Annotated in this window: 44 protein-coding genes; 22 read left to right on the top strand and 22 right to left on the bottom strand. The window is 52.2% G+C overall.

What is annotated here, in order from left to right; translation table 11 throughout:
• Nucleotides 1-271: 271 nt before the first annotated feature.
• The 3 genes from ompC to pncB all read right to left on the bottom strand — a co-directional run bounded on the left by ompC (nucleotide 272) and on the right by pncB (nucleotide 4,555).
• Nucleotides 272-1,378, bottom strand: a complete 1,107-nt coding sequence (ompC, locus tag G544_RS0110395; RefSeq protein ID WP_027274540.1) for a porin OmpC — start codon at nucleotides 1,376-1,378, stop codon at nucleotides 272-274.
• A 293-nt stretch (nucleotides 1,379-1,671) separates the two neighbouring features.
• The gene (gene asnS, locus G544_RS0110400; protein ID WP_027274541.1) at nucleotides 1,672-3,072 is read right to left on the bottom strand and encodes an asparagine--tRNA ligase; all 1,401 of its coding nucleotides are present in this window, start codon (nucleotides 3,070-3,072) and stop codon (nucleotides 1,672-1,674) included.
• 274 nt (nucleotides 3,073-3,346) lie between these two features.
• The gene (gene pncB, locus G544_RS0110405; RefSeq protein WP_027274542.1) at nucleotides 3,347-4,555 is read right to left on the bottom strand and encodes a nicotinate phosphoribosyltransferase; all 1,209 of its coding nucleotides are present in this window, start codon (nucleotides 4,553-4,555) and stop codon (nucleotides 3,347-3,349) included.
• Between the two features lie 524 nt (nucleotides 4,556-5,079).
• On the opposite strand from pncB, the gene pepN reads away from it, so the two are divergent.
• The 3 genes from pepN to G544_RS0110420 all read left to right on the top strand — a co-directional run bounded on the left by pepN (nucleotide 5,080) and on the right by G544_RS0110420 (nucleotide 9,687).
• Nucleotides 5,080-7,704: an aminopeptidase N gene (gene pepN, locus G544_RS0110410; protein WP_027274543.1), complete on the top strand. Its 2,625-nt coding sequence runs from the start codon at nucleotides 5,080-5,082 to the stop codon at nucleotides 7,702-7,704.
• A 146-nt stretch (nucleotides 7,705-7,850) separates the two neighbouring features.
• On the top strand, nucleotides 7,851-8,870 hold the full coding sequence (gene pyrD, locus G544_RS0110415) for a quinone-dependent dihydroorotate dehydrogenase (protein ID WP_027274544.1): 1,020 nt from the start codon (nucleotides 7,851-7,853) through the stop codon (nucleotides 8,868-8,870).
• A 271-nt stretch (nucleotides 8,871-9,141) separates the two neighbouring features.
• Nucleotides 9,142-9,687, top strand: coding sequence for a cell division protein ZapC (locus G544_RS0110420; protein WP_027274545.1), 546 nt, complete (start codon nucleotides 9,142-9,144; stop codon nucleotides 9,685-9,687).
• A gap of 64 nt (nucleotides 9,688-9,751) precedes the next feature.
• Here G544_RS0110420 and G544_RS0110425 read toward each other — a convergent pair whose 3' ends face one another.
• Nucleotides 9,752-10,852 (bottom strand): YcbX family protein, encoded by a 1,101-nt coding sequence (locus G544_RS0110425; RefSeq protein WP_027274546.1) that lies wholly within the window; start codon nucleotides 10,850-10,852, stop codon nucleotides 9,752-9,754.
• A gap of 453 nt (nucleotides 10,853-11,305) precedes the next feature.
• On the opposite strand from G544_RS0110425, the gene rlmKL reads away from it, so the two are divergent.
• The 6 genes from rlmKL to G544_RS0110455 all read left to right on the top strand — a co-directional run bounded on the left by rlmKL (nucleotide 11,306) and on the right by G544_RS0110455 (nucleotide 19,825).
• Nucleotides 11,306-13,465 carry a bifunctional 23S rRNA (guanine(2069)-N(7))-methyltransferase RlmK/23S rRNA (guanine(2445)-N(2))-methyltransferase RlmL gene (gene rlmKL / locus G544_RS0110430; RefSeq protein ID WP_027274547.1) on the top strand — a complete coding sequence of 720 codons (2,160 nt, stop codon included), beginning with the start codon at nucleotides 11,306-11,308 and terminating at the stop codon, nucleotides 13,463-13,465.
• Nucleotides 13,466-13,468: 3 nt separating this feature from the next.
• Nucleotides 13,469-15,376 carry an ABC transporter ATP-binding protein gene (locus G544_RS0110435; RefSeq protein ID WP_027274548.1) on the top strand — a complete coding sequence of 636 codons (1,908 nt, stop codon included), beginning with the start codon at nucleotides 13,469-13,471 and terminating at the stop codon, nucleotides 15,374-15,376.
• A gap of 145 nt (nucleotides 15,377-15,521) precedes the next feature.
• Entirely contained in the window at nucleotides 15,522-16,817 is a 1,296-nt protein-coding gene (pqiA, locus tag G544_RS0110440; RefSeq protein ID WP_051155685.1) for a membrane integrity-associated transporter subunit PqiA, read from the top strand.
• Between the two features lie 12 nt (nucleotides 16,818-16,829).
• Entirely contained in the window at nucleotides 16,830-18,461 is a 1,632-nt protein-coding gene (pqiB, locus tag G544_RS0110445; RefSeq protein ID WP_027274550.1) for an intermembrane transport protein PqiB, read from the top strand.
• The gene (pqiC, locus tag G544_RS0110450; protein WP_027274551.1) at nucleotides 18,458-19,021 is read left to right on the top strand and encodes a membrane integrity-associated transporter subunit PqiC; all 564 of its coding nucleotides are present in this window, start codon (nucleotides 18,458-18,460) and stop codon (nucleotides 19,019-19,021) included. Before pqiB ends, pqiC begins: the two co-directional genes overlap by 4 nt.
• Nucleotides 19,022-19,075: 54 nt before the next feature.
• Nucleotides 19,076-19,825 carry a MipA/OmpV family protein gene (locus G544_RS0110455; protein WP_027274552.1) on the top strand — a complete coding sequence of 250 codons (750 nt, stop codon included), beginning with the start codon at nucleotides 19,076-19,078 and terminating at the stop codon, nucleotides 19,823-19,825.
• A gap of 64 nt (nucleotides 19,826-19,889) precedes the next feature.
• On the opposite strand, the gene G544_RS0110460 is transcribed toward G544_RS0110455, so the two are convergent.
• From G544_RS0110460 to gapA, 3 genes are all read right to left on the bottom strand, one after another.
• Nucleotides 19,890-20,768, bottom strand: a complete 879-nt coding sequence (locus G544_RS0110460) for a D-hexose-6-phosphate mutarotase (protein WP_027274553.1) — start codon at nucleotides 20,766-20,768, stop codon at nucleotides 19,890-19,892.
• 59 nt (nucleotides 20,769-20,827) lie between these two features.
• Nucleotides 20,828-21,730: a hypothetical protein gene (locus tag G544_RS0110465; RefSeq protein ID WP_027274554.1), complete on the bottom strand. Its 903-nt coding sequence runs from the start codon at nucleotides 21,728-21,730 to the stop codon at nucleotides 20,828-20,830.
• A 66-nt stretch (nucleotides 21,731-21,796) separates the two neighbouring features.
• Nucleotides 21,797-22,792: a glyceraldehyde-3-phosphate dehydrogenase gene (gapA, locus tag G544_RS0110470; RefSeq protein WP_027274555.1), complete on the bottom strand. Its 996-nt coding sequence runs from the start codon at nucleotides 22,790-22,792 to the stop codon at nucleotides 21,797-21,799.
• 469 nt (nucleotides 22,793-23,261) lie between these two features.
• Between gapA and msrB the strand changes: the two genes are divergently transcribed.
• Nucleotides 23,262-23,669, top strand: coding sequence for a peptide-methionine (R)-S-oxide reductase MsrB (gene msrB, locus G544_RS0110475; protein ID WP_027274556.1), 408 nt, complete (start codon nucleotides 23,262-23,264; stop codon nucleotides 23,667-23,669).
• Nucleotides 23,670-23,797: 128 nt separating this feature from the next.
• Here msrB and ansA read toward each other — a convergent pair whose 3' ends face one another.
• Nucleotides 23,798-24,817, bottom strand: coding sequence for an asparaginase (ansA, locus tag G544_RS0110480; protein ID WP_036023792.1), 1,020 nt, complete (start codon nucleotides 24,815-24,817; stop codon nucleotides 23,798-23,800).
• Between the two features lie 138 nt (nucleotides 24,818-24,955).
• Nucleotides 24,956-26,809 (bottom strand): signal peptide peptidase SppA, encoded by a 1,854-nt coding sequence (sppA, locus tag G544_RS0110485; RefSeq protein WP_027274558.1) that lies wholly within the window; start codon nucleotides 26,807-26,809, stop codon nucleotides 24,956-24,958.
• Nucleotides 26,810-26,987: 178 nt separating this feature from the next.
• Here sppA and G544_RS0110490 point away from each other — a divergent pair, with 178 nt between their 5' ends.
• The 4 genes from G544_RS0110490 (at nucleotide 26,988) to G544_RS20350 (ending at nucleotide 31,792) form a co-directional block, all read left to right on the top strand.
• Complete coding sequence (locus G544_RS0110490; RefSeq protein ID WP_027274559.1) at nucleotides 26,988-27,536, top strand: NAD(P)H nitroreductase; 549 nt, start codon at nucleotides 26,988-26,990, stop codon at nucleotides 27,534-27,536.
• Between the two features lie 157 nt (nucleotides 27,537-27,693).
• Complete coding sequence (gene selD, locus G544_RS0110495) at nucleotides 27,694-28,737, top strand: selenide, water dikinase SelD (protein ID WP_027274560.1); 1,044 nt, start codon at nucleotides 27,694-27,696, stop codon at nucleotides 28,735-28,737.
• Nucleotides 28,737-29,831, top strand: coding sequence for a tRNA 2-selenouridine(34) synthase MnmH (gene mnmH, locus G544_RS0110500; RefSeq protein ID WP_027274561.1), 1,095 nt, complete (start codon nucleotides 28,737-28,739; stop codon nucleotides 29,829-29,831). The genes selD and mnmH overlap by 1 nt, the downstream gene beginning before the upstream one ends.
• Nucleotides 29,831-31,792: a DNA topoisomerase III gene (locus G544_RS20350; protein ID WP_036023794.1), complete on the top strand. Its 1,962-nt coding sequence runs from the start codon at nucleotides 29,831-29,833 to the stop codon at nucleotides 31,790-31,792. The genes mnmH and G544_RS20350 overlap by 1 nt, the downstream gene beginning before the upstream one ends.
• Here G544_RS20350 and G544_RS0110510 read toward each other — a convergent pair.
• The 5 genes from G544_RS0110510 to G544_RS0110530 form a co-directional block, all read right to left on the bottom strand.
• Nucleotides 31,789-32,193 carry a pyrimidine (deoxy)nucleoside triphosphate diphosphatase gene (locus tag G544_RS0110510; protein ID WP_027274562.1) on the bottom strand — a complete coding sequence of 135 codons (405 nt, stop codon included), beginning with the start codon at nucleotides 32,191-32,193 and terminating at the stop codon, nucleotides 31,789-31,791. The genes G544_RS20350 and G544_RS0110510 overlap by 4 nt on opposite strands.
• A 14-nt stretch (nucleotides 32,194-32,207) precedes the next feature.
• Nucleotides 32,208-33,014 (bottom strand): exodeoxyribonuclease III, encoded by an 807-nt coding sequence (xthA, locus tag G544_RS0110515; RefSeq protein ID WP_027274563.1) that lies wholly within the window; start codon nucleotides 33,012-33,014, stop codon nucleotides 32,208-32,210.
• 87 nt (nucleotides 33,015-33,101) lie between these two features.
• Entirely contained in the window at nucleotides 33,102-33,677 is a 576-nt protein-coding gene (locus G544_RS0110520) for an LOG family protein (protein WP_027274564.1), read from the bottom strand.
• Between the two features lie 208 nt (nucleotides 33,678-33,885).
• On the bottom strand, nucleotides 33,886-34,719 hold the full coding sequence (purU, locus tag G544_RS0110525; RefSeq protein WP_027274565.1) for a formyltetrahydrofolate deformylase: 834 nt from the start codon (nucleotides 34,717-34,719) through the stop codon (nucleotides 33,886-33,888).
• 53 nt (nucleotides 34,720-34,772) lie between these two features.
• Nucleotides 34,773-35,237 (bottom strand): YchJ family metal-binding protein, encoded by a 465-nt coding sequence (locus G544_RS0110530; protein ID WP_027274566.1) that lies wholly within the window; start codon nucleotides 35,235-35,237, stop codon nucleotides 34,773-34,775.
• Nucleotides 35,238-35,474: 237 nt separating this feature from the next.
• Here G544_RS0110530 and rssB point away from each other — a divergent pair, with 237 nt between their 5' ends.
• Together rssB and galU are read left to right on the top strand one after the other, a co-directional pair.
• A complete protein-coding gene (gene rssB / locus G544_RS0110535; RefSeq protein WP_027274567.1) occupies nucleotides 35,475-36,491 on the top strand; it encodes a two-component system response regulator RssB in 1,017 nt (338 codons plus the stop codon).
• A gap of 170 nt (nucleotides 36,492-36,661) precedes the next feature.
• Nucleotides 36,662-37,576, top strand: coding sequence for a UTP--glucose-1-phosphate uridylyltransferase GalU (gene galU, locus G544_RS0110540; RefSeq protein ID WP_027274568.1), 915 nt, complete (start codon nucleotides 36,662-36,664; stop codon nucleotides 37,574-37,576).
• Between the two features lie 678 nt (nucleotides 37,577-38,254).
• On the opposite strand, the gene hns is transcribed toward galU, so the two are convergent.
• Together hns and adhE are read right to left on the bottom strand one after the other, a co-directional pair.
• The gene (gene hns / locus G544_RS0110545; RefSeq protein ID WP_027274569.1) at nucleotides 38,255-38,662 is read right to left on the bottom strand and encodes a histone-like nucleoid-structuring protein H-NS; all 408 of its coding nucleotides are present in this window, start codon (nucleotides 38,660-38,662) and stop codon (nucleotides 38,255-38,257) included.
• 1,226 nt (nucleotides 38,663-39,888) lie between these two features.
• The gene (adhE, locus tag G544_RS0110550; protein WP_027274570.1) at nucleotides 39,889-42,564 is read right to left on the bottom strand and encodes a bifunctional acetaldehyde-CoA/alcohol dehydrogenase; all 2,676 of its coding nucleotides are present in this window, start codon (nucleotides 42,562-42,564) and stop codon (nucleotides 39,889-39,891) included.
• 435 nt (nucleotides 42,565-42,999) lie between these two features.
• On the opposite strand from adhE, the gene G544_RS0110555 reads away from it, so the two are divergent.
• A complete protein-coding gene (locus G544_RS0110555; RefSeq protein WP_027274571.1) occupies nucleotides 43,000-43,647 on the top strand; it encodes a YchE family NAAT transporter in 648 nt (215 codons plus the stop codon).
• Nucleotides 43,648-43,702: 55 nt separating this feature from the next.
• On the opposite strand, the gene G544_RS0110560 is transcribed toward G544_RS0110555, so the two are convergent.
• Both G544_RS0110560 and cls read right to left on the bottom strand, forming a co-directional pair.
• Nucleotides 43,703-44,038 carry an HI1450 family dsDNA-mimic protein gene (locus G544_RS0110560; RefSeq protein ID WP_027274572.1) on the bottom strand — a complete coding sequence of 112 codons (336 nt, stop codon included), beginning with the start codon at nucleotides 44,036-44,038 and terminating at the stop codon, nucleotides 43,703-43,705.
• 34 nt (nucleotides 44,039-44,072) lie between these two features.
• The gene (cls, locus tag G544_RS0110565; RefSeq protein WP_027274573.1) at nucleotides 44,073-45,533 is read right to left on the bottom strand and encodes a cardiolipin synthase; all 1,461 of its coding nucleotides are present in this window, start codon (nucleotides 45,531-45,533) and stop codon (nucleotides 44,073-44,075) included.
• Nucleotides 45,534-45,827: 294 nt separating this feature from the next.
• On the opposite strand from cls, the gene G544_RS21725 reads away from it, so the two are divergent.
• Nucleotides 45,828-46,007, top strand: coding sequence for a YciY family protein (locus G544_RS21725; RefSeq protein ID WP_071783366.1), 180 nt, complete (start codon nucleotides 45,828-45,830; stop codon nucleotides 46,005-46,007).
• Between the two features lie 86 nt (nucleotides 46,008-46,093).
• Here the strand turns inward: G544_RS21725 and G544_RS0110570 are convergent, their stop codons facing one another.
• Nucleotides 46,094-46,390, bottom strand: coding sequence for a YciI family protein (locus tag G544_RS0110570; protein WP_027274574.1), 297 nt, complete (start codon nucleotides 46,388-46,390; stop codon nucleotides 46,094-46,096).
• Nucleotides 46,391-46,795: 405 nt separating this feature from the next.
• Here G544_RS0110570 and G544_RS0110580 point away from each other — a divergent pair, with 405 nt between their 5' ends.
• Nucleotides 46,796-47,500 (top strand): TonB family protein, encoded by a 705-nt coding sequence (locus G544_RS0110580; RefSeq protein WP_051155686.1) that lies wholly within the window; start codon nucleotides 46,796-46,798, stop codon nucleotides 47,498-47,500.
• A 65-nt stretch (nucleotides 47,501-47,565) separates the two neighbouring features.
• Here G544_RS0110580 and yciA read toward each other — a convergent pair whose 3' ends face one another.
• Nucleotides 47,566-47,985: an acyl-CoA thioester hydrolase YciA gene (yciA, locus tag G544_RS0110585; RefSeq protein WP_027274576.1), complete on the bottom strand. Its 420-nt coding sequence runs from the start codon at nucleotides 47,983-47,985 to the stop codon at nucleotides 47,566-47,568.
• A gap of 96 nt (nucleotides 47,986-48,081) precedes the next feature.
• On the bottom strand, nucleotides 48,082-48,642 hold the full coding sequence (locus tag G544_RS0110590) for a septation protein A (RefSeq protein ID WP_027274577.1): 561 nt from the start codon (nucleotides 48,640-48,642) through the stop codon (nucleotides 48,082-48,084).
• Between the two features lie 224 nt (nucleotides 48,643-48,866).
• Here G544_RS0110590 and G544_RS0110595 point away from each other — a divergent pair, with 224 nt between their 5' ends.
• Nucleotides 48,867-50,579, top strand: a complete 1,713-nt coding sequence (locus G544_RS0110595; protein ID WP_027274578.1) for a SulP family inorganic anion transporter — start codon at nucleotides 48,867-48,869, stop codon at nucleotides 50,577-50,579.
• A gap of 54 nt (nucleotides 50,580-50,633) precedes the next feature.
• Here the strand turns inward: G544_RS0110595 and G544_RS0110600 are convergent, their stop codons facing one another.
• Nucleotides 50,634-51,395 (bottom strand): YciC family protein, encoded by a 762-nt coding sequence (locus tag G544_RS0110600; RefSeq protein WP_027274579.1) that lies wholly within the window; start codon nucleotides 51,393-51,395, stop codon nucleotides 50,634-50,636.
• 371 nt (nucleotides 51,396-51,766) lie between these two features.
• Between G544_RS0110600 and ompW the strand changes: the two genes are divergently transcribed.
• Complete coding sequence (gene ompW, locus G544_RS0110605; RefSeq protein ID WP_174788509.1) at nucleotides 51,767-52,417, top strand: outer membrane protein OmpW; 651 nt, start codon at nucleotides 51,767-51,769, stop codon at nucleotides 52,415-52,417.
• Between the two features lie 193 nt (nucleotides 52,418-52,610).
• The coding region (locus tag G544_RS21980) for a transposase (protein WP_170943895.1) at nucleotides 52,611-52,703 on the top strand (93 nt) is incomplete at its 3' end.

Consider the following 52,703-nt stretch of genomic DNA (forward strand, 5'->3'; position numbering starts at 1 on the left):
GTCGACCGCTATGCAACGGGGTGCGTGATGCATTCTCCTATCGGGAGACGATGCTATTTGCGGCGGTTGCATAGGCTGCCAGCCAAACCGTACTTCGTTTAGTGCTGACAATTAAATAATGGACCCTAACAGAGAAATTGTTGCAATTTGCGTTATTATTTTTTTGAAAAATTGTTACATTTTTTTATGGGGGCGTAGTGAACTAATATGAAAGGCATAAAAAAGCGCTCCGAAGAGCGCTTTTTAAATTCATCACTTCGCTTAAGCGAAATTAGAACTGGTAAACGATACCAACGGCTACTACGTCATCAGTCATGATGCCAGCAGCTTTGGTGAAGGCATTGTCGTCCAGCATGTTGATTTTGTAGTCAACTTTAGTAGAGATGTTCTTGTTGAAGTAGTAGGTAGCGCCTACGTCAACATAGTTAACCAGCTCTTCGCTGTTGTATTGCTTACCGTTAGTACCGGTGTACTGCAGGTCTTTACCCTTGGAGTAAACCCAAGCCAGAGACGGCTGCAGACCGAAATCGAATTGGTATTGACCAACCAGTTCGAAGTTCTGAGTTTTGTTAGCAACGTTGCTGGTGCTGTCGCCAAACACGGTCATGTTGTAAGTCTGGCTATAGTTTGCTGCCAGATAAATGTTGTTTGCGTCATACTTCAGGCCAGCGGCTACACCATCAGCGCGATCGCCACGACCATCACCAGTTTGTTGATCGGTACGGTCAGATGATGCATACGCAGCACCTAAAGACAGGCCATTGCCTAAGTTATAGGTAGAAGACATACCCCAACCGTCGCCGTTGCGGTTTTGACCGTTACGGTCATGATCGCTCGTATCGTTACGGCCTTGGTACTGAACGGCGAAGTTCAGGCCGTCAACCATACCGAAGAAGTTCTTGTTACGGTAAGTAGCCAAGTTGCCAGCACGCTGAGTCATGAAGACGTCAGTTTGTTGGAAGGAGTCGCCACCGAACTCAGGCAGAACGTCAGTCCAGCCACCGATGTCGTACAGAACGCCGTAGTTACGACCGTAGTCGATGGAGCCTGCATCACCCACTTTCAGGCCTGCATAGGCCAGACGAGTTTTCTGAGAGTTGCCGCCGGTGTTTTCACCTTTGCTAGCGTTCAGTTCAGTTTGGTAGTAGCCGTAGCCAGTAACTTGATCGTTAACCTGAGTTTCACCGCGCAGGCCGAAACGAGCGTAGGTCTTGTCGCCATCGCTGCCCTTGCCATCAGAGAAATAGTGAGACCCTTGGATCTTACCGGTGATGTCAATCTTGTTACCGTCTTTGTTATAGACTTCAGCGGCGTTTGCTGCACCAGCTGCTGCTAACAGAGCCGGAACTACCACTGCTAAAATTTTACGTTTCATCATTTTATTAACTTCCCTCATTGGAGTTGTTTTATCGCATCTGCCACTGCTTCCGACTAAAGCCGGTAACGTTAGATGCCATTTATTAGCCACCCGCAGTCTTTCACTCGCGAAGCAGTTAATCTAGCCTTTAAATGCTACTAATATCGCAAACAAGTTACAAGGGGAAAAGATGTATTTCAGGATGTGGATTTGAGGGAACTTTGTGATAAAGGTCTAACTTTGGAAAATTGAAACGGCCGCCAGGGGCGGCCGCTTGAAAGATTGTTTAAAAAACAATCTTCTGTAAAGAAGCGTCAAAATGAGACATTGCGCGGCGTTCTTGGGAATGGGATCACGTCGCGAACGTTCTGTACGCCGGTGACATAGGCTACCAGCCGTTCGAAGCCCAAGCCGAACCCTGAGTGGGGCACGGTGCCGTAGCGGCGCAGGTCGCGATACCAGGAATAGTCTTCCTTGTTCATTCCCAGCTCGGCCAGGCGCTTGTCGAACTGCTCCAGACGCTCTTCGCGCTGAGAGCCGCCGATGATTTCGCCGATGCCCGGCGCCAGTACGTCCATCGCGGCGACGGTTTTGCCGTCTTCGTTTTGGCGCATATAGAACGCTTTGATATCTTTCGGATAGTTCTTCACGACGACCGGCGCTTTAAAGTGCTTCTCGGCCAGATAGCGTTCGTGTTCGGAAGAGAGGTCGATGCCCCAGCTTACCGGGTTCTCAAACGTTTGGCCGCAGTTTTGCAGAATGGTGATAGCGTCAGTATAGTCGACCTGCGCAAAGTCGGAGGTGACAAACTTCTCCAGGCGCGTCACGGCTTCGGCGTCAACGCGCTCGGCGAAGAAGGCCATGTCGTCGGGGCGCTCTTCCAGCACCGCTTTAAACACGTACTTCAGCATGGCTTCCGCCAGCGCCGCAATGTCGTTCAGGTCGGCAAACGCCACTTCGGGCTCTACCATCCAGAATTCCGCCAGGTGGCGGCTGGTGTTGGAATTCTCCGCGCGGAACGTCGGGCCAAAGGTATAAATCTTGGACAGCGCGCAGGCGTAGGTTTCGCCGTTGAGCTGGCCGGAAACGGTCAGGAAAGACTCCTGGCCGAAGAAGTCTTCGCTGAAGTCAACCTGACCCTTGTCGGTACGCGGCAGGTTTTCCAGATCCAGCGTAGAAACGCGGAACATTTCACCGGCGCCCTCGGTATCCGCAGCGGTAATGATCGGCGTTGATACCCAGAAGAAACCCTGCTCGTCAAAGAAGCGGTGCAGCGCCTGCGCCAGCGTGTGGCGAACGCGTGCGACGGCGCCGATAATGTTGGTGCGCGGACGCAGGTGCGCGACTTCGCGCAGATACTCAATGGTGTGGCGCTTGGCCGCCATCGGGTAAGTATCCGGATCTTCCACCCAGCCGGCCACTTCTACGCGGCTTGCCGCCAGTTCAACGGGCTGGCCTTCGCCCGGAGAGGCGACGACTTTGCCGGTAACGACCACGGAGCAGCCGGTCGTCAGGCGAAGCACGTCGTCCTGATAATTGGGCAGAGAATTATTGATGACCGCCTGTAACGGATTAAAGCAGGAACCGTCATAAACGGTTAGAAAGGAAATACCGGCTTTAGAATCACGCCGGGTACGCACCCAGCCGCGTACGGTGACTTCGCTGTCAACCGCTACGCGCCCTTGCAGTACATCGACTACAGGCACTACGCTCATAACTTTCTCTCTTATGGTGTTAATCTGAACTGTGTAATGACCGCCATACCGTCGTATTAAACGATAGGCGACGTATTTTTATTTGCCGAAGAAGCCGGCGATTGAAAACGCTCGTTTAGGCCTCAGCACGGAGCGAGGCTGTCACAGTGAAGAATATAGGGTATTAAACCGAATATTTAGCGCCTTGCTAAAGGTACTAAAAAAAGCCGCCTTTTTGTAGAGGTTTTGTAGAGGAAAGGCGGCTTTTATTTTTTGTATATGGAAAACGCGCTTCTTAACGAAGCGATTTCGCCAAAGGCAAATTGAACGCCTTATGCAATGCCTGTACAAACGCCGGATCCTGACAGATGGTTTTTCCGGGGCTGTCCGACAGCTTGGCGACCGGCTTGCCGTTGCACTTCACCAGCTTAATCACAATGTTGAGCGGACTAACGCCGGGGATATCACAGGTTAAGCGCGTGCCGATGCCGAACACCAGCTTAACGCGCTGATAGAAGCGTTGGTAAAGCGCCAGCGCCTTGTCCAGATCCAGGCTGTCGGAGAACACCAGCGTTTTAGTCATGGGATCGATACCCAAACTTTCATAGTGGGAGATGGCCTTTTCGCCCCACTCGAACGGGTCTCCCGAGTCGTGGCGAAGCCCCTCATACTGGTTGGCAAAGGGCAGGCCGAAGTCGCGGAGGAAGGCGTCCATCGTGATGCAGTCCGTCAACGCGATCCCTAACTGGTTGGGATACTCGTCAAGCCACCCCTGTAGCGCGGCGCGTTGGCTGTTGGCCAGAACGGGGCTTATTTGCTGAAACGCCTGAAACCACTCATGCGCCTGAGTGCCGATGGGCGGCAGGCCCAGCCGACGCGCTAAATCGTAGTTGCTGGTTCCCATCATATAAGGAGAGAACGAATGCTGAAGCTCGCTAACGATGGCTTCCTGAACCGCTTTGCTGTAGCGCCGGCGCGTGCCGAAATCGGAAATACGAAAGCCGGACAGGTCAATGTGGGCATACCTGTCGCAAAAGCGCGCCAGATTCTCCTGCAGGTGGGATAGCGCCGATTCAACGCCTGTTTCAGGCGTTCTGTGCCGGTGTATCGTTTCACTAATCACGGCAAGTAAAGGCACTTCCCATAAAATAGCCTCGTACCAAAGGCCGCTGATGCGAATTTCCAGCCTGCCGTGACGATTTGTGACTTGAACCTGGGACGCGTCGAAGCGAAACGACTTTAGCCAGGTCAAATAGTCCTGCTTAAAAAAGGGAAGCGAAGAGAGATAACGATACTCTTCCTCCGTCAGGGATAGGTTTTCCATCAGCGCGATTTGCTGTCGGATTTCGTCCGCGTATTCTCCCAAAAGATCGTCGCTGCGACAGCGAAATTCGGCGTCAACGGTCGTATGGCGATAGTGGTGAAAAACCGCCTGCTGCATGTGCAGCTTGTAGGCATCGGTATCCAATAACGAGGTAAGAATGGGGCTGGCCTGCTGTTTCATGTTGCGATTCGCGTTTTCTCACGTTGGGTGGATCGCTGAAAAGGTCCAGAGAGTATACCTTTAATAGCGTCGTAATAAAGGTAGAAAATTCAGTGGATCGATAATCTTGCGGCCACGGGACCAAAGAAAAGGGGATAATTTAATGTAGTAAAGGAATGATTGTTTTTCTCGTTTTCTCCACCATATACACAATATCATTCAAGCTCCATCGAGGCGGCAAGTGAGAGACAAATTCGTCGGGAACGAATTTGCTCCACCGAAGGCGGGCCGCAGGTCGAGAGGCAGGAGCGTCTCATCAATCCTCAGGAGCTTACATAAGTAAGTTCCTGGGGTGAGCGACAAATCTGCCTGGAGCAGATTTGAACGCCGCTTGCGGCGGCCCGTAAGGGCGAGGCCTATGGATGGGCCGAGTATTTGCAGCCAACGAAGAGGCAGCTTGAAGGATGAAGCGTATGGAGTTTTGCAACTCTACGGCAAGAAGCATAGACTCAGATCATCATTGGGTTGAACACAATAGGTTTTTTATGACGCACAGGCCTCAGGCGAAGTATCGCCACGATTATCGTAAACCGGACTTCATTATTACCGACATCAAACTGGACGTCGACTTGGCGCCGAGCACAACGCGAATAAGCGCGGTGAGTCACATTGAGCGACGGGGCGATGCGCAAGCGCCGCTGGTGCTCGACGGTGAGAACCTGACGCTGATTTCCATAAGCGTTGACGGCAAGCCCTGGAGCGACTATCTGCTGCACGAGGGCGCTCTGACGCTAAACAACGTCCCCGACCGATTTACGCTTCACGTCGTTAACGATATCCACCCCGCAGAGAACAGCGCGCTGGAAGGGCTGTATGTTTCAGGCGAAGCGCTGTGTACGCAGTGTGAGGCCGAAGGCTTCCGCCACATTACTTACTATCTTGACCGCCCCGACGTGTTGGCTCGCTTTACCACCCGCATTACGGCGGATAAGGCGGCCTATCCCTATTTGTTGTCTAATGGGAACAAAGTGGCGCAGGGCGAACTGGCCGACGGCCGCCACTGGGTTGAATGGCAGGATCCGTTCCCAAAACCCTGTTACCTTTTTGCGCTGGTGGCCGGGGACTTCGACGTATTGAGAGATAAATTTGTTACTCGTTCCGGGCGAGAGGTCGCGCTGGAACTGTTCGTCGATCGCGGCAATCTGGATCGCGCCGGTTGGGCGATGACGTCATTGAAAAACTCCATGCGCTGGGATGAAGAGCGCTTTGGCCTGGAGTACGATCTCGATATCTACATGATTGTTGCTGTCGACTTCTTCAATATGGGAGCCATGGAAAACAAAGGCCTGAACGTCTTTAACTCCAAGTACGTGTTGGCGAAGGCGGAAACGGCGACGGATAAAGACTACCTCAACATCGAGTCGGTGATTGGCCACGAATATTTCCACAACTGGACCGGTAACCGCGTCACCTGCCGCGACTGGTTCCAGCTTAGCCTTAAAGAGGGGCTGACGGTATTTCGCGATCAGGAATTCAGTTCGGATCTGGGGTCAAGGGCGGTTAACCGCATTGACGCCGTCAGAGTGATGCGCAGCGCGCAGTTTGCCGAAGACGCAAGCCCGATGGCGCATCCGATCCGCCCTGAAAAAGTGATCGAGATGAACAACTTCTATACGCTTACCGTGTATGAGAAGGGGTCGGAAGTGATCCGCATGATGCACACGCTGTTGGGCGAAGAGAAGTTCCAGGCGGGCATGCGCCGCTACGTTGAACTTCATGACGGATCCGCCGCGACTTGCGACGACTTTGTCGAGGCGATGGAAACGGCTTCCGGCATCGATCTTACCCAGTTCCGCCGCTGGTACAGCCAGTCCGGCACGCCGCGCCTGACGGTGCGCGATGACTATGATGAAGCGAAGCGCCAGTACCGCCTGACCGTAAGCCAGATGACGCCGCCGACGCAAGATCAGGCCGAAAAACTGCCGCTGCACGTACCGCTAGACGTTGAGCTTTATGGGCGCGAAGGGGAGGTTATTCCGCTGTCGATTAACGGTCAAAATCTTTCTTCTTCTATATTAAACGTGACGAAAGAGAGCGAAACGTTCGTCTTTGACAACGTGCCGCAGCGTCCGGTGGTTTCTCTGCTGCGGGAGTTCTCTGCGCCGGTTAAGCTGGATTACCCCTATACCGACGAGCAGCTGGCCTTCCTGATGCAGCACGCCACCAACGAATTTTCCCGCTGGGACGCGGCGCAAATGCTGCTTGCCAAGCACATAGGGGAAAACGTTCTGCGTTTACAGAAGGGTGAAGCGTTTACGCTGCCGGATAGCGTGGTGGACGCCTTCCGCGCCGTCTTGTTGAGCGATACGCTGGATCCCGCGCTGGCCGCGCAGATCCTGACGCTGCCGTCGGAAAATGAGATGTCTGAGCCGTTTGATATCATCGATCCTGATGCGATACACCAGGTTCGAAGCGCCATGCTCAAGCGTTTGGCGCAGGATATGGAAGCTGAATGGCTAGCGGTTTATCTGGCTAACGGAACCGATGAATATCGCATCGATCATGAAGACATTGCCAAGCGAGCGCTGCGCAACGTCTGCCTGAGCTATTTGGCGTTTGTTGACGATCGTGACTTTGCCGATGGCCTGATAAGCCGACAGTATGCGCAGTCAAATAATATGACGGATTCGCTGGCGGCGCTCTCGGCGGCCGTTGCGGCACAGCTGCCGTGCAGCGCGGCCATGATGGCGGAATTTGACGAACGCTGGCATCAGGACGGGCTGGTTATGGACAAGTGGTTTATTCTGCAGGCTTCCAGCCCGGAAGCGGGGGTTTTGCAGCGCGTGAAGGCGCTGATGAACCATCGCTCTTTCAGTATGAATAACCCTAACCGCATCCGCTCCCTCATCGGCGCCTTTGCCTCAACTAACCCGTCGGCGTTTCACGCGAAGGACGGATCGGGATACGAGTTCCTGACCGACGTGCTGGTGGATCTCAACCAGCGTAACCCGCAGGTGGCCGCACGGCTTATCGAGCCGATGATCCGCCTGGGGCGCTATGATGCAGATCGCCAAGCGCTGATGCGAAGATCTCTTGAGCGTCTGAAAGGAATAGAAAACCTTTCTGGCGATCTGTTTGAGAAGATTGGCAAAGCGCTCGGAACCGAGTAGTTAAAGCGCTTGAGAAGCTGAATTAAGCCGGCATTTGTGCCGGCTTAATTATATAACACGCATTATTTTTAAGGATTATTGATTTATTTTTATCGGCGAATGCTGAATAATGTCGCCCCGGTTAATCGCCGGATTAAGGAGAGAGTATGTTTTACCCTTTCATCAGGAAAGCGCTGTTCCAGCTCGATCCTGAGCACGCTCATGAGTTTACCTTTCGCCATTTACGCCGCATCAGCGGCACATCTCTTCAGTGTCTTATTCAGCAAAATGTTCCCGATAAGCCCGTCACCTGTATGGGGCTCACTTTTAAAAATCCGCTTGGCCTTGCTGCCGGTCTTGATAAAGACGGTGAGTGCATTGACGCGCTGGGCGCGCTGGGATTTGGTGCGATCGAAGTAGGGACGGTAACGCCAAAGCCACAGCCGGGAAACGATAAGCCGAGGCTGTTTAGGATCGTTTCTGCCGAGGGGCTGATCAACAGAATGGGCTTCAATAACCTTGGCGTAGATAACCTGGTTGAGAATATAAAAAGAACACGCTTTCAGGGAATTATCGGTGTTAACATCGGTAAGAATAAGGTGACGCCGGTAGAGCAGGGGAAAGACGACTATTTGATTTGTATGGATAAAGTATATTCCTATGCGGGATATATCGCCGTTAATATATCGTCGCCCAATACGCCGGGATTGCGATCGTTACAATATGGCGATGCGCTTGACGATCTATTAAGCGCGATCAAGTTAAAGCAAAGTGAATTAAGCAGCAGGCATCAGAAATACGTTCCGATCGCAGTGAAGATCGCGCCGGATCTTTCTGAAGATGAATTGATCCAAATAGCCGATAGTTTAGTAAGACATAATATTGATGGCGTAATTGCAACAAATACGACGTTGGATCGCGAGTCCGTTATTGGGTTAAAGAACAGCGAGCAGGCAGGGGGGCTGAGCGGTAAGCCTCTGCGCGCCAAGAGCACCGCGACTATCGCTCGCCTCTACGCTGAGCTGAACGGGCGGTTGCCCATTATTGGCGTAGGGGGAATTGATTCTGTTGAAGCGGCAAAGGAAAAATTAGACGCAGGCGCCACACTTCTTCAAATCTATTCTGGATTTATTTTTAAAGGACCGGGATTGGTAAAAGAAATTGTGAACGGCTTGTCCCCTAAATAGTTTGAAGTATGACGGGGATATAAATTATTTCTTATTAATAAGCAACCAGGGGTTTATTTTTTCCTCTGGTTGTTCTATATTCAAAGCGTTTACCCCTCAAATTAATTATAGTGAGATATAAACGGTATCTTTTCATCCGATATTGATTTGCCATTTCATATTTTGAGGGATGAAAAGATAAGTTTCGTTTGTTATATACCCAGAATAATTTGAGTTGCGGGTATGCTGGGTGCAGCTTGAAGTATGACGGGATGAGTTTAAGGAAAAAGCAATGAGGATTAAGCCAGACGATAACTGGCGCTGGTATTTTGACAGTGAACACGATCGATTAATGTTGGATTTATCCAACGATATGATTTTTCGTTCGCGCTTTGCTGGCAAAACGTTAACGCCCGATGCGTTTACCGAATCCGCATTCTGTGTTGACGACGCAGCGCTGTTCTTTGAACTGGAAGAACGCTGCCGCAGCCTTTCTCTTACTCATGAGCAGCGCGCGGAGCTGACTCTGAACGCGCTGGCGGCGCACCGTTTTTTAAAGCCGCTGATGCCCAAGAGCTGGTATTTCGAGCAGCAGGCGTTTGAACTGCGCCCTGCGCGTAGCGATATTGTTGCCGTTTCTATCATTGAAAACGGGCAGCCGGCGCTGCTGCTGGTCGTGGACGCGGGTGAAAACGCCAGTCTGTGCCTGGTGGCGCAGCCCTCCATGATGATGGCGGGAAAGTGCCTGCAGCTGGGTGATGCAATAAAAGTGATGCACGACAGGATGCTTAGCGTTCAGTTCGAGCAGGCCCACATTCCTTTCGCTCAGGTCGGTTAACCTGAACGTTTCCGTTAGTTTTACGCCCGCACTTGCGGGCGTTTTACTTTCCTTACGCGTTAAGTCACGCCAGCTCTACGTTGGTTTTAGGCACACAGCTGCAGGCCAGAACGGAGCCGTCGCGTTTAATCGCCCCTTTCCTTAACGGGTTTACTTCTCCCGCATTGAGCTTGATGCGGCAGCAGCCGCAAATGCCGGCGCGGCAAGAGTAGGGGATTTGAATGCCGTTTTGCTCCAGTTGCTCAAGCAGTACCTGCTGATTGTTGCCGACAAAGGTGCGTTCGCCGTAGCTGATAACGACGTCTTTGGGCGCTTCTCGTATCCGCTCAGCGGTGTCCAGCTCGGACGAGCGGTAAACGCGGGGAGGGTGAGTCGCCAATATCTCAATGTCGTCGCCAAGGCGTATAACGCCCTGGTTGCGGGCAATCATATTTTGACCAAAGTCGACGTCGCCGTTTTCCGCCGTTCTGAACTGCGTCAGGGTGCGTAACGGTTCTTCCTGCGGGTGCTTGCGGCCGCTTTGCGTATTCACCGTGGTTAAAATGCACCGGCTGCAGGGTTTAACCAGATCGAAAATCACTTCGCCGATGCGTATCGTTTGCCATTCGTCTTCGGCGAAGGGCGCTGCGCCGCGCACAATAAGGTTAGGGCGGAACTGTTCGATAACGATATTCGCCGGGCAGCGCGCCTGTAGGGACTGGAAAGAGGCTTCATTGATCAGCAGGTAGGGGAAACCGTCGGCGAATCCCAGCGGGACCTCCGGGCGGTTCTTTACCCTACGCGTAAGTTCCGGCCCGACCCAACGCAGCTGTACGTCGCGATTTAAGTAACCGCTCAGCCAACGGTTCACCTCGTCTGGCGCAACGTGGGCGGTAAAGTGGTTGCCCCAAACTTCCGTCGGCGATCGTTTGGCAGAAAAGTCGTTAAAAGCCACGGTCTTGTTCTGGCCGTCCGGCGCGGTTAAGGATACGCCGTTAATCAGCAGCGCGGGCGTGAAGCAAACGAGCTGAGGGTACTGGCGAGCGGTGATAAACGTGCCCGCGGGGTCAGTAATCATGAATATGCGGTCGAAAGCCAGACCGCCGGCCTGCACCTGTGCGTGGGAGAGTTCCAGCCCTCTCATGGACTTGACGGGATGTACATATAAACGAGATAGAGTAACCACGCGTAAAGCTCCGTATTGATAGCGTACAGTTTGGATGTTGCCGAACGTTGCCAGCACATCGTACTTGCTTCGGGCCTGACCGACGTACTCCCAAAGCTAATACAGGCGCTCTTCCGGCCGAGCATGCGGGTGATATAAGCAGGCCGTATTTTCGGCCGGAATATCCACCGAAGCTTAGGCTGTGTCCCGTAACTATACGCGGATGGCCCTAGCCCTTCGGGACGCGCGCCAAAATCACGTACTCTGCGTTGTCGCACTTGGGCATAGGCCCACTATGCCCTGCACGCTCCGCCTTGATTACGTGATTTTGGCTCAGCGTCGCCACCGCGGACAGTTACGGGACACAGCCTTGGACGGTTTGTCAGCAATCTGAATAAATAGCAGGTAACTTTATGACAAAGAGGACGGATTGGCTATAATGTTCAACCTATTTTTATTCTGTGGTGCATGGTTATGATCTCTTTGTTTGCCAGTACGGCGCGAGGCCTGGAAGAACTGTTAAAAACCGAACTGGAAGCGCTGGGAGCAAACGGCTGTCGGGTCGTTCAGGGCGGCGTACATTTTGAGGGCGACAAGCGCCTGATGTACCGTTCGCTGCTTTGGAGCCGATTGGCATCGCGGATACTGATGCCGCTGGGCGAGTTTCGCGTTTACAGCGACATGGACCTTTATCTCGGCGTCAACGCCGTCGACTGGCCGTCGATGTTTAGCGTTAAGAATACGTTTGCCGTGCATTTTACCGGCACCAACGATGAAATCCGCAATAGCCAATACGGGGCGCTGAAGGTAAAAGACGCTGTCGTCGACAGCTTTATGCGCAAGGTTAAGCAGCGTCCGGACGTCGCAAAGCAGCAGCCCGATATTCGCATCAACGTCTTCTTGCAAAAAGAGAAGGCCAGCCTGGCGCTCGACCTGAGCGGCAGCTCTCTACACCAGCGCGGCTATCGGGATGCGACCGGCCAGGCGCCATTAAAAGAGAATCTGGCGGCGGCCATCGTTATGCGCTCCGGCTGGCAGGCGGAAACGCCGATGGTCGACCCGATGTGCGGTTCGGGAACGCTTTTGATTGAAGCCGCGATGATCGCGGCGAACGTGGCGCCCGGCCTTCACCGAAGCGCGTGGGGATTCGACGCCTGGAGCGGCCACGACGCCGAGCTGTGGCAAGAGCTGCTAAGCGAGGCTCAGGCCAGCGCCAGCCGGGGTGTGAATAAGACCGCGTCGCGCTTCTACGGCTACGATAACGATCGCCGAGTCATTGAGATGGCAAAGCTGAACGCGCGCCGCGCCGGCGTCGGCAGCCTTATTCATTTCGCCTCTCAGGATATTACTCGGTTGACCAACCCGCTGCCCGACGGGCCGCAAGGCACCGTGTTGAGCAACCCGCCTTACGGCGAACGCCTGGAAAGCGAACCCGCGCTGATTGCTCTACATACGGCGCTTGGGCAAATTATGAAGCGGGACTTTGGCGGCTGGAACCTCTCTCTGTTTAGCGCGTCTCCAGAACTGTTGAGCTGCCTGCAGCTTCGTTCAAGCCGGCAGTTTAAGGCTAAGAACGGCCCGTTGGAGTGCGTTCAGAAAAACTATCGCTTAACGGATAGCGCAGGGCGAGAGAAGAACGAGGGCGATGAAGCCCCTCAGCAAAAAGCGGAGGCGTCAGCGCCGCTGGCGGCTGATTTCGCCAATCGCCTGAGTAAAAATATTAAGCGCCTTGAGAAGTGGGTTAAGAAGGAAGGTCTCGAGTGCTACCGCCTGTATGACGCCGACCTGCCGGAATACAATCTGGCGCTGGACCGCTATGGCTCCCGCTACGTTCTGCAAGAGTATGCGCCGCCTAAAACCGTGGCGCCGGAAAAGGCTCGTCAGCGCCTGTTTGACGCCATCAACGCGACGCTGGCGGTGCTCGAACTGCCGGCCAACGCGCTGGTGTTGAAGGTGCGGGAAAAGCAAAAGGGAAAAAGCCAGTACGAGAAGCTGGCGCAAAAGGGCGAGTTTTTCCAGGTGGAAGAGTACGGCGCTAAGCTGTGGGTTAACCTGACGGACTACCTAGACACCGGGCTGTTTCTCGACCACCGCATCGCCCGTCGGATGCTGGGGGAAATGAGCAAAGGAAAAGACTTCCTCAATCTGTTCGCCTATACCGGTTCAGCTAGCGTTCACGCCGGCCTCGGCGGCGCGCGCACCACCACCACGGTGGACATGTCGAGAACCTATCTGGAATGGGCTGGACGCAATATGAGCGCTAACGGCCTTACCGGTCGCTCTCATCGCCTGATTCAGGCCGATTGTCTGGGCTGGATGGAAGAAACGACCGAGCAGTTCGACCTTATCTTTATCGATCCGCCGACGTTCTCCAACTCAAAGCGAATGGAGAACAGCTTCGACGTGCAGCGAGACCACATTGCTTTGATGAGTCACCTCAAGCGAATGCTGCGCCCTGCAGGCACCCTGATGTTCTCCAACAACAAGCGCGGCTTTAAAATGGATCTCGACGGTATCGCCAAGCTGGGGCTGAAGGCGAAAGAAATTTCGGATAAGACGCTGTCTCCAGACTTCGCGCGTAACAAACAAATTCACAACTGCTGGCTGTTAACGCATGTCGGCGAGGATCGTTAATTAATGTCTCTTATCAGTTTATCCGGCGCATGGCTGTCGTTTAGCGATGCGCCCCTGTTGGACAATACCGAACTTCATATTGAACCCAACGAGCGCGTTTGTCTGGTTGGGCGCAACGGTGCGGGTAAGTCAACGCTGCTGAAGATCTTAAATAAAGAAGTCCCGTTGGACGATGGCCAACTGGTGTTTGAACAGGATCTGGTCGTCTCGCGGCTGCAGCAGGATCCGCCTCGTAACGTTGAAGGTACGGTGTTTGACTTCGTCGCCGAAGGCGTCGAGCAGCAGGCCGAGCAGCTTAAAGCCTATCATCATCTTTCTATTGAGGTTGGAAACGACCCCAGCGAACAAAACTTAAAGCGGCTTGCCGAGTTGCAAGAGGCGCTGGAGCATCAGGGAACCTGGCTTATCGATAGCCGCATCCGCGCCGTTTTGGAGAAGTTGGGATTGGAGGCGGAAGCGCCTCTGTCATCGCTTTCCGGCGGCTGGCTGCGCAAGGCCGCTCTGGCGCGGGCGCTGGTGTGTTCGCCAGACGTGCTGCTGCTGGACGAACCGACCAACCATCTTGATATTGACACTATCGCCTGGCTAGAGTCCTTCCTGAAGGAGTTCAACGGCAGCATTATCTTTATTTCCCACGATCGCGCCTTTATCCGCAACATGGCGACGCGCATTGTCGATCTGGATCGCGGCAAGCTGGTGTCCTGGCCCGGCAACTACGATGCCTATCTGCTTGGTAAAGAAGAGTCTCTACGCGTTGAGGCTTTGCAGAATGCCGAGTTCGATCGCCGTCTGGCGCAGGAAGAGGTCTGGATCCGTCAGGGGATCAAGGCGCGGCGCACGCGCAACGAAGGACGCGTCAGAGCGCTAAAGGCGATGCGAAATGAGCATGCCGAGCGCCGAGGCGTTATGGGATCCGCTAAAATGCAGGTGGAAGAGTCCCTGCGTTCGGGCAAGATCGTGTTTGAAATGGAAGACGTTAGCTTTAGCCGGGGCGATAAAACGCTGGTGAAGCATTTTTCCGCTCAGGTTCAGCGCGGGGATAAGATTGCGCTGGTAGGGCCCAACGGGTGCGGAAAAACCACGCTATTGACGCTGATGCTGCAGCAAATCCAGCCTGACAGCGGCAGCGTGCGGATTGGCACCAAGCTGGAAGTTGCCTATTTTGACCAGCACCGCGTCCAGCTGGATCCGGATAAAACCGTGATGGACAATCTGGCGGACGGCAAACAGGAAGTGATGGTTAACGGCCGTTCCCGCCATGTGCTAGGCTATTTACAGGACTTTTTATTCCATCCTAAGCGCGCCATGACGCCGGTGCGGGCTCTGTCCGGCGGCGAGCGCAATCGTCTGCTGCTGGCCAAGCTGTTTTTAAAGCCCAGCAACCTGTTGATTCTTGACGAACCGACAAACGATTTGGATATTGAAACATTAGAACTGCTGGAAGAGCTTATCAGCGACTACGGTGGAACGGTGCTGTTGGTAAGCCACGATCGGCAGTTTGTCGATAATACCGTGACGGACTGCTGGATTTTTGAAGGCAACGGCGTGATTAAGGCGTTTGCCGGCGGATATACCGACGCGCACGGGCAGCGGGCCGGTAGCGTCGAGCTTAAGGCGCAGTCGACCACTGCCGCACAGAATAAACCTGCGGTAGAAAAAGCAGAAGATCGTAAGAAAGCCGGCAATAAGATGAGCTATAACCTTCAGCGAGAACTGGAGGGGCTGCCGGCAAAAATTGAGAAGCTTGAGGCTGTTGTTGCGACGCTGCAAGAACGGGTGGGCGATCCTGAGTTCTTTAGCCAGCCTCACGAGGTGACGCAAAAAGTGTTGACCGAACTGGCCGAAGCCGAGCAGCGGTTTGAAGAAGCCTTCCTGCGTTGGGAAGAGCTGGAGTCGATGAAAAACGCTTAACGGCTTTCGCTGGTTGGGTAGCGGTTGGGTAGAGGTAGCGTAACGGAATGAGGTTAATGACTAAGACATATTCTTGTCTGCATGAAGCAGGGCGCCGCCTATGTGCGTAGACGCATCCTGTACGCACGTAGTGGGCACATCGACTATGGGGCGCTCGCCGTCTCAAGAGGCGACTTTTTCCGCTGCGACAGAGGCAGAGAAGGAAGTCATGCTGTGCCCTCAGTGCGACCTGATGGTTGAGCTACCGCAGCTGTCTCAGGGGAAAAAGGCGGTTTGTCCGCGCTGTCATACCACCTTAACCGCGCGCTGGGTTGAACCGGCGCTGCAGCCGGTCTGCTTTGCCATCAGCGCGCTGATTATGATGGTGTTTGCCAACCTGTTTCCGTTTATCAACATGCGGGTGTCGGGTATTTACAGTCAGATCCGTCTCATTGAAATCCCTCAGGTGATGGTGGGGGACGATTACGCCAGCCTGGCCACGCTGTTCGTTATTTTCGTGCAGCTGGTGCCGGCGTTTTGCATGCTGGCTATCATCCTACTCGGCCTTAAGGTCAAACTGCCTTACCGCCTGCAGGTCGTGATGGGGCGCATTGTTTATTTGGCTAAAGTCTGGTGCATGGTGGAGATTTTCCTGGTGGGCGTACTGGTCAGCTTCGTTAAGCTGATGGCCTACGGCGACATTGGCGTCGGACCCAGCTTTATTCCCTACTGTTTGTTTTGCCTGCTGCAGGTAAGGGCCTTCCAATGTATGGATCGCTACTGGTTTTGGCAGAATATTCAACCCGCGCCCAAGCTGGAACGGGAACTTAGGATCGGGGAGTCCGGTTTGGCTCAGGGGCTCCGTTCCTGCCCCTGCTGCATGGCGACGCTTCCGGCGGATATGCACCGCTGTCCCCGCTGTTTCACTACCGGTTACGCGAGAAGAAAGAACAGCCTGCAGTGGACGCTTGCGCTGCTGATAACGTCAGTAATGCTGTACATACCGGCTAACCTGTTGCCGATTATGGTGACGGAAGTGCTGGGCAATCCGGAACCGTCTAACATTATGTCTGGCGTTATCCTGCTTTGGAAAGACGGTTCGTACCCGGTGTCGATGGTGATTTTTATTGCCAGCATCATGGTGCCGTCGCTGAAAATTCTTGCGATAGGATGGCTCTGCTACGACGCGTCGGAGATGGGACAAAAGAGCGGCTATTTAGACCGCCACAGAATGCATTTTATTTATGAGATCGTGGAGTTCGTCGGGCGTTGGTCAATGATCGACGTGTTCGTTATCGGCGTGCTGTCTGCGCTGGTGCGCATCGGTCGACTGATGAGCGTCTATCCCGCCGTCGGCGCTATATTATTCGCAATGGTGGTTATTTTGACCATGATCGCCGCCATGATGTTCGATCCGCGCCTGTTGTGGGATCGTACTAAGCCAGTATCAACCAATCAGTGAGGAAGCCTTCACGTGCAGGAAAGTCATCAGGACAAAACGGCAAAGATAGAAACGATAAAACGCTGGTCGCCGGTGTGGATCATTCCCATCGTTACGGTGCTCATTGGCGCCTGGATCCTTTTTTATCATTTCAGCAACCAGGGGCCAGAGGTCACGCTGGTTACCTCAAATGCAGAAGGTATCGAGGCGGGAAAGACCGCCATCAAGACCCGCAATGTTGATATCGGCATCGTCGAAAGCGTGAGCCTGAGCGATGACCTTAAGCAGGTTATCGTTACCGCCCGTTTGCATACCGGCATGGAAAATCTGCTGAATAAGGGATCGGTGTTCTGGGTGGTAAAGCCCAAGATTGGGCGAGAGGGCGTTTCTGGTCTGAATACGCTGTTTTCCGGCGCCTATATCGAACTTCAGCCGGGAAGAGACAAAGCGGTAGAGACCCGCTTTACGCTGCAGGACAATGCGCCACTGGCTTCGCCCGATATGAAAGGGCTGCGCATTGCGCTGGAGAGCAAGCAGCCGACGCGGTTGAACGCGGGCGATCCGGTGCTGTTTCGCGGTTTTCGCGTCGGGACGGTGGAAAGCAGCGAGTTTGATCCTAAAGAGCGCGTCATGCGCTACCAGCTGTTCATTATGGAACCCTACCGCGGCCTTGTAACCAGCAACGTTCGCTTTTGGCAGGACAGCGGCATTTCGTTCGACATGTCGTCTCAGGGTGTTCGCGTTGATATGGGTTCACTGGATACGCTCGTTACCGGCGGCGTGAGTTTTGACTTGCCTAACGGCTGGTCGGCGGGCGATCCGGTGAAAAACCTCGACGAATTTGAGCTGTATTCCGATCAAAAGAGCATTCAAGAGTCGCTGTATACGCGACACGATGACTTCCTGCTCTACTTTGAAGACTCTATTCGCGGCTTAGAGCCGGGCGCGCCGGTTGAGTTTCGCGGCATTCGGGTAGGTACCGTCTCCGCAGTGCCGTTCTATATGCCGGAGCTGAAGACGATCAACAAGAACTACTATATCCCGGTTCTTATCCGCATTGAGCCAGACAGAGTGCAAAACCGGTTTGGTAAGGATTTCGATCTTAAAAGTCACCTGCTGGAGTCGGTTAACGACAGCAATCGACTCAGGGCCGCGCTGAAGTCGGGCAACCTGCTTACCGGCGCGCTGTTTATCGATTTGGACTTCTATCCTGACGCTAAGCCGTGGGGCGGGCCTAAAGAAGTGATGGGGCGTCCTATAATTCCGACGGTCAGCGGCGGTTTGGCGGAAATCCAGAAGCGCCTGATGCAGACGCTGGATAAGGTCAACAAGATGCCGGTAGAACCGATGCTGACGGAAATGACCGAAACGCTGAAGCAGACTCGCAGCACGATGGCCAGCCTGAACGCGATTTTGTCGAGCAAAGAAGTCAACAATTTGCCAAAAGACATGCAGCAGACGCTGGTTGAGCTTAACCGCAGCCTGAAGGGGTTACAGCCCGGATCGTCAGCGTATAGCTCTTTAGTGAATGACATGCAGCGTTTGGATCAGGTGATGCGTGAACTGCAGCCGCTGCTGCAGAAACTGAATCAGAAGAGCAATGCACTGGTCTTTGAAGCGCCCGGCGCGAAAGACCCTCAGCCCAAGAAGGCCAATAGTCAATGATGAAATGGAAAATTGCAGCCCTCGCGCTGTTTCTCAGCGCCTGTAGCAGTCAGGCGCCGGTTTCTTACTATCAGTTGCCCTCTGCCGGCGGAGCCTCCGTTCAGGCTGCGTCCGTTAATCCGCAAAAGCAGCTGTGGATTGAAAACGTCACCGTTGCCGACTTCCTTAGCGGTACGGGCATCGCCTATCAGACCAGCGACGTGACGTATACCGTCGCCAGCAGCAACCTGTGGGCCAGCGGCCTGGAGCAGCAGTTGAAGAGGGCGTTGACCGACAACCTTAGCGCTCAGTTGGGCGATTGGCTGGTGGTGAACCAGCCGGTTGGAAGTAGCGACGTCGATTCGCTGCGGGTTACGGTCAATGCGTTCCAAGGCCGCTATGACGGGCATGCAGTAGTCAGCGGTTATTGGGTGCTGCAGCACAAAGGGCAAATCGTCCGTCGACCGTTTGACGTTGAGCTGCCGCTGCAGCAAGACGGCTATAGCGAGCTGGTAAAAGTATTGGCTCAGGCCTGGCAGCAGGAATCTGTTGAAATTGCTAACGTGTTAAAAAGCCAGTAAACCGGGTGTAATATTGGTTTTGGTGATAATTAAAAGTGTCATATTGGAGTTTTAATGAAATCAAATAAGGTTCTTTGGGGAGCCGCCGCGCTGAGCGCGGCGCTAATGGCTCCGGCAGCAATGGCTGACAATTTTTCTATCGGCCTCGGGGCAGCGGTTGGTCAGTATGCCTATAAGGGCGTTGATAACGATACCGTTCCCTACCCAATGATCAACTATGAAGGTGAGCGCTTCTTTGTTCGCGGCACCGGAGCCGGGGCGTATCTGCTAAAAGATACGCATAACCAGCTGTCTTTGAACCTATTCTATTCACCACTGCATTTCGATCCGGACGACAGCGACAGCCACCGAATGAAGCAGCTGGATAAGCGTCACTCAACCGCTATGGCTGGCGTGGGGTATCGGCATATTGCCGATTGGGGCGTTGTGCGCACCTCCTTGTCTGCTGACGTGCTGGATTACAGCAACGGCTATGTGGCTGACGCCGCCTATCTGCATCCCTTTAACTTAGGCGCTTTGACCTTAACGCCGGGCGTGGGCGTTACTTGGTACAGCAGCAATTTCAATGACTACTATTACGGCATTTCTGGTAAAGAGTCTCGCCGCAGCGGTTTTGACAGCTACAACGCGGGAAGCAGCTGGTCGCCTTATGCCGAGGTGTCCGCAAACTATGCGTTAACTCAGAGCTGGAAAATCTTTGCATTCGGCCGATATACTCGTCTAGATGACGAAGTGAAAGACAGCCCGATGGTGGATAAATCCTATACGGCGCTGGTCGCCGCCGGGGTTTCTTACGCTTTCTGATTTGATTTATTAGTGCGTAAAAAAGGCCGCAATCGCGGCCTTTTACATATCCAACGTCACTTTTTTATAACGCTTCTTTATGACAGCGAATGGCGACCGAAAGGTAGTGGGGCTTATCGCTGCGCACAATAGCGGGCTGGCTTACACAGCCGGTTTCTACGCAGGCCATGGTTTTATAGCCTTCGGCGCTCATGTCCGTCATTGAGGCCGCACCTTCCGCTCCCGGGTTCCAGACGACGACGTCCGGCGCATTTCGGTGGTGGATTTCAATCGTTCTCTTAAGTACCGGGTCGCTAATTGTACTGAATGCCTGCGGTTGGTAGTAAATGCGATCAACGGGGCCGGAAAAGCGCATCGTGGAACGTTCTGCGGTGACGTCGGCATCAGCGAGCTTGTCTATGTAAGATTCACCCAGCCCGGATACGCCGACCTGCGATATGTCACCCACCTGAAAGTAGCTGTGCAGCGCCGCGGTAACGGCATAGTCGCCGTGAGACTCCAACTCCAGTTCGCAGGTTTCTCCCAGCTTGATTCTGGCAATCAGGCTAAAGGCGTTTGGCCAGACTTTACGGGTTGTTTCACTGTCGTTGAGCGTGAATGTTAGCCAAACGCACTCTTCGCTTTCGTCGTGTGCGGTCAATCGCCACTGTTCGTTGCGGGCAAAGCCGTGAGAAGGAGTTCCTGCTTTACCGAACCACGGCCAACAGATGGGGATCCCGCCGCGGATGGCGACGCCCGGCTCAAAGTGAGTCGCTTCGCTTAACCAAATGACGGGGTTTTCTCCCGCGGGCTGCCAGGCGAGAAGCTGGGCGCCCTGCAGCGATATCACGCCTTTGGCCTTTGGATGATCTATCACGGCGAACGTCAGGCCCTCTTTTTTGCGCAGGCTGAGGCTCGGGGTGAGCTGTTGTTCTATGGGTAATAAAAATAGTGCATCTGACATGCGATAGCCTTCTTAGTAGTGCGCGGTCGTCCTGAAAGTATAATCGAAGGCGGCCGTTTTTATGAGCGTTCAGTTCGCTCCTGAGCTGGGGCTAAGCCGTCAATCAGGTCGCTAATCTGAATGGTGATAATTTCCTGCCGCTGGTGGGCATCGGAGACGATGGCGTTGGCCATTGCTTCCTCTTGCTCGCCTTGCAGAACGCTGGCGGCACGCTCCAGATTTTCCAATAGCCAGTCGGCTGTCAGCGTTCTTTTAAAGAAGCTCAGGTTCTCAGGCAGCCAGCCGTCGCTGTCAAAGTCTCCGCTTAGCTCAGCAAGATAGGGGCCTCCGCCCCCGTGAGTTTTGCTCCAACGATGGAAGATAGGGTTTTCCCCGTTTTCGTAGATAAGCCCAGAAGCATACATAATGGCGCAAACGGCTTTACCTGGGGTATCCAGGCTCCACCAGCGCTGCCAGACGGGTTCAATGACGGGCAGCGTTTCTCCAAGATCGTTGAATGCGTATAGCCATTGATAGGCCGGCGTGAACGAGCCTGAATAGATAAACCCCCGCTCTTGTTCAAGGCGATGAATAAAGCTATCGCACAGCGCGTTTAGTATGCCGTCTCTCTCTTTTGCCGTTATCATCTTTTCCAGAATCCGGCCTCGGCGCGTTACGTGCAGGAAATCCTCAAAACATTCGCCGTTAGTCAGCGATTCGCACCAAACGGCCAGACAAATGGGAAACAGATAGCGAAACAGCTCGGGCTGTAAGGGTTCGACGTAGGCGAGGTTGAGCAGATAATAGCCGCTTAGTTCTCTGGCCTGAATCTGGTCCCACTCTTTTACGGCCAGCGCCTGTAGCTGTTCGTCACAGTAGTCAAACTCTTTTTCCCATACGTAGCGGGGAGGGGGCGGGTTGCCGAAAATCTGTCGACAGCGTTCACGAAGGGTTAGAGGCCGGGTAGCTTTCTTTTTTTTCATTCTTTCTGTGGGTAATAAAAAGGGCAGCGATTCGCTGCCCTCTAAGCTTAGACGTTGCCGGATCTCTTATTTAGAGATGTGAGCAATCAGGTCCAGAACTTTGTTTGAGTAGCCGATTTCGTTGTCGTACCAGGAAACGACTTTAACGAAGTTGTCGTTCAGAGAGATACCTGCCTTGGCGTCGAACACGGAGGTGCACTTTTCGCCCAGGAAGTCGGTAGAAACAACGTCGTCTTCGGTGTAGCCCAGAACGCCTTTCAGCGCGCCTTCAGAAGCGGCTTTCATTGCTTCACAAATTTCTTTGTAAGAAGCAGGCTTTTCCAAACGAGCGGTCAGGTCAACAACGGAAACGTCCGGAGTCGGAACGCGGAACGCCATACCGGTCAGCTTGCCGTTCAGTTCAGGGATAACTTTGCCAACGGCTTTTGCAGCACCGGTGGAAGAAGGAATGATGTTTTGAGCCGCGCCGCGGCCGCCGCGCCAGTCTTTGTGAGACGGGCCGTCAACGGTTTTCTGAGTAGCAGTGGTGGCGTGAACGGTGGTCATCAGCGCTTCAACGATGCCGAACTTGTCGTTCAGTACTTTAGCAACCGGCGCCAGGCAGTTTGTGGTGCAGGATGCGTTAGAAACGATGTCCTGGCCAGCATAGGTTGCGTCGTTTACGCCCATAACGAACATCGGGGTGCTGTCTTTGGATGGGCCAGTCAGTACGACTTTTTTAGCGCCAGCGGTAATGTGCTTACGCGCAGTTTCGTCAGTCAGGAACAGACCAGTAGCTTCGGCAACGACGTCAACGCCGACTTCGTTCCACTTCAGGTTTGCCGGATCTCTTTCTGCGGTAACGCGGATGGTTTTGCCATTAACGACGAGGTGGCCGTCTTTCACTTCAACGGTGCCTTTGAAACGACCATGGGTGGAGTCATACTTCAGCATGTACGCCATGTAGTCAGCGTCGAGCAAGTCGTTGATCGCAACGATTTCGATGTCTGAGCGCTCTTGAGCAGCGCGGAATACGAAGCGACCGATACGGCCAAAACCGTTAATACCTACTTTGATAGTCATAATGTTCCACCAGCTAGTTTGTTAGTGAATAAAGTGAGTGTCATAGCCCGTCCAGTATACCCGTTATACTTCAAGCTGCCTGTGTGTTGGCTGCGCTCGTTCACCCGAATCACTTACTTATGTAAGCTCATCGGGATTCACTCCCTTGCCGCCTTCATGCAACTTGAATTATTTAGGGTATAAAATTACAAAAACCTTGCAAAACGTCAAGCGGAATCGTGTCAACCTTTGTCAGCTCTCACAAAAAAAGAGTCGAAACAGCGACGATTTTTTGCCTGTTTTTTGTACATATCGGGCCGTGCTCTCGGGTACAGATTCAATGATTATAACCCTTTTCGTTAATTTTTAGCGAGACGTTATTCTTTTCAGGCCGACAGGCAATATTTTTACTGCCTTTTTGTTAATTTATTGTTATTTTTAATGATGGTAAGCAGCATCAGTTACATAGACGGGATCGGAGAGAGCTAAAATGCCTAATACATTGAATGAAAAAAATAAAAACCTGACGGAAATGCAGCGTTTCATTACCCAGGAAAGGGGAACCGAGCCGCCGTTTTCCGGGCGCCTTTTAAATAATAACAGGGTGGGAGTCTACCGCTGCGTTTGCTGTGATTCTCCGCTGTTTAAGTCTGATACCAAGTTTGACGCCGGGTGTGGATGGCCCAGTTTTTTTGAGCCAGTCACCCAAGGTGCCGTTAACTATCTCGATGATTATTCTCATAATATGCACAGGATTGAGATTAGATGCGCCCACTGTGACGCTCACCTTGGGCACGTGTTTCCCGATGGCCCAAAACCGACCGGGCAGCGCTATTGCATCAATTCCGGCTCAATGAGGTTTGTTGACGATGAGACGGGAGAAGCCACGGCGGGCTAGCGGTGTAGCAATCGGTTAACATAATCGATTCAGCTCAATTTGCGTCGGCTGCCGAAGAGCGCAGCCACAAGCGTGTCTAAAACAGTATTGAAACGATTTAGCTTTGCCTTTCTCCCGTTCCTACCGCGCTATTCGGCTTCCGTTAATTCTCCCCGCAGGTTTGTTTGCATCAGCCGCCTGATGCTTGCTGCGTCTCGTTCTTGGCTAAGCAGGAGATGAAGCTTGGTTAGCGTAGCCTCCAGCGTCATGTCAAAACCGCTGATAACGCCCGCATGGGCGAGCGCATTGCCCGTGGCATAGCCGCCCATATCAACCCTGCCGGACAGGCACTGCGTCAGGTTAACGACAATAATGCCGCGTTCGGCTGCGTCGCTGAGCGCCTTCAGCAGGGAGGGGCTCTGCGGCGCGTTGCCCACGCCGTAGGTTCGAAGAATTAGCGCCCTGACGGGCTGGCGGAGGATATTGGCAATAACGTCGGTCGAAATGCCCGGGTAGAGCGTAACGACGCCTATCGGCTGGGGAGCGATAGGATGGCAACAAAATTCCCCATTGGCGCCAGTAAACGCGGGGGCAAGGCGCTTGATGTGGATCCCGGCTTCCAGCAGCGGAGGATAGTTGGGGGAGGAGAAGGCGTCAAAACCGTCAGCGTGAACCTTGGTCGTTCGGTTTCCGCGATACAGACGGTTATTGAAGAACAGACAAACCTCATTAATCGGATAGTTCGCTGCAATGTAGAGCGAATTAAGCAAATTAGCCTGTCCGTCGGATCGCAGCTCCGCCAAAGGAATTTGTGACCCTGTCACTATAACCGGCTTATCCAGATTCTCCAGCATGAAAGAGAGTGCGGAAGCGGTAAACGCCATGGTGTCGGTACCGTGCAGAATGACAAATCCATCGTAGCGATCGTAACGATGACAGATATCGTCGGCAATGTGCTGCCAGTCGCTTGGCGTCATGTCCGATGAGTCTATCAACGGATGATATTCGTGGATAACAAATTCCGGCATTTCTTCCCGATGAAACTCGGGCATTTTCGCCAGCTGCTGCTGTAGATAACCGGACACGGGGACGTAGCCTTGGCTGGAATGGCGCATACCGATGGTTCCGCCGGTGTAGGCGACATAGATGGACTTTCTTTGTTTTGACATTGCTAATAAGCCGATGGGGAGATTGAAGAAGGATGGAGCGATTATAAAAGACACATTATCGGAAGAGAACGCTTTTCCATAATAAAATAGGCCCAGCGATGCCGCCGGGCCTACCCTATAACGCTACAACCGATAAAACTAGTTAGAATAGCTACAGCTTAAGCAGTAAACGTAGCGATGGCCGGGATCGCTCAGGCTGCCGAAGAGGCCCGGCTGCTGATTAAGCTCGTTCGCCATCTGGTTGAGCGGCGCAGGCAGCTCTATCTTGACTGACCCCGGCAGCAGGGCGTTGACCATCACGGTAGCCTGACCCAGTAGCGTCTCTTTAAGCTCTGACTCGCTGCTGACCCACTTGATTTTGTAGTCTTTTAGCTTGGCCAGTTCGGCGCTTTTCTTCAGCGCGTCGTCAAAGTCGCCCAATGCGTCGACCAGACCGTTGCTTTTGGCATCTGCGCCGATCCAGACCCGGCCTTGAGCGATGCTGTCTACCTCAGCAGGCGTTTTCTTCCGCGCTTTGGCGACTAAATCGATGAAGGTTTTATAGCCGTTTTCAATCGTAAGCTGCATCATTTCAGAAAACTCAGGAGACAGGGGCTTGGTCACGCTCGCACCGGCCAGTGGCGATGTTTCAACGCCGTCCGAATGAACGCCTACTGCATCCAGTGAATTTTCGAAGGTGTTAATCACGCCAAAAATGCCGATAGAGCCGGTCAGCGTGCTTGGGCTTGCGATAATGTAGTCGGCTGGGGTGGAAATCCAATAGCCTCCAGAGGCCGCCATGCCCCCCATAGAGACGACCACGCTTTTGCCTGAATCTTTAAGCGCCTGAACTTCAGCGCGGATGGTTTCCGATGCGGTAACGCTTCCGCCGGGGCTGTTAACTCTAAGAATAACGGCCTTGACGTTGTCATTCAGGCGGGCGCTGCGCAGCTGCCTGGCGGTGGTATCGCCGCCGACCATGCCTGGCATCTCTTTACCATCGATAATGGCTCCGTTAGCAAAAATGACGGCAATCTCTGGCTTTTTCTCCTTCGATTTCTCTTCGGGGATGCTGTAGTCGTAAATGCTGGTCAGATTGTAGTTCTTGTTTTTCTTATCCCAACCGAAGGCCTTTGTCAGGCGACTTTCCATTTCAGCACGGGAAATGATGCCGTCCACAAGCCCGTTTTTCATCGCAAGGCGCGCGCTGTCGCCGCCGTTGGCCTTCAATTGCTCAATCAGCGTTTGCGCCGTGGGGTAAATTTTCTCTGGCGTAGTGTGGCGATTTGTCGCGACGTCCAGCAGGTAGTTTGACCACAGGCCGTTCAGCCAGCGACTGCCGGCCTGGCGCGCTTCTGGCGACATGTCGTCGCGGATGAAGGGCTCGACGGCAGACTTATAGGTGCCGACGCGAAAAACGTGGGTCGTCACCTTCAAGTTGTCCAGCAGTGACTTATAATACAGGCCGTTGGCGGCGATGCCGGGGAGCATAACGCCGCCTTGGGGGGTAAGATAAACTTTGTCAGCAAAGCTCGCCAGATAGTATTGGCTTTGGGTATAGCCGTCACCAATCGCATAAATCGGCTTTCCGCTTTCGCGAAATTCACTGAGGGCCTTGCCTATATAGCGAAGAGACGGCTGGTCAGCGCCGAGGAATCCGCCAAGGGACAGCACCAGCCCGCTGATGGATTCATCGCTCTTGGCGTATCGAATCTGCTTTACTACCTCAAACAGCGAATTTTCCTGAATGTCCCGGCTGCCGCCGATGAGCTCTTTCCCCAGCTGGCGAAGCTTGTTGTCCGGATTCACCGCGTCGACAACGGTGCCCTGTAGGTCAACCAGTAGAGCGCCCTGCGGCGGCCGCTGATAGGGTTGTTCAAGCTGAAAGTAAACGCCGAGGCCAATAATCAAAACAAAAAAGAAAATAAGGTTGAGAAAGACCTTACGGACAAAATTAATAACGTACCAACAGATCTTGAAGATGGTCGCGAAGATTTGCAGAAGTGCCTTCATGAGCGTGCCTTTATTGATGCCCTGAGTCAGGGAAAAACGATGTCGATTATCCTAAAGGGTTGGATTGAAAAAGTCAGTGTCTATCACGTAACGTCGAGCGTTATTTTGCTGTCATTAACAAATAATTAACCTTACAATAAAACGATATTTTTATATAGCGTAATGTCAGGAGAATTCTATGGATGCACTCACTTTGCTGCTTAACCGCCGTTCCGCATCGCGTTTAGTCGAGCCAGCGCCCTCCGGCGAGGCGTTGCAAAACATCATTCGCGCTGGAATGAGGGCGCCTGACCACGGAACGCTGGAACCCTGGCGTTTTATCATCGTCGAGGGGGAAGCGCGCCACCGTTTTGCAGAGGTGTTGCTGAAGGCGGCGCTTGAAGAAGGGAAAGACGAGTCCGTTCAGGAAAAGTCAAAGACCGGGCCGCTGCGGGCGCCGATGATTATCGTAGTGGTTGCCCACTGTACCGAGCACCCTAAAGTACCGCATTGGGAGCAGGTCGCTTCGGCAAGTTGCGCCGTTCAGGCCATGCAGATGGCCGCGGTTGCGCAAGATTTCGGCGGAATTTGGCGCAGCGGATTTTGGACGGAAAACAAAACGGTCAGAGAGGCCTTTGGATGTAGGGAATTGGATGAAATCGTCGGATTCCTTTATCTGGGTACGCCTCAGGTGCAGCCGGCGAAGGTGAAGGCGCCCGATACGACGCCTTTTGTCTCCTATTTTTAAGCTGAGTTCTCCATTAAGCCGCGGTTTTATCAAGCCGCGGTTCGCCCCTAATGCGCAGAGCACCTTTCCCTAAATCACGCTCAACTCTTATCAACGACGTCGAGGCGCGGTACTATATGCGATTACTTCAGACGGTTCGGAAAAGGGGAGCATACAGATGTCAGAACAAACCGTTCGTTTAACCCAGTACAGCCACGGGGCGGGATGCGGGTGCAAGATCTCGCCAAAAGTGTTGGAAACGATCCTCCATTCCGAGCAGGAAAAATTCCTCGATCCTCATTTACTGGTGGGGAACGAAACGCGAGACGACGCCGCCGTGTATGACATCGGCAACGGCGTCGGCATTATCAGCACCACCGACTTTTTCATGCCCATCGTGGATGACCCCTTCGACTTTGGCCGCATAGCCGCCACCAACGCCATCAGTGATATTTACGCCATGGGCGGCAAACCCATTATGGCGATTGCCATTTTAGGCTGGCCGATTGGCAAGCTGTCGCCAGAGATAGCGCAGAAAGTGATCGAAGGTGGGCGAGAGGTCTGCCGTCAGGCAGGGATTTCTTTGGCCGGCGGCCACTCTATCGACGCGCCCGAGCCGATTTTTGGGTTGGCGGTCACTGGCATCGTCAGCACGGAACAAATCAAGAAAAACAGCGCCGCCAAGCCCGGCTGTAAGCTCTATTTAACCAAGCCTTTGGGCATCGGCGTTTTAACCACGGCGGAGAAAAAAAGCAGGCTGAAGCCAGAACACGAAGGCGTCGCGACGGAAGTGATGTGCCGCCTGAATAAGCCCGGTGCGGAGCTTGCAGCTCTCGACGGCGTTACGGCAATGACCGACGTGACCGGGTTTGGGCTCCTTGGGCACTTGAGCGAAATTTGTCAAGGCTCCGGCGTACAGGCGACGGTTTGGTTTGACGCCGTGCCTCAACTGCCGAACGTGGCTGAATATATCGCAGAGGGCTGCGTGCCGGGCGGGACGCAGCGTAACTTTGACAGCTATGGTCACCTGATAGGCAACTTAACCGACCTGCAGCGCAGCCTGCTGTGCGACCCGCAGACGTCGGGAGGGCTCCTGATTGCCGTTATGCCTCAGGCGGAAGACGACGTGATTGCGCTGGCTAAACGCCACCAGATTGAGCTCACTGCGATAGGCGAACTGACGATGCCGCAGGCCGGTCGGGCGCTGATTGAGGTTGTTTAATGTTCGAGCTTCATAGCGCCGACTATCGGCGCATTTTCCTAAACGATACCCCGTTAATCGACGTGCGCGCCCCGGTGGAGTTCGCTCAGGGCGCTTTTCCTACGTCGACCAACATTGCTCTGATGAATGATGAGGAGCGTAAAGCCGTCGGGACCTGCTATAAGCAGCACGGTCAGCAGGCCGCGCTTTCGTTGGGGCACCGGCTAGTCAGCGGCAGCGTAAGAGAAGAGCGGGTAGCGCAGTGGCTGGCATTTTGCAGGCAGCATCCGGAAGGGGTTCTATACTGCATGCGCGGCGGTCTGCGGTCGCACATTACCCAGCAGTGGCTAAAAGAGGCCGGTCAGGACTACCCCTTGGTTTCGGGGGGATATAAGGCGCTGAGAAACTTTCTTATTGCTATTAATCAGCAGCTGGCCGAGCAGCCTATGCGCATCGTGGGCGGAAATACCGGCAGCGGAAAAACGCTGCTGATTCGCGAGCTGCCGTTTGGCGTCGACCTGGAAGGGGCAGCCAAGCATCGCGGCTCTTCGTTCGGCCGTACGGTAGCCGGGCAAAGCACGCAGATAAATTTCGAGAATATTCTGGCGATTGACGTGCTCAAAAAACAGCACGCCGGCGTTAGCCGCTGGGCGCTTGAGGACGAAGGCCGCACGATTGGCTCGAATCACGTGCCGATAGAAATTTTCGACGCCATGCAGCAGTCGCGCATCGTCGTTATTGACGACCCGTTTGAGGTTCGTCTGGCACGGCTGAAAGAAGAGTATGTGAACGCCATGTGCCGCGGCTTTATTCAGCGCTATGGCGAGGAAGAGGGCTGGCTGAACTTCAGCGAGTACCTGCACCAGGGAATGTTTGCCATTCGCAAACGTCTGGGGCTGGAGCGCTATCAGGCGCTCAACGCCGAACTGGACATCGCGCTTGAACAGCATCGGCGCGGTGACGGCGACGACGGGCATGAAAACTGGCTGGTGCCGCTTTTGAAGGAGTATTACGACCCCATGTATACCTATCAACTGGGCCGTAAGGCTGAGCGCATTATTTTCCGCGGAGACTATGCGGCGGTGCGCGAGTTTTTAATACACGATAACGCCTGATGCGCCTGTTTATTGCCGAAAAACCAAGTCTGGCGCGGGCCATTGCCGACGTTTTGCCGAAGCCTCATAAGCGTCAGGACGGGTTTATCGCCTGTGGGCAGGATCAGGTCGTGACCTGGTGCGTAGGCCACCTGCTGGAGCAGGCTCAGCCGGAGCAGTACGATCCGCGCTTTGCCCGCTGGACGCTGGGCGATTTGCCAATCATTCCTGAAAAATGGCAGCTGAAGCCCAGAGATTCCGTTACCAAGCAGCTTAACGTGATTAAGCGGCTGCTGGCCGACGCCGGGGAAGTGGTTCACGCCGGGGACCCGGATCGGGAAGGGCAGCTGTTGGTTGACGAAGTGCTGGAGTTTTTGGACCTGCCGCTGGAAAAGAGGCAGCAGGTTAAGCGCTGCCTCATTAACGACCTGAACCCGCAGGCCGTGACGCGAGCTATCGATAAGCTTAGGGAAAACAGAGAGTTCATTCCCCTGTGCGTTTCCGCGCTGGCCCGCTCTCGTGCGGATTGGCTGTACGGCATCAACATGACCCGTGCCTATACGCTGCTGGGTCGTAATGCCGGCTATGACGGCGTGCTGTCCGTGGGGCGGGTACAAACGCCGGTGCTGGGGCTAGTAGTGCGAAGGGATGAAGAGATAGAAAACTTCGTGCCGAAAGACTTTTTTGAAGTCAAGGCGCACATAGTTACGCCGTCACAGGAGCGTTTTACCGCCGTTTGGCAGCCCAGCGAGTCGTGCGAGTCCTTTTTGGACGACGAGGGGCGGTTGCTCAATCGGGCGCTGGCGGAGCACGTAGTTAAGCGCATCACCGGCCAGCCGGCGCTGGTGAAAGAGTATAACGACAAGCGGGAATCCGATTCGGCGCCGCTGCCGTTTTCTCTGTCTGCGCTACAGATTGAAGCGGCCAAGCGACACGGTTTTAGTGCCCAACAGGTGCTGGATCTCTGTCAGCGGTTGTATGAAACCCACAAGCTGATTACCTATCCGCGTTCGGACTCTCGCTATCTGCCTCAGGAGCATTTTGCCGATCGCCACGCGGTGCTGGCGGCCATTGGGTCACACTGCCCTGAAATGCTGCCCGTCGCCGGAATGGATACCGAAAGGCGTAACCGCTGCTGGGATGATAAAAAGGTGGATGCGCACCATGCCATTATTCCTACCGCCCGCGGCGGCAGCGTATCACTCTCCTTCGATGAGCAAAAAATCTATGAGCTGGTGGCGCGCCAATATCTGATGCAGTTTTGCCCGGATGCGGTATATCGCAAGTGTGTGATAGAACTGGACATCGCCGGCGGAAAGTTTATCGCCAAGGCCCGCTTCTTGGCCGAAGCCGGTTGGCGCGTGCTGCTCGGCAGTAAAGAGCTGGATGAAGAAAATGAAGGCATGCCTCTGCCGGTTGTTGCCAAAGGCGATGAGCTGCTGTGTGAGAACGGCGAAGTGGTAGAGAAACAGACGCAGCCGCCGAGGCCGTTTACCGATGCGTCGCTGCTGTCAGCAATGACCGGGATCGCCCGCTTTGTGCAGGATAAAGAGCTTAAGAAAGTTCTGCGGGCAACGGACGGCCTGGGTACGGAAGCCACCCGAGCGGGTATTATCGAGCTGCTGTTTAAGCGTCGTTTCTTACAAAAGAAGGGCCGTTCGATTATTTCTACTCCGGCCGGGCGCGCGCTGATTCACTGCCTGCCGGAAACCGCTACGCGACCGGACATGACGGCGCACTGGGAATCCATTCTGACGCAGATTAGCGAAAAACAGTGCCGCTATCAGGATTTTATTCAGCCGATGGTGACGGAGCTGCAGACGCTGATTTATCAGGCCAAGCGCAATCGGCTGCCGCCGGTGTTTAAGAATGTCGCCCAGCAGGAGCAGAAGAGTAAGGAAAAAGCCGCAGAGGATAAGCCCAAGCGAAAGCGCGCAGCGCGAGCGAAAAAAGGCGCTGAGGCGACGGAAAAGGACGTTTAGCCCTTTTTTAGCGACCGCTGTAGGTAAGCGTCAAGTAAAGGTACGTCGGCCGGGGCAAGAAGATAGTCGGACGCCTCCTGCGGCGAAACCCAAGCGAAGCGGCTGTGGCAGCGTAGCTGTATTTCACCCTCGAAGCCGACGACTCTCCAGGCCTGCAGGCTCAAAACCCTTGCTGGCTGTGATATCGTGCTGGTGGCGACATGCTCGGCAATCTGCAGGTCTGTCAGGCCCATCTCTTCGTTCAGTTCACGACAGAGCGCCCGTTCGGGCGCCTCTCCCGCTTCAATCTTACCACCGGGAAATTCCCAGTAGCCGGCCAGATCGCTTTGCTCATCGCGCTGAGCGAGCAGGATTTTTCCCTGTCGCTCAATAATCGCTGCAACGACGTCGACTATGTTGATGGTGTCCATCAGGTTCAAAGCGCGAACTCGGCCCATACCGGCGCGTGGTCGGAGGGTTTTTCCATCGCACGAATATCGTAGTCGATTCCGGTATCTATGCAGCGTTCAGCCAGAGCGTGGCTGGCCAGCAGCAGGTCGATGCGAAGCCCGCGATTTTCATCAAACCCCTTGGAACGGTAGTCAAACCATGAGTAGCGGGAAGCAACGTCCTGATTACGCTGGCGGAAGGTGTCCACCAGACCCCATCCCATCAGCTTTTGCATCCATTCGCGTTCTTCCGGCAGGAAGGAACATTTACCCGTACGCAGCCAGCGCTTGCGGTTGTCTTCGCCGATGCCGATGTCCAGATCGGTTGGGCTGATGTTCATATCGCCCATGATGAGCACCGGCTGGGTTGGGGCAAGCTGCTGCTCAAGATAGGACTGCAGGTTGGCGTAAAACGCCCGCTTGGCGGGAAACTTTATCTCGTGGTCGCGGCTTTCCCCCTGAGGGAAGTAGCCGTTCATTACGGTCAAGGTGCCGAGCGGGGTGGCTAAGTCGGCCATAATCATCCGACGCTGTGCGTCGGGCTCATCGCCGGGAAATCCTTTTCTTACCGCTAAAGGTTCGGCCTTGGTGAGAAGGGCGACGCCGTAGTGCCCTTTTTGTCCGTGATAGAAAACGTGATAGCCGAACTGGCTGACCTCGTCGAGCGGAAACATGTCGTCATGGACCTTGGTTTCCTGCAGGCCGATAACGTCCGGCTGATGCTGTTCGATAAGCGCCGCAAGCTGGTGGGGTCTGGCCCTTAGCCCGTTAATATTAAATGAGACAAATTTCATGATTAAGGCTCTTTTTTCTGGGAACTGCCGTCGGGCGGTTGTTCTTATATTTTATACTCATCCGCGACGAGCGCGGGCGGTGAAAGCTTACTGCTTTGCCCAGCGATCCAGATTATGGGGCATGTACAGGTCGATATCGTTCAGCAGCTGTTGGACGTTGTCGCTGATAAGCAGCGTATTTAAATAGCTTTGACGAACAAAGCCTTCGTCGGCGACGTGCTGCAAGAAGGTGCTCATCGGTGAGTAGAAGCCCTGAATGTTGAGCAGCCCGACCGGATTTTTGTGATAGCCGATTTGACTCCAGGTCCAAACTTCAAACAGTTCTTCTAACGTACCGATGCCGCCGGGTAGGGCGATGAAGCCGTCGGCCAGTTCGCTCATTCTGGCTTTGCGGGCGTGCATATCGGGAACGACTTCCAGCGTGGTTAATCCCTTGTGAGCCGTTTCGGCTTCAACCAGGCGTTCGGGGATGACGCCGGTCACTTCTCCGCCTGCGTCTAAAACGGCGTTGGCCAAAATGCCCATCAGTCCTTTATTTCCACCGCCATAGACCAAGCGGCGCCCTTGTTCAGCGATGGCTTGACCCAACCGCTCTGCGGCCTGGGCATAGGAGGGATTGTTGCCGGTGCTGGCGCCACAATAAACACAGATATTCTTACGCATGAGGAATTCCACTCGATGAGACAAAGGGGGTTGTATAGCCTATTTACCGCTAACCTTCAAGGCTGAGGGTGAAATTGTCGCACCTAAATGCAACGCTTTACGCGGCGTTTTCCAGTATAAAAAATCAAAAACAGAGAGGCGACCTTTATTTCGGCCGCCTCAATGCGGTGTCTCGCTGCTATACGCGGGGCTCCGTTTGATACGTATGCTATAGAATAACGGTCCTGTTTCCGTATACAAACACGCGCTGGGCCAAGACTTCGTGCAGGCCGTGGCTTAACACGTTTTTCTCGACGTCTTTGCCGGCACGGGCCATATCTTCAGCGCTGTAAGTATGATCAACGTGGATGACGTCCTGCATGATAATCGGCCCTTCGTCCAGGTTATCGTTCACGAAGTGGGCCGTTGCGCCGATAATCTTGACGCCGCGCTCATAGGCCTGATGGTAAGGGCGCGCGCCGATAAACGCCGGCAGGAAGGAGTGGTGAATATTGATGATGCGGTTAGGATAGTGGCGAACGAAGTCCGGCGTTAATATCCGCATGTACTTCGCCAGAACGACATAGCTCGGCGAAATGCGATCGATGGCCTCAACCACCTGCTTGTCGTGTTCTTCGCGCGTCAGTCCTTCATGGCTTATCAAGTGAAACGGAATATCAAAGCGCTCAACTAAAGTACGCAGCGTGTCATGGTTGCCGATGACGGCGGCAATTTCTACGTCAAGCCCGCCGTAGGCGCTTTTCATCAACAGATCGCCCAGGCAGTGGGCCTCTTTGGTGACTAAAATAACAATCCGCTGTTTTCCCGCTTCGTTGAGTTCACGTACGGAGCCTTCCGGCAACGCGTCGTCCAGATCGGCGAGCAGCGTTTCGTCATTAAAGATGCCCTCAAGCTCGGTGCGCATAAAGAAACGCCCGGTTCGGTGATCGACATATTCACTGTTTTGAACGATGTTGAGCTGGTGTTTGTAGCAAATGTTGGTGATTTTGGCGATGAGTCCTTTCGCATCGGGACAAATCGTACGCAGTATTTTTCTTTGCATAGCGCAGTTAAACCTTCGGTGTTGTGTTTGCTGTTGTTTGCGTGTGGGAAACGTTAGTCGTTTCCACAGCACTTTTTATATTTTTTATTTGAGCCACAGGGGCAGGCGTCGTTTCTCCCAATACGGGGTTTAACGCCTTGAGTATAGTACCAGACGCCCTCCTGTCTGATAAACGTAGAACGCTCGTAGATTGCATGGGAACGTTGCGTTTGAGTATCAATGAAGCGCGCGACGAACTCGACGTATCCACATTCCGGCGATGCATCTCCCGCCTCAACGACGGTGAGCCCAAGCCATTGCGTATTGTTAAAACTTTGGCCAATCGCGGCAGCAAGCTCAGGGTGACGAAAGTCCGGATGCCAAGTGGCTATCAGGTACTCTACGTTTTTGTGAACATAGGCGCTATAGCGGGATTTCATCAGGGAAAGCGGCGTCGGCGCAGCAAGACTTCCGCAAATATAGGGTTCACAACAGGCGTTAAATGCGATTTTACTGCCACAGGGGCATGGTTCGACCAATTCCGGCCTCCGAGTGTGCTATAAGAGTATTAGGCCAATCCTTTATCCGCTTGAAAACGTGACGGCGTACGGTGGCACATTAGGATAAAAGGAAGCTGGGTTCATATTAAGAAATGTAATCCGCTCACGTGGAGCTCGCTTGGCAATATTTGTTAACAAGAATAAGTGAAGTATTTATCGCGCACAAGCGCCAAACTTGAACCAAAATATATGTAATGAACAGCATGGAAGTGAAGAATGACACCCCCTTTAGTCGACAGACATATTCTTATTGTTGAAGACGATCCCGTATTCCGCGCTATGTTGGCTGGGTATTTAGCCTCATTGGGCGCTAAGACGGGAGAAGCTGAAGACGGCGAGCAGGCTCTGATTTATGTCAAGGCGCATCCCCCTGAGCTGATGATCTGCGATCTTATCATGCCGAAGATGGATGGGATCACGCTGCTTGACCGCCTGCGCCATGAGGGAAGTCAGATCCCCGTCATTGTTATTTCCGCCACGGAAAAGATTGCCGATATAGATAAAATGCTGCGCCTTGGCGTTCACGATGTTCTGTTAAAGCCCATTGGCGATTTGAATCGCCTGCGAGACGCGCTGCTTTCCTATTTTTATCCCTACCTGTTTTCCTCTCCGGCCAGCGATGAAATGATGATGATGGAAGACTGGGCGGAGCTTAGCGGTAAGCCTCAGGAGGCGGTTCAGCTTTTGCGGCAGCTGCAGCCTCCGGCGAAGCAGACGATTGCCAACTGTCGTGTTAACTATCGGCAGCTGACGCTGGCCGAGCGTCCCGGTATCGTTTTTGACATCGCTCCGCTGTCTGAACGTGATTTTGCGTTTTACTGCCTGGATATATCGTTAGCGGGAGATAAGGGGGTACTTGCAGCGCTTATGCTAAGAGCGCTTTTTAATAACCTGCTGCAGGAACATTTGGCCGAGCGCAACGAGGCGCTTCCGCAGATGTCCAGCGTACTTAACCGAATTAATACGCTTTTGCGACAGTCCTATCTGGAAGGGCAATTTCCTTTTCTGGCGGGCTATTACCATTCTGTGAAAAAGCGGCTGCTGATTGTTTCAGCCGGCCTTCACGCTAGCGTGATTACCGATGATGAAACCCACAAAATAAATGAAAGCGTCCCTATGGGAACGTTGCACCTGCTTTATCCGGGACAGTGTCATCTGGTAGCGGAGCGCTGGACGTGTCGGATTTGGGGGGCCGGAGGCCGCCTACAGCTAACCTGCGACGGTGCTGAATAGCCAAATGCTTAGAGAATAAGCTTCTAAAAGAACAATGAATTACTGCTATACTGGAGCCATCTTTTGCTCGGGCGGCTTTTGTCTATAGTTCAACGTTGGACTCAGGCAATGAGATTTTTACCAAGCTGCTTTAGCCATAGTCTGTTTTCATTTTGTATTGGGAGTTTGTTATGTCCGCTTTGCCTAAAGTCAAAAAGGCGATTATTCCAGTTGCCGGGTTAGGGACCCGAATGTTACCCGCAACAAAGGCCATTCCAAAAGAAATGCTGCCGCTGGTGGATAAACCGCTAATTCAGTACGTTGTTAACGAATGTATTGAGGCCGGAATTCAACACATCGTCTTAGTGACACATTCATCTAAGAACTCGATAGAAAATCACTTCGATACCAGCTTTGAGCTTGAGGCAATGCTGGAAAAGCGCGTTAAGCGCCAGCTGCTCAATGAAATACAGCTAATATGTCCTAAAGACGTGACGATTATGCACGTGCGTCAAGGCCTGGCAAAGGGGTTAGGGCATGCGATTATGTGCGCCTATCCTTTGGTTGGGGATGAGCCTTTTGCTGTCATACTGCCTGACGTGATTATTGATAAGTATGATTCGAATCTTGCCGTTGATAATTTAAGCGAGATGCTGAAACGCTTTGAAGAGACGGGGCGTAGCCAAATCATGGTTGAACCCGTACCGATGAATGAAGTCAGTGACTACGGTATCGTCGACTGCAACGGTCATGGGCTCAGCGTCGGTGAGAGCGCGCCTATTGTGAAGATGGTTGAAAAGCCGAGCGTGGAAGAGGCGCCGTCAAATCTTTCTATTGTAGGCCGCTACGTGCTTTCTGCCGATATTTGGCCTCTGCTGTCGCGCATTCCTCCCGGAGCCGGTGACGAAATCCAATTAACGGACGCCATTGCTCTGATGATGATGTCCTCTCCGGTTGACGCCTATCATATTAAGGGGCGTAGCCACGATTGTGGAAACAAGATGGGCTATATGCAGGCTTTTGTTGAATATGGCCTGCGGCATTCGACGCTGGGCGCTGAATTTAGAGCATGGATGCAGCAGCTTCAGGTTGGGCTTAAAAATTGAGAATTGAAGTTATATTCTTTTGAGTAAGTTGTTCCATCATACTTTGGGGGCCGGGGCGTAATCGTCAAACATTCGCATTTAACATGCCTGCGGCTCGATGCCCGTATAGGCAAGGAACTCAGGTAGTGTGATTAAATAAGATATCGGCCTCTTTTCGCGGCCGGTATTTTTTTGCTTAAAATTTCTATGGTAGGCTACGCCATTTTCTAAAGCTCATAATGGAACCCTACAAGTGACATTAATTACTATCACTTACTTACCAAAATGGATGAGTCTCAGGATATGGAAAGCTAATAGAAAACGCTCATATAGGCTATGGTGGATGAGATGTTAAAGAACCACTATAAATTACGGCATAGCGCAGGTCGGTTTTGTAATCCAGCGATCGATAAGTAAGTTTCTGGGTTATGCCATAGTGAATATGATTTGTTATTTATGCGTGATTCTTTATACGTCGCAGACGAAATTTATGACTTTTAAATACTCACCAAGATATTTTTTTTAAATGGAATTGTTACAAATGTAACTATTGATTAATGCTTGTGTTCTAAATGGCATCGTAGATAGGAAAAAAGAGAAGTACCGAGATAGTTATTGACGCTGTATATATAGAGCTAAGGTACAAATAAAAAAGCCCCCATGAATATGGAGGCCTTTAAAAGCTGAAAAGCTGGCTAATTACAGCAGGAAATCGTCAAGCGATTTACCTTCCTCTTCAATTGCTTTTTTAATTACAGCTGGCGTACGGCCTTGGCCTGTCCAGGTTTTTGTTTCACCGTTTTCGTCAACGAATTGGTACTTTGCAGGACGAGCAGCACGCTTGGATTTACCACCGGTTTTAGCGGCAGAAAGAGTTTGTAGAAGCTCGTTAGGATCAATACCGTCTGCAATAAGCATTTCACGGTACTGTTGCAGTTTACGAGTGCGCTCCTGAATTTCAGCCTGGCTAGCTTCTTCCTCTTCACGGCGCTCTTTTACAACGACTTCCAGCTTCTCTAGCATTTCTTCCAGAGACTCAAGAGTACATTCTCTTGCTTGAGCACGCAAAGTACGGATGTTGTTAAGGATTTTTAATGCTTCGCTCATTGTATTGTTCTCGAATTAATTATGGATTGAAATTGCCAGCAATAATAAAACGTGAGATTTATTTCTGCAATAGGGTATTACATAAATAAAGCTAATTTATTTATGAGAGATAGTCAAATAATGTCATCAAGAAGGTGTAAATAACCTAGAAACACATTCTTTATGGTGTAAAAAATCTTTGTTGTTCATCGCTTTTTACCGTTCGATGGCTTTATTCGCGTTGTTATTAAAGGTTATGTAAAGGTGGAGATTATATCGATGCCCTGACGTAGGGAAACCTTGCTTTCTTGCGATTGTTAATGATTTCCGGATGGTTTATTTTTAGTGGCGACCGTTGTTTGGATCATTTTAATGAAAGCAATTGACTTGTTTCTTCGAATGAAGCGGGGAAGCGCGATAGAAAATCATATGTAGCGCATGAGAACTGCGCTATTTAAGTAGAAATATCACGCTATGGCACCGAAAATATTTTTAAATTCAATGAAAAGCGGAGCTATCAAAATCAATATAATCGCCCATATATAATAGCAATATGAAATCTGAAAATGAAAAATTTTCTTTTATTTTCATGTAACTACGTAAAAAATAAACAATGATTTTTTTGTTGTCCACTTGTCTGCTATGGCAGATTTTAAGTTCCAATTGATAAATGTGTTGGAAAGGAATAACGTACATAAAGCACCATTTAAACTATATTAATGAAAATATTAAAATTTTTATTATTATATTTCGTTTAATTTATATCGTATCAGGCTAATGAAAGCCTTTGTTTTCAGGCTCTTTGAGGTTGTTTAGGCGTGTGTAGGTTGATGTCATAGACCCCCATAAACTCGCGTTAGGACTGCCAATGGTTTTCTGGCGCAATCATGGGGTAAGAAGGGGCTCAATCGGCTGGTGGTTTATGAGCATTGCTATAAATCACCGTTAACCGCTGCATAAAGGGAGGCGCATAGGCGGAAATACGACCATTATTTTATACCTTGCACATTGAAAGGCGTGCTGGCATTAGGCCGTATCCTACAACGTGTGGGTCTAAAAGCTCATCATCACGGTGAATACACAATGCCATAGTGTGTTGGTGCTCAAATATGACAGCGTAGAGTACGGCCTATGGGGACATCTATGAATATGAACAACCGCAGGACGCTGCTTGGCTATGAAAGATAGACGCTCATAAAAAAGCCGCCCACCAAGTGGACGGCTTCGCCTATTTTAGCGGCTATGCGCTATTTCTTAGCTTTTTTAGCTGGGGCCTTTTCAACCTTTTTTTCCAGAACGGGCTGAATCTGTAACTCTTCTACGTAAGGGCGGCCGTAGTAGGTATCAAGCAGAATGGTTCTCAGCTCGGAAATCAGCGGGAAGCGAGGGTTGGCGCCGGTACACTGATCGTCAAACGCGTCTTCGGACAGTTTGTCGACTTTCGCCAGGAACTCTGCTTCCGGCACGCCAGCCTCACGAATAGAAGCTGGGATATCCAACTCTTTCTTGATTTCTTCTAACCAGTTCAGCAGCTTTTCAATTTTTGCCGCAGTACGATCGCCCGGTGCAGAAAGGCCTAGGTGATCGGCGACTTCGGCATATTGGCGGCGTGATTGCGGCCTGTCATACTGACTAAAGGCCGTCTGCTTGGTTGGGTTGTCGTTGGCGTTATAGCGGATAACGTTACAAATAAGCAGCGCGTTGGCCAGGCCGTGCGGCAGGTGGAACTCGGAACCGATTTTATGAGCCATTGAGTGACAAACGCCCAGGAACGCGTTGGCAAAGGCGATGCCGGCGATGGTTGCGGCATTGTGCACTCGCTCGCGAGCCACAGGGTTCTTCGCGCCTTCTTTATAGCTTTGCGGAAGGTACTCTTTCAGCAGTTTTAGCGCCTGCAGCGCCTGGCCGTCGGTATATTCGTTCGCAAGAACGGAGACATAGGCTTCCAGCGCGTGAGTAACGGCGTCAAGGCCGCCGAATGCACACAGCGACTTCGGCATGTTCATCACCAGGTTTGCGTCGACGATGGCCATATCCGGCGTTAACGCGTAGTCAGCCAGTGGATACTTCATGCCGGTAGCGTCGTCGGTTACAACCGCAAACGGCGTTACTTCTGAGCCGGTGCCAGAGGTTGTCGTAATGGCGACCATTTTGGCTTTTACACCCATTTTGGGGAACTTGTAGATACGCTTACGAATGTCCATAAAGCGCAGCGCCAGCTCTTCAAAGTGGGTTTCAGGATGCTCGTACATGACCCACATGATCTTGGCGGCGTCCATCGGGGAACCACCGCCAAGCGCGATGATGACGTCCGGCTTAAAGGAGTGCATCTGCTCTGCGCCCTTGCGGACGATGCTCAGCGTTGGGTCAGCTTCAACTTCAAAGAATACTTCGGTTTCAATACCGTGCTGCTTTAAAACGTTGGTTATCTGATCGGCGTAGCCGTTGTTAAACAAGAAGCGGTCGGTCACGATAAATGCGCGCTTGGCCCCGTCGGTCGCTACTTCTTCGAGCGCAATCGGCAGTGAGCCGCGGCGGAAATAGATAGATTTGGGAAGTTTATGCCATAACATGTTTTCTGCTCGCTTAGCGACGGTCTTCTTGTTGATAAGATGCTTCGGCCCGACGTTTTCAGAAATGGAGTTACCGCCCCAGGAACCGCAGCCCAGCGTTAAAGAAGGAGCCAGCTTGAAGTTATACAGATCGCCGATGCCGCCCTGAGAGGTTGGGGTATTAATCAAAATACGGGCGGTTTTCATCTTGTCGCCGAAGTAGTTGATGCGTTCGGATTGGTTGTCCTGATCGGTATAAAGACCGGAGGTATGGCCAATGCCGCCCATAGCGACGAGCTTAACGGCTTTTTCTACGGCGTCTTCAAAATCTTTGGCGCGATACATCGCCAGCATAGGAGACAGCTTTTCATGAGCGAAAGGTTCGGATTCATCTACGTTAGTCACTTCGCCAATCAGCACCTTAGTGCTTGCCGGTACGGTTACGCCCGCCATTTCCGCAATTTTGACCGCCGGTTGACCGACGATAGCCGCGTTAATAGCACCGTTTTTCAGGATGATTTCCTGAACGGCCTTCAGCTCTTTGCCCTTCAACATATAGCCACCGTGCGAAGCGAAGCGCTCGCGTACGGCGTCATAGATTTTATCGACGACGATAACTGACTGTTCCGAGGCGCAGATAACGCCATTATCGAAGGTTTTCGACATCAAAATAGAGGCGACGGCGCGCTTGATGTCCGCCGTTTCGTCGATAACGACAGGGGAGTTGCCTGCACCAACGCCGATAGCCGGTTTGCCTGAGCTATAGGCGGCTTTAACCATGCCCGGTCCGCCGGTTGCCAAAATCAGGTTGATATCAGGGTGATGCATTAGCTGGTTAGAAAGCTCCACGCTGGGTTCATCGATCCAGCCGATGATGTCCTTCGGGGCGCCCGCTTCGATCGCTGCCTGAAGCACTAAATCGGCCGCTTTATTTGTGGCGTTTTTGGCGCGTGGGTGAGGAGAGAAGATGATGCCGTTGCGGGTTTTCAGGCTAATCAGCGCCTTGAAGATTGCAGTGGATGTCGGGTTCGTTGTCGGAACTATGCCACAAATAATCCCAGTAGGTTCCGCAATAGTGATGGTGCCGAACGTATCGTCTTCTTCCAGCACGCCGCAGGTCTTTTCATCTTTATATTTGTTGTAGATATACTCGGAAGCGAAGTGGTTTTTAATCACCTTGTCTTCCACGATCCCCATGCCTGACTCCTCAACGGCCATTTTCGCCAGAGGGATGCGGGCGTTGGCGGCGGCCAGCGCGGCGGCTCTGAAAATCTTGTCTACCTGCTCCTGAGTATAGTTAGCGTATTCACGCTGCGCTTTCTTCACTCGGGCGACAAGGGCATTCAATTCAGTGCTGTTACTTACTGTCATGAGACTCTCCTAAGATTGATAAATTTTTTTAGTCAATAAACCGCGGCGTTAACAACAGGATAAGAATTACCGTATAGTGATTGACTGACTGAAAAAACCTAAGTTAACTATTTGTTATTAATAAATTAATTTTTAAAACGTCCACTAAGTTATGTACAAAATGGCTATGAAACACAGCTTACCCATTAAGAGGGGGTAATGGAGTGATCTGAATCACAAAAACAGCATGCTGACACCATTCAGCATGCCGTTTTTTGCACAATTTAACGCTTTTGAGATCGAAAAGGCGTTTATTCAGCATTCTTTAACTATAGTGGATAAAATGCAGCCTCTAGGCTGTGTTCCGTAATTGCGGGTCACAGCCTAGATCTTTATGCCTAACTCGATTACATTAGCCGCGTTTTTGTTCCCTTTCTTCTTTATACGGAGTCAGCGATGGCGCATGCCGCACTGGATTTTTCAGGATACATCAAGTTTCTCGTCGGCCTGTTTGCGCTAGTAAACCCAGTGGGAATTTTGCCGGTTTTTATCAGCATGACGAACTACCAGTCTCCGGCGGCTCGTGACAAAACTAACCTGACGGCTAATCTTTCCGTCGCCATTATTCTTTGGTGTTCTCTTTTTCTTGGCGATACGATACTGCGCCTGTTCGGCATTTCGATTGACTCTTTCCGTATCGCCGGTGGGATTTTGATTGTTACCATCGCCATGTCGATGATTAGCGGTAAACTGGGAGAGGATAAGCAGAATAAGCAAGAAAAGACCGAAACGACTGCCAGGGATAACGTGGGCGTCGTTCCACTGGCGCTGCCGCTGATGGCGGGGCCGGGTGCCATCAGTTCGACGATCGTTTGGAGCACGCGCTATAACACCTGGTTGGACTACATCGGCTTTTTTATCGCTATTGCGTTTTTTGCCTTTTGCTGCTGGCTGCTGTTTCGCGCGGCCCCTTGGCTGGTTCGACTGCTAGGGCAAACGGGCATTAACGTGGTAACACGGATAATGGGGCTGTTGCTGATGTCGCTGGGAATTGAGTTTATCGTTACCGGCATAAAGGTTTCATTCCCTGGGCTGCTTGCCTAAAGAAACGCCCCGAGATTTAAGCACGGGGCGCTTTTTACTGCTTCATCTTCCTTCACTATTCTTTCCACAGAATGTGGCAGAACTTATGGTCTTTTTCTCGGCAGATAAGCAGGCGAGCAAAGACGTCGTCCACTTCGTCCTGCTCGTTGGTGAGCCCTATGATGACTTCGGCAAAGAAGTCAGGGTTCAAATCGAAGTCGACGTGTTCCTGCCATTCCGGTGACGGATCGTGCAGCTCTGCTGCGCCGCGCTCCTCAAACTGCAGGTTGAACAGCAGGACGTCAGCGGGATCGAGATTATCGGGCGCCAATTCAAGAAATATGTCGTAGGCCTGATCCAGCGTTTCGTCTTCATCAAGACGGTTGTTCAGGTCAAAATCGTCGTTGTCCATCAATGGGGTATCCGTTCGTCAAGAATATAATCGGCTATAGTAGCGGACTAAAGAAATAATATAAACGCTCAATGATGCGCTGCCACAGAGGGCGCTTGGCCCACTCTTCCGGATTTAGCAGCGTCGAACGGGCAATATAGTCGGCCTGTACGCAGGCCAGATCTTCACCAAAGGCCTTATCGTCGACCAATACGGTGACTTCAAAATTAAGCCACAGGCTGCGCATGTCCAGATTGACGGTGCCGACCAGACTCAGTTCTTCATCGACCAGCACGCTCTTGGTATGCAAAAGCCCATCCTGGAACTGGTATATCTTGACGCCGGCTTCCAGCAGTTCAGTAAAGAACGAGCGGCTGGCCCAGCCAACCATCAGGGAGTCGTTCTTATAGGGAACGATGATGCTGACGTCGACGCCGCGCAGCGCTGCCGTGCAAATCGCATGAAGAAGGTCATCGCTGGGCACCAGATAGGGGGTTGTCATGATGAGCTGCTTTCTGGCCGCATAAACGGCGGTCAACAGCGACTGGTGGATAAGCTCTTCCGGAAATCCGGGGCCGGAGGCGATAACCTGAACGGTGTGACCATCCTCCTCTTCAAACGGCAGCAGGTTTGCGTTAGGCGGCGGCGGAAGTTGCCTGACGCCGGTTTCAATTTCCCAGTCGCAGGCGTAGATCAAACCGAGCATGGTCGCGGCGGGTCCTTCAATGCGCGCCATGAGATCAATCCACTGGCCGACGCCCGCCCCCTGTTTGAAGAAGCGAGGATCGACCATGTTCATGCTGCCGGTATAGGCGATGTTGTTGTCGATGATAGCGATTTTTCGGTGCTGACGTAGGTCCATGCGGCGTAAGAATACACGCAGCACGTTGACTTTTAGCGTCTCGACCAGCTCAATGCCGGCATCGCGCATCAGCGCAGGATAGGGGGTCCGAAAGAAGTGCATACTGCCGGCGGAGTCTAACATCAGGCGACAGCGTACGCCTCGGCGGGCTGCCGCCATCAGGGCTTCGGCCACGTTGTCTACCTGACCGCCGCTTTGCCAGATATAGAACACCATCTCAATGCTGTGTTCCGCTCTATCAATATCGCGGATCAGCGAAATCATGGTGTCGCTGCTGTTGGTCAACAGCTGAAGGCGATTCCCCCGTACGGCGGGAACGCCGTTGCGGCGCTTACATAGCTGGAAAAGCGGTTCGGATACCGGGCTTATGTGAGTAGTAAAGACGTTTTGGCAGTTTTTTAAGTCCGCCAGCCAGGTTACCGTAGAGGGCCACATCTCTTTCGCCCGCTCTGCTCGCCGCTTTCCAAGATGCAGTTCGCCGAAGAGCAGATAGGCTACGATGCCGACCAGAGGGAGGATGTAAATAACCAAAAGCCAGGCCATGGCTGAAGGAACGGCGCGCCGCTTCATTAAAACTCTAAGCGTCACGCCGGCTATCAATAACCAATAGCCGATAACCAACAGCCAGCTTAGAACGGTATAAAAAGTGGTCATTGAAAGCCTGCTATCCCGTTGACGTTAAATCGCGAGAGTTCGTCTCATTCTCGCCTTATTGTTTATTCCTGCCGGAACGTTGCATAGGCAGCGTAATTTGAGAAACCGGCGTCGCTATAAAAGGATAACACATGTTTTAACATTCTGATTATCGGCGCTATCCTTCATTTTGTCGTTTAATCGGAGCGGCATTTCAGGCTATTCTCCCGCAATATTTGATTTTAAATAGCCTAAGGGCTGCTTTGAATGCGCTACAATAGGCGCTCCCGTTGGTTTTATCAGGCTTTTTACACTATGCACAGATCCAGAACTGAAGTTGGACGCTGGCGCATGTTGCGTCAGGCTCAGCGGCGTCGACACCGCTGGTTGGAAGGGCAGTCGAGAAGAAACAGCCGCATCCATCACATCAGGTCGGAGAAGGAGCTCGGTCGTCAACGTCGGTCATTGCTGTATGCGTTGGACTACATGGGATAAATGAGGCCCCTGACGAAAGGGGTTTTATACTTGATAACGGAAGGAAAACGCGGCGGATTTCTCAGGGAAACTCCGCCGCAGTAGCATTAGAATACGCGCTTAAACGGTTTGATCGTTACGTTTTTATAAACGCCGGCGTCGATATAGGGATCTTTGTCCGCCCAGGCCTTCGCCGCCGACAGGCTGGGAAAATCGGCGATGATGACAGAACCGGAAAAACCGGCGGCGCCGACCTCTTCGCTATCGGCTACGGGATTTGGCCCTGCGACGATCAGACGATTCTCATCTTTAAGCTGCTGCAGGCGCGCCAGATGGGCAGGGCGCGCGGCGAGGCGTTGTTCCAGCGTGTTTTCAACGTCTTCGGCGTAAATAAGATATAGCACGGTATTATCCTCGATAGGGTTATCGGTCGGTTTTTTGATATGTATTAGTTTTTTGGCGACACGAGGGACGCCAAATATCATTTCGGTACCTACGTTATGGGATTTTTATCGCAACATCAACGTCAATTTTTGACTTATAACCTACCGATTGATAAATAAAAATTGTCGGCTTGACGTGGATGAAGAGGGCGCTTTTCTTATAAAGCGTTGTTAATTTGATATTGAATCTCATTACCATTTTCATTTAAAATCAGCCTATATCGCTCTATAGCTGAACATTGAAGTGGCTCTTTCTTGAAAAGTTTCTTTCTAGCTCGCCGTTTTTCATGGCCTATAACGTTCTCTGTCTGCCTTCACGCTTCTCTGATTGGCGGCATTGTTTTTGCCTCGATTCAAGAGAACGTTATGCTGCCAGAGGAAGAACAGTCTGCCCCCATGAACGTTGTGATGGTTAATCCCGCCATGTTCGCGGCGCCAGTGCAGAGTGAGGAAGCGACGCCGGCTCAGGAAGCAAGCGAGCCTGAGGCGGTAACGGAACCTACGCCGGAGCCGCAACCGGTTCCCGAACCAGAGCCTGCGCCGGAGCCTGAGCCTGAGCCAATTCCAGAACCAGAGCCTATCCCTGAGCCCGCGCCAGTTCCGGAGCCGAAGCCTGCGCCGCCAAAACCGGTAGAAAAGCCCAAGCCAAAACCTAAACCGAAAAAGCAGGTTAAAAAAGAGAAGGTTGAGAATAAGGCCGAACGGGCGGAAATATCAAAGCCAGCGACTTCGCCTGTCGTCACGCCTAATGCAAGTCCGGTAGCTAGCGGCCCGGTATCGTCTCAGGGGGCGTCAACGGCGTTGGGTTCGAAAGCGTTAAAACAGTCTCAGCCAACGTATCCTAAGCAGGCATTCGATCGCCGCATTGAAGGGCAGGTCGTTATCCTGTTTGATATTAACGATAGCGGTAGGGTTGAAAACGTGCGCTTCCTGTCCGCGACGCCGCCGAATATGTTTGAGCGAGAGGTGCGTACCGCGCTTAAAAAATGGCGCTATACGCCGGTAGAAGTGAAAGACAAAAAGTTGACCATCATTTTTAGAATTGACGGTGGGGCCCAGATTCAGGGGTGATTGCCGTTTATTTAATGCTAAAGGCCGCTCTTATGCGGCCTTTGTGTTTTTTAGTCGATGACAATTTATTCTGCCGTGTAGTTTCTTTTCCCTTCCGGCAGCGGGCGGGATTGGCCGTCGTCGCTAACGGCGACATAGGTGAATACGGCCTCCGTCACGCAGTAGCGCTGGCCGATGGGTTCTGAAGACACCTTTTTCACCCAGACTTCCATATTGACCGTAACCGAACTTCTTCCCGTACGGACGCAGTGGGCATAGCAACAAACTACGTCGCCGACGGAGACGGGCTTTAAGAATGTGATGGCGTCTACCGCAACGGTGACGACTCTGCCTTGAGCGACTTCTTTAGCCAGAATAGCGCCGCCGATGTCCATCTGCGACATGATCCAGCCGCCAAAGATGTCGCCGTTGGCGTTGGTGTCGGCCGGCATGGCCAGCGTTCTTAAAACTAGCTCCCCTCGGGGAGAACGGCTTTTTGTACTCATGCTGTCTTCTGTCGTTTTAGTGTTTAAATAGAGAGTATGGGTTCTTTATCTCGCCTTTTCTTGACGCAGTGGCAAAAAATAGACGAGATATCGTGGCTATTCGTTGGGCTTGTCCAGGCCGTTTTTTTCCTGCTCGGCCATATTGCGATAAATATAGACGCCGCTCAATAGCGTAAAAGCAAAGGTCATTCCCGTAAGGCCGAATACTTTAAAGTTCATCCAGGCGTCCAGAGAATGCCAGAAAGCAATATAAATATTCAGCAGGCCGCAGAACAAGAAAAACAGCGCCCATGAAATATTAAGGCGCGACCAGACGGCGTCAGGAAGTGAGATTTCCTTACCCAACATGTTCTTAATGATTATCTTTTTAAGGGCAAACTGGCTAAACAAAAAGCCGCCGGCGAACAGCCCGTAAATAACGGTCACTTTCCATTTGATGAATTCTGTAGAGTTATACTTAATCGTCAGCGTTCCGAAAATAAGCACCATCACGAACGTGACCAGCATCATTTTCTCAACCTTGCGGTACTTTATCAGGCTATAGATAACGGCTATGGCGGTAGCGACAATCAGCGCTTTGGTAGCGGTGAGGATGTCGTAAAACTTATAGAAACCAAAAAAAACGACCAAGGGTAAAAAATCAAGTAGCTGCTTCATAACTCGTCTCATCGATAAGCAAGTGTGGAACTATACCCGATTTAGCGTTGGCTGTGTACTCTCACCGCGCGATGCCGCGCCTGTATTGAGTTACGGCGGGTTAGAGTAGGGTACTGCTTGATTATATAAGCTTTTTTAAGCCGTGCGGTTTTAACGTTATACGGTATGATGGTGCGATATTTTTTGTATCTTCATGTGGGCTGGCGTTCAGAAGTTGAGGTCGTATGTTTTCGCGCGTGTTTTTAAAATGGATGCCCGGTTTAGCCAATTTGCTGGCCTACGATCGAGCCTGGCTTAAGTCTGACGTTCAAGCCGGGCTGTCGGTCGCTGCCGTTGCATTGCCGGTCGCTATAGCCTATTCCGAGCTGGCCAATCTGGGAGCGATTGTCGGCCTTTATTCCTGCATTTTGCCCATGATAGCCTACGCGCTTTTTGGTTCGTCCAGGCAGCTTATCGTTGGTCCTGATGCAACGACCTGTGCGGTGATTGCGGCAGTGGTTACGCCGTTGGCCGCCGGGGACAGCTCGATGCAGTGGCAGTTGACCATTGTCATGACGCTGATGATGGGGGGCTGGTGCCTGTTAGCCAGTAAGTTTCGCCTGGGCGCGCTGGCCGATCTGCTGTCTCAACCGATATTAACAGGCCTGCTAAACGGCGTAGCTATAACTATTATGGTAGGGCAGATAGCCAAGATTTTGGGGATAACGATTCAAGCCAGCGAGCTTATTGAGAAAATTATCGCGCTACCCCTGTTGATTTTAAAGAGCCACCTTCCCACGGTGGGAATGTCTGTATTGACGCTGCTGCTGCTGATTGTCATAAGAACGTTTCGCCGCCAGTGGCCGGCGCCGCTGTTGGCTATTATGATTACCACCGCCATTTCCTGGGGCGGTTCGCTTCAGCAATACGGTATTGAAACGTTAGGGAACTCCGGGCTTGACGGTATGCTGCCCATGGTGGACTGGCACAGCTTTCAGCCGGGATTAATGAGAGAGCTGGTTATTCCAGCGCTTAACCTGGCGTTAATCAGCTTCGTGAGCCTGATGCTGACCGCACGAAGCTTCGCGTCTAAAAACGGCTATGACATCGATGCGGATGCGGAGTTTAGGGCGCTGGGCATTTCTAACATTATGTCTGGCCTGTCGCAGGGATTCGCCATCAGCGGCGCAGATTCTCGTACGGCGGTAAACGATGCTAACGGCGGAAAAACTCAGCTGGTTTCTATTATTGCTGCGCTGGTTATTGCGGTCATCGTACTGTTTTTTACTCATCCCTTGCAGTTTATTCCCGTCTCGGCGCTAGGCGTGGTTCTGGTGTTTTCCGCCTGGTCGCTGATGGATCTGCGCGGTATCTGGAACCTTAGAAAGCGCAATCGCTCCGCGTTTCGTCTGGCGTTGTTTACCTTTGCCTGCGTGCTGCTTATCGGCGTTATTCAGGGCATTGGGCTAGCGGTGCTGCTGGGACTGCTTCAGTTCCTTCGAACGGTGTTTCGCCCAACGGAGCAGCTGTTGGGCATAAACGATGACGGTATGATTCATTCCCTCGGCAATAATAGCGACGTCAAAGCGGTGCCGGGCGTAATGATGTATCGTTTTAATTCCCCGCTGACCTACTTCAACGTGGCCTATTTTAAGCGTCGCATTCTTAATCTGGTCGACAGCACGCCGTTTCAGCCACGCTGGGTCGTTATTGATGCCGTAGCGAGCTTTACCTATGCGGATATCAGCGTGCTGGCTTCAATTGACGAATTGAAAAGAGACTTAAAGAACAGGCAAATAAAGCTGGTGCTGGCCGGAAGGCGAACGGAACTCACGCGCTGGTTTAAAGATAACCGCCCTGCGCATGACGAAGAGGACATCATGCTGGTCCCCGACCTCTATCTGGCGCTGAAGCTCATTCAGAGTAAAGAGAGTGCGGAAGTTGCCCCTGGCTTTTAGTCGAATCTCGTCATTGTTAAAGCCGGCTATTGCCGGCTTTATTGCGTATTGACGCTATTTAACCTGCATATAAAGGCGAAACAGATAAACAAACATAAACGCGGTGAGCATGTTGCTAAGGGCGGTCATTAATAAAACGGCCAGTGCGGGAGAAAGGGACGATACGTTGACGGTTAGCGCAAACAGGATGAACTTTGCCGATAGCGTGAACAGCAGCATCGGCAGCACCAGGCGCAGGTGGGAAAACGCGATATTCCAGCCGGTAGTTATTGCGTAGATGAGCCCCTGTCGGCTCTCCAGTAGAACAATGGGTGAAAGCACCAGAGCGAAGGCAAAAAAGAGACCGGGAAGCAGATATAAAGATAGTCCAAAAATAATCAACAGGTAGGCCGCAGCCATCAAGATTAACAGCATTGGGAGCGAGAACGCGGAAGCGCCGATAGCTCTGAGCGCGCTGGTGTGAATTCCCTGCGATACCTGAATCGTCAGGGTAATGACGCCGGCGACTAAAATAAGGTCACTAATAAAAACGCTGAGCGCAATAGAGCCAAACAGCGGCACTGCCATTTTCACTATGTCTTGCTTTTGATCGGCAGACAGGCCGTTCAGCGCGGCCTGTAGCTCCTGCGCGCTCAGCTGTTCGCTGCCTACTGATTTAGTAATCAGCAGATGAAGCTGGGTAACGTCAGGGGCCGTGACCTGCAGAAGTAGATAAAATATAAACGAAGCCAGTAGGGCCAGCATGATAAAGCTGGAAAGCCGATTACGAATAAAATTCAGGCTGTCACGGAAAAGGGAATTGGCCGTGATGGGCATGCTGTCTCCTGTTTTATGCTAATGATTTACACATTTGTTCGGCCGCTATTGTACCGCGTGTAACCCTTTTTGCCTCAAATCTTGCAGCTTATCCTCTTTACATTTTTCTAATAGCGCTTTATTTACGCGTTGATGACTATTTTTTATTCAATGAGCCGTGTTTTTGATTTATTAATTGGTTATTTAATGTTCGTTATTTGTCATTTTGTGATGTTTTTGATTTGAATCAAAAACGATATTTTGCAAATAAATGCATAAACTGCCAATTTGTCAATTTTTGTCATGAAGTGTGATCTTGGTTAGATCAATTTTACTACCAAGGAGGTATATTTCCCCACACATTAACCCTAAAAGGAATATGGATAATGAAAGTGAAAGCATTACCTTTGGCATGTTTAGTTGCAGCAATGTTGGCTCCGTCGGTAACAGTGGCGCATCAGGCCGGTGATTTCCTGTTCCGTGCGGGCTCCATTACCGTGAGACCAAATGAAGGTTCTGATAACGTACTGGGACTGGGGTCGTTTAACGTCGATAACGATACGCAGCTTGGTTTGACCTTCGGCTATATGATTACCGACAACATCGGCGTTGAGCTGCTGGGCGCAACCCCGTTTCAGCACGATGTTGGCGTGGGGAAAGTGGGGACTATCGCAACGGTAAAACATCTGCCGCCTTCTCTGATGTTGCAGTACTATTTTGGATCTAAAGAAAGCCAGTGGCGTCCTTATTTGGGCGCGGGCGTTAACTATACGACTTTCTTTAGCGAAGATTTTAACAGCACCGGCAAAGGCGCAGGTTTGAGCAACCTTAGCTTGGACGACTCTTGGGGCGTTGCGCTGCAGGCTGGTCTTGACTACAACATTAATAAAAACTGGATGATAAACACGTCCGTTTGGTGGATGAACATCGAAACCGACGTGAATTTTACTTCGACAGACGCTGCGGGTAACCGCACTCGCCACAGCATTGATACGCGTCTGGATCCGTGGGCCTTCATGTTCGGCGTAGGCTACAAGTTCTAACTATCATCGCCTATAAAAGAAGAATGCCGGTCAAACGACCGGCATTTTTTGTATATAGAAAACCCCCAGCTAGGCTGGGGGTTCTGGAAAGCTTTCAGCTTTAAATCAGTTATATAAACCCCTTTTGATTTGTTAAAACATGTTGCGGTCTGGCAACTGCAAAAGTTAAACAAGAAATCAAAAGGGGGTCCCAATGGGGGACGAAAAGAGCTTAGCGCATACCCGATGGAACTGTAAATATCACATAGTATTTGCGCCCAAATACCGAAGACAAGCCTTCTACGGA

It is taken from the genome of Leminorella grimontii ATCC 33999 = DSM 5078 (assembly GCF_000439085.1).
GTDB classification, from domain to species: domain Bacteria; phylum Pseudomonadota; class Gammaproteobacteria; order Enterobacterales; family Enterobacteriaceae; genus Leminorella; species Leminorella grimontii.

Excerpts from the sequence above, each read along its gene's own strand:
- ompC (WP_027274540.1), bottom strand. The coding sequence starts at position 1,378 with ATGATGAAACGTAAAATTTTAGCAGTGGTAGTTCCGGCTCTGTTAGCA.
- asnS (WP_027274541.1), bottom strand. The coding sequence starts at position 3,072 with ATGAGCGTAGTGCCTGTAGTCGATGTACTGCAAGGGCGCGTAGCGGTT.
- pncB (WP_027274542.1), bottom strand. The coding sequence starts at position 4,555 with ATGAAACAGCAGGCCAGCCCCATTCTTACCTCGTTATTGGATACCGAT.
- pepN (WP_027274543.1), top strand. The coding sequence starts at position 5,080 with ATGACGCACAGGCCTCAGGCGAAGTATCGCCACGATTATCGTAAACCG.
- pyrD (WP_027274544.1), top strand. The coding sequence starts at position 7,851 with ATGTTTTACCCTTTCATCAGGAAAGCGCTGTTCCAGCTCGATCCTGAG.
- G544_RS0110420 (WP_027274545.1), top strand. The coding sequence starts at position 9,142 with ATGAGGATTAAGCCAGACGATAACTGGCGCTGGTATTTTGACAGTGAA.
- rlmKL (WP_027274547.1), top strand. The coding sequence starts at position 11,306 with ATGATCTCTTTGTTTGCCAGTACGGCGCGAGGCCTGGAAGAACTGTTA.
- G544_RS0110435 (WP_027274548.1), top strand. The coding sequence starts at position 13,469 with ATGTCTCTTATCAGTTTATCCGGCGCATGGCTGTCGTTTAGCGATGCG.
- pqiA (WP_051155685.1), top strand. The coding sequence starts at position 15,522 with ATGGGGCGCTCGCCGTCTCAAGAGGCGACTTTTTCCGCTGCGACAGAG.
- pqiC (WP_027274551.1), top strand. The coding sequence starts at position 18,458 with ATGATGAAATGGAAAATTGCAGCCCTCGCGCTGTTTCTCAGCGCCTGT.
- G544_RS0110455 (WP_027274552.1), top strand. The coding sequence starts at position 19,076 with ATGAAATCAAATAAGGTTCTTTGGGGAGCCGCCGCGCTGAGCGCGGCG.
- G544_RS0110460 (WP_027274553.1), bottom strand. The coding sequence starts at position 20,768 with ATGTCAGATGCACTATTTTTATTACCCATAGAACAACAGCTCACCCCG.
- G544_RS0110465 (WP_027274554.1), bottom strand. The coding sequence starts at position 21,730 with ATGAAAAAAAAGAAAGCTACCCGGCCTCTAACCCTTCGTGAACGCTGT.
- gapA (WP_027274555.1), bottom strand. The coding sequence starts at position 22,792 with ATGACTATCAAAGTAGGTATTAACGGTTTTGGCCGTATCGGTCGCTTC.
- msrB (WP_027274556.1), top strand. The coding sequence starts at position 23,262 with ATGCCTAATACATTGAATGAAAAAAATAAAAACCTGACGGAAATGCAG.
- ansA (WP_036023792.1), bottom strand. The coding sequence starts at position 24,817 with ATGTCAAAACAAAGAAAGTCCATCTATGTCGCCTACACCGGCGGAACC.
- sppA (WP_027274558.1), bottom strand. The coding sequence starts at position 26,809 with ATGAAGGCACTTCTGCAAATCTTCGCGACCATCTTCAAGATCTGTTGG.
- G544_RS0110490 (WP_027274559.1), top strand. The coding sequence starts at position 26,988 with ATGGATGCACTCACTTTGCTGCTTAACCGCCGTTCCGCATCGCGTTTA.
- selD (WP_027274560.1), top strand. The coding sequence starts at position 27,694 with ATGTCAGAACAAACCGTTCGTTTAACCCAGTACAGCCACGGGGCGGGA.
- mnmH (WP_027274561.1), top strand. The coding sequence starts at position 28,737 with ATGTTCGAGCTTCATAGCGCCGACTATCGGCGCATTTTCCTAAACGAT.
- G544_RS20350 (WP_036023794.1), top strand. The coding sequence starts at position 29,831 with ATGCGCCTGTTTATTGCCGAAAAACCAAGTCTGGCGCGGGCCATTGCC.
- xthA (WP_027274563.1), bottom strand. The coding sequence starts at position 33,014 with ATGAAATTTGTCTCATTTAATATTAACGGGCTAAGGGCCAGACCCCAC.
- G544_RS0110520 (WP_027274564.1), bottom strand. The coding sequence starts at position 33,677 with ATGCGTAAGAATATCTGTGTTTATTGTGGCGCCAGCACCGGCAACAAT.
- purU (WP_027274565.1), bottom strand. The coding sequence starts at position 34,719 with ATGCAAAGAAAAATACTGCGTACGATTTGTCCCGATGCGAAAGGACTC.
- rssB (WP_027274567.1), top strand. The coding sequence starts at position 35,475 with ATGACACCCCCTTTAGTCGACAGACATATTCTTATTGTTGAAGACGAT.
- galU (WP_027274568.1), top strand. The coding sequence starts at position 36,662 with ATGTCCGCTTTGCCTAAAGTCAAAAAGGCGATTATTCCAGTTGCCGGG.
- hns (WP_027274569.1), bottom strand. The coding sequence starts at position 38,662 with ATGAGCGAAGCATTAAAAATCCTTAACAACATCCGTACTTTGCGTGCT.
- adhE (WP_027274570.1), bottom strand. The coding sequence starts at position 42,564 with ATGACAGTAAGTAACAGCACTGAATTGAATGCCCTTGTCGCCCGAGTG.
- G544_RS0110555 (WP_027274571.1), top strand. The coding sequence starts at position 43,000 with ATGGCGCATGCCGCACTGGATTTTTCAGGATACATCAAGTTTCTCGTC.
- G544_RS0110560 (WP_027274572.1), bottom strand. The coding sequence starts at position 44,038 with ATGGACAACGACGATTTTGACCTGAACAACCGTCTTGATGAAGACGAA.
- cls (WP_027274573.1), bottom strand. The coding sequence starts at position 45,533 with ATGACCACTTTTTATACCGTTCTAAGCTGGCTGTTGGTTATCGGCTAT.
- G544_RS21725 (WP_071783366.1), top strand. The coding sequence starts at position 45,828 with ATGCACAGATCCAGAACTGAAGTTGGACGCTGGCGCATGTTGCGTCAG.
- G544_RS0110580 (WP_051155686.1), top strand. The coding sequence starts at position 46,796 with ATGCTGCCAGAGGAAGAACAGTCTGCCCCCATGAACGTTGTGATGGTT.
- yciA (WP_027274576.1), bottom strand. The coding sequence starts at position 47,985 with ATGAGTACAAAAAGCCGTTCTCCCCGAGGGGAGCTAGTTTTAAGAACG.
- G544_RS0110590 (WP_027274577.1), bottom strand. The coding sequence starts at position 48,642 with ATGAAGCAGCTACTTGATTTTTTACCCTTGGTCGTTTTTTTTGGTTTC.
- G544_RS0110595 (WP_027274578.1), top strand. The coding sequence starts at position 48,867 with ATGTTTTCGCGCGTGTTTTTAAAATGGATGCCCGGTTTAGCCAATTTG.
- G544_RS0110600 (WP_027274579.1), bottom strand. The coding sequence starts at position 51,395 with ATGCCCATCACGGCCAATTCCCTTTTCCGTGACAGCCTGAATTTTATT.